Origin of the sequence: Xanthomonas sp. MUS 060, assembly GCF_000963215.1 — a bacterium.
Taxonomy (GTDB): domain Bacteria; phylum Pseudomonadota; class Gammaproteobacteria; order Xanthomonadales; family Xanthomonadaceae; genus Xanthomonas_A.
The window spans coordinates 57672-113642 of sequence record NZ_JZIM01000008.1 but is presented as its reverse complement, the minus strand read 5'-3'; the positions used below and the strand labels follow the sequence as shown (position 1 = coordinate 113642).

Below are 55971 nucleotides of genomic sequence, written 5' to 3'. Positions count from 1 at the left end.
ACCCAAAACGCCGTCACAGTTCAAATGGCGACCTGTCGCCTGTAGAGTTCGAGCAACGCTATGCGCAACGAGGGTCTTGAGTGTCTATGGAACCCTGAGCATATCATTTAAAATTGGCTAAGAAGGCTTAGCATCACACATAGATGCAAGGATATCCACATGTCCTCACCAGATCGCTTTAAACAATCGGTAATTATTACCTTAGCAAAGCGCGCTGCTAATCGCTGTTCGAATCCAGCCTGCCATGCGATTACCAGCGGCCCCAGCGAGACCCCTGATGAATCAATCAACCTAGGAGAGGCCGCCCATATATACGGAGCAAACCCAGGATCAGCTCGATACGATCCTTCAATGATTTCGGCAGATAGGAGCTCAATCACCAATGCAATTTGGCTGTGTGGAAATTGCCACAAATTGGTAGACGATGATCCAATTCGATATCCAGCTGGCCTGCTTTTCGAATGGCTTCACGAACACGAGCGAAAAATCGCGAAAGAGGTTGGGAAAGCAGCAGCCGAGACCAGAGAACGCTATGAGCGCCGCCATTTAGAAGAGTTCGGGCGCCTTAGCTACCTTGCAGAACGACTTATTCTTGAAAAAGGAGATTATTGGAAACACCTACTGACCGCAGAAGTTATTAGATTTGAAACAACCCCCATCATCAAGCGATACAATGCCCTTAGGCGCGGCCTATATCTAAAGCCTTTGACTCGTATCGACAGAGATAGAACATTAGCGTGGATTTCTGACAAATCGGCAGAAATTGCCCAGATTGTTCACGCATTCGGCGAACTAATAAGCAGTGAAATTAAACGTTCCTGGGGCGAGCCCGGTGTAGCAGGAGATGACCTCGATATCGTTACAACTTCTCGCCTATTCGGCGAGGTCTGTATGGCCGCTTTATCTTGGGAAGAGTCAGTGCGCTTCGCGCGATTAGACGATATTTTTAAAGAAGTCCACTACCTGTACCTGGGGGTCGCAGGCGCATTTTTAGATAATGCTGAAAAAATTCCTAAATTCCTCTCAGACACAATTGCACAGAAGCCTACCTCTGGAACTTACGAACTCACCTTAACACAATCGAACTACCGGCAGGCTGGTCTGAATCAGTAATGAGAGCCTTGGCCCGCGTAAGAAATGCCATGTAGCCGTTTAAGAAAGATGTATGCTCACCATGTATCCACTTGCATGGATCAGCGTAGGTAACGCCGACGTCGCATATTATTTTCCATAAAAATCTATAACTTAATTTATAGATTGGCGGAGAGAGTGGGATTCGAACCCACGGAAGGTTTGACCCTTCGCCGGTTTTCAAGACCGGTGCCTTAAACCGCTCGGCCATCTCTCCGATTTCTAACGACTGCATACCGCCAAAAATTCCGCAGCATGCGCACATGCCATGTCGAACCTATCGACGTAGACATGACTTCGCGCTGTGCCAAGGCAGACATCCCACATGTTGCTGCCTGCCGACACCGCCGTACATTTTCGCACGCCAGCGCCTGTTTTGCTCGCCGACCTCGGCAGACATCGAACTGATCCGCTATCGACTGTCACCACCACAGTGCAAACGCGAGGCTTCGAGCTGCCCTGGCAGGTGTTCGGCGAGGAAGTCAATGAACACCCGCACCGCCGGCAGCAAGCCACGGCGCGAGGCGAACACCGCATGGCAGATGCCCTGCGGCAAGGACCATTTCGGCAATACCACTTCCAGTTCGCCGTTGCGCACCGCCTCCGCACAGACCGTCTCGGGCAGCAAGGTGACACCGAAGCCATCCTTGACCATCGATTGCAGCAGCGGGAAGTCGAACCCAGCCACGCGCGGCTGCAAATCGACGCGACGTACTTCGCCTGCAGGGCCATGCAGTTCCCAATGCTGCCGCACCTCGTCCTCGCTGATGCTCAGGGTCACGTGCGAGGTCAACTCTTCCGGCTCTTTCGGACGCCCGGCGCGGTCAAGATATTTGGGGCTGGCCACCAGCAATTCTTGCACGTGACCGAAGCTGCGCATCACCAGACTGCCATCGTCGTCCAGGCGCGAGCGCACGCGTAAAGCGACGTCGTAGCCTTCGTTGATGATGTCCACGCGACGGTTGCTGATGTTCAACTGCAACCGCACCTTGGGATATTGATCCAGGAACATCGGCAACAATTTAGGTAGCTGCATCTGCGCCAGCGATACCGGCACGCTGACCCGGACCAAACCACGCGGCTCGATACTCAGTCGGTCCACCACTTCGCGCGCGGCCTGGGCTTCGGCCAGCATCATCTGCGCATGGCGGTGCACGTTCATCCCCAGATCGGTAACGGCGAAGCGGCGGGTGGAACGCTGCAGTAGACGCACCCCGAGGTCGCTTTCCAACTGGCTGATGCGACGGCTCAAGCGCGACTTGGGAATCCCCAGCGCACGCTCGGCAGCGGCGAAGCCACCGTGATCGACCACCATCGCGAAGTAATACAGGTCGTTGAGGTCGTGCATGTTTTTTCGATCTTCAGAACGATGGGGACAATCGGATCCAATCGACTCTTATCTTACAACGACATCCGCAGTATAGAGCGATCGCATTCGTTACGATGCCCTATCATGCTCCAACGCCCCGCATATCGCCGAACGAACTGTAGACGGACGAGCGCAACCAGCGCAGTACGCGTCCGTCGTCCGGCAAGGACTCAGGCGTTTTGTTAGCCGCTCTCAACCGATACGTTCGACCCCGCCCATATAGGGCTGCAGCGCCTGGGGCACACTGATCGAGCCATCGGCGTTTTGATAGTTCTCCATCACCGCGATCATCGCGCGACCAACGGCGGTACCGGAGCCGTTGAGCGTGTGCAGCAGCTCGGGCTTGCCGGTGGCGGGATTGCGCCAACGCGCCTGCATGCGCCGTGCCTGGAAATCGCCGCAATTGGAGCAAGAGGAAATCTCGCGATAGGTCTGCTGCGAGGGTAGCCAGACTTCCAGGTCGTAGGTTTTGCTCGCCGAAAACCCCATGTCGCCGCTACACAGCAACATCTTGCGATACGGCAAGCCGAGCGTCTCCAGCACCACTTCGGCGCAACGGGTCATGCGCTCGTGTTCGGCGGTGCTCTCTTCGGGGCGGCATACGCTGACCAATTCCACCTTCTCGAACTGATGCTGGCGGATCATGCCGCGGGTATCGCGGCCACCGCTACCGGCTTCGGAGCGGAAGCACAACGAATGCGCGGTCATGCGCAACGGCAGCCGCTCGGCTTCGACGATCTCGTCGCGGACCAGATTGGTCAGCGAGATCTCGGAAGTGGAGATCAAGTAGCGCTTCTGTTCGCCCAGTGCGGTGGCGAACATGTCCTCCTCGAACTTGGGGAGCTGACCGGTGCCGTACAGGCTGTCGGCGTTGACGATCACCGGTACGTTGGTTTCTTGATAATCATGCGGGCCGGTATGCAGATCGAGCATGAACTGCGCCAAGGCGCGATGCAGCCGCGCGATCGGGCCACGCAACACGGTGAAGCGCGCGCCCGACAGCTTGGCGGCGGATTCGCCGTCCAGCCAGCCGTGTTGCATCCCCAGCTCGACGTGATCCTTGACCTCGAAATCGAACGTGCGCGGCGTGCCCCAACGCTGCACTTCGACGTTGTCGGCCTCGTCCTTTCCGGCCGGCACGTCGGCATGGGGTAGATTGGGAATCTCCAGCGCCAGCGTCTCCAACTGGGCGCGGATCTCGTCCAGACGCTGCTCGGAGGCCTTCAGTTCGTCGCCGAATCCAGCTACCTCGGCCATCAGTGCAGTCACGTCCTCGCCCTTTGCCTTGGCTTGGCCAATCGCCTTGGAACGGCTATTGCGCAGGCTCTGCAATTCCTGGGTCCGCACTTGGATGCGCTTGCGGTCGGCCTCCAAAGCCTCCAGAGCGACCACATCCAGGACATGGCCACGGCGGCTGCGCAGCTGTTCGGCAAGGACGGCGGGCTGTTGGCGAAGCAAAGCAGGATCGAGCATGGATGCGGCAGGCAGTGGCAACGAATACGCCATTATCGCCTGTCTGAGGTGGCTTTGCCGACGCTTGGCAACGCAGTGTGCGATTCACCAGCGCCATGCCAGAATCGATGCGCTATCCACGGTGAATCCCATGCCCACCTCGCCCCCGTCCTCCCGCTCCGCCCGCGTATTGCATTTACCGTGGCGCCTGCTCGCGATCACCGGCAGCGCCTTCGCCGCCGGTCTGCTGTTGTTCTGGGCGGTCTGGCTGGTCGGACGCAAAAAAGACGACGATTCCCATCAGCCGCAGACAACACAGGTGCCGCAGGAAACAGCGGCGATCAAACCGCTACCGGAACCGCTACCCGCCAGCAATGGCGCCGCCAGCGAGATGCCGCAGGCCAAACCGGCACCGCCCCAAGAGACGCCGAAGCTGGTCGAAACCACCCCCACCCCACCACCTGCGCGCACCTCAAGCGCAGCGACAGCCGGCACCGCGACCAACGTTGCTTCCCATGCCACTGGATCGGCGACCAGCGACCGGCCGGTCCCGATCGAAGGTCAGATGCCGCCGCCACGCTATCCGGTAGAGGCGTTGCGACGTGGCGAGGCCGGTACGGTGTTGGTCCGCGTCGACGTGGACAACAGCGGGATACCCACCGGCGTAGCCCTGATCAAGCGCAGCGGCTCACGCGATCTGGACCGCGCGGCGATGGACAGCGTGCGCCGCTGGCGCTTCCGTCCAGCGCAACAGAGCGGCCAGCCGGTGCCGGCCAGCATCGAGATCCCAATCGACTTCAAGCCCGGGCCATAGCTGAATCCAAGCACTGACACACCGACCGTGTTCACATGCAAGTGACACGGTGCGCGAGGATCTTCGGCAACACTACCGGCGTCCTCTCACGGTGCAGGAGTGCCGTCATGTCGAGTCACTACAAGACGACACCGCATCCCAATAGTTGGCGACACGCCCCTGCGCCACCAGTAGGTGCCGACCAAGGTTCTCCATGGGCATGGATGATCGTGATCGCGCTGGCATTGGCGGCGTGCGGGTGGTGGCTAGCGTTCGATCAGGACTCGGGCATCGGCAGCCCACACACGTCATCGGCTACACCGGCCAACGACCCGCCACGCCCAAAGGGCGCAGGCTGATACCCTGGGGCGGCGCGCTAGACGCCCCTGTTCCTACTCCGCTATCAGACTTCGCGCAAAGCGAAACCCGCATGACGCGCCAGGGTGTCGAAGCCGGGGAACGACGTCGCCACATTGGCAACCTCTTCAATCCTCACTTCACCCTGTGCCAACTGCCCCGCGATGGCGAAGGCCATCGCGATGCGGTGATCGCCATGACTTTCGATCCTGCCCGCGCCCAAGGTGCCGCCGTGGATGGTGGCACCATCCGGCGTCTCATCGACAACGATGCCGAGCGTGCGCAGACCGGTGGCCATCGCCGCCAACCGATCCGACTCCTTCACTCGTAATTCGGCAGCGCCACTGACCACGGTCTGCCCCTGGGCCGCAGCGGCAGCGATAAACAGCGCTGGGAACTCGTCGATCATGTCCGGCACCACCGTTTCCGGGATCTTTGCACCGCGCAGCGAGGCATGGCGCACGCGCAGATCGGCCACCGGCTCGCCACCATGCTCGCTGTGGTTGTGCTCGACGATGTCCGCGCCCATCAGCCTGAGTGCCGCAAGCAACCCGGTGCGACGCGGATTGAGTCCGACCGCCTTCAAGGTGATGTCCGAGCCTGGAATGATGCTGGCCGCGACGATAAAGAACGCGGCAGAAGAGAAATCCGCCGGTACCGCGATATCGGTGGCGCGCAGGCGCTGGCCGCCGCGCAAGCGTGCCTGCCCAGGCGCGAACGCAATCTCCACTCCGAACGCGGACAACATGCGCTCGGTGTAGTCGCGGGTGGGATGCGGCTCCTGCACCGAGGTGACACCTTCGGCATACAGACCGGCCAACAGCACAGCGGACTTGACCTGCGCACTGGCCACCGGCGAGACGAAATCGATCCCGTGCAAGGCCTGACCACCATGGATACGCAGCGGCGGCACGCCATTGGCCTGGGTGTCGATCCGCGCGCCCATCGCCGCCAGCGGCTCGGTCACCCGACGCATCGGCCGCTTGGACAACGACGCATCCCCGACCAACACGCTGTCGAACGGCTGCGCCGCGAGCAGGCCCGCGAGCAGACGCATGCCAGTGCCGGCATTGCCACAATCCAATTCGCCCTGCGGTGCACGCAGCCCATCGACGCCAACACCATGCACGAGGCGCTGCGATGGCGAGGGCGTTTCGATCCGCACCCCGAGTTTGGCGAAGATCGCCGCAGTCGAGCGGGTATCCTCGCCTTCGAGAAAGCCATCGATCCGCGACACACCATCGGCCAGCGCCGCGAACATCACCGCCCGGTGCGATACCGATTTGTCGCCCGGCACCGTCAACGTGCCCTGTAGCGCCGTCCCTTTCGTTGCGATCCAGCTTTGCTCGTTGCTCATCATCGTTCCTGAAATCCTTCACCAAACCCCGAAGGGCCACCGCCACATCACGGCGATTGCCGCCGTGACACTCGGCAGCGCACTGCGGGCATGGACAACACGATCACGGTACCGACACCGGATACGACCCCAACACCTTGATCTGCGCCGAGTGCGCCTTCAATTCGGCCAACGCCTGCTTCATCGCCTCGTCCTCCACGTGTCCGGCCAGGTCGATGAAGAACCCGTACTCCCACTTGCCCTGATGCGATGGACGCGACTCGATCCGATTCATGCTGATGCCATGGCGCGCGAATGGGCTGAGCACATCGAACAAAGCGCCAGGCTTGTCGTGAATGAATACCAGCACCGAGCTGCGATCGTGCCCGGACGGCGGAAAAATCTTGCGCCCGATCACCAGAAAACGCGTGGTGTTGTCGGCATCGTCCTCAATCGATTTGGTGACGACCTTCTTCAGCGCGTACACCTGCGCCGCGCTCTCGCCGCCGATGGCTGCCGCATCGTCGGCATTGCGCGCACGCCGCGCGCCCTCGGCATTGCTGGACACGGGGATCTTCTCAACCTTGGGCAGGTGCGCGCGCAGCCAGCCTGCGGTCTGCGCGAAGGCCTGCGGATGCGCGTAGATGCGCTCGATCGCATCCAGCCGCCCGCTGCGCGAGAGCAGGAACTGATGCACGCGCAACTCGGTCTCGCCGCAAATCTTCAGCTTGGAGGTGATGAACATGTCCAGGGTGACCTGGATGGTGCCCTGCCCGGAGTTTTCCACCGGCACCACGCCGAAATCGGCATTGCCGTTCTCCACTTCCTGGAACACCTCCTCGATCGACGCCATCGGCATGCCCACCGCCGAGCGACCGAAATGCTTGAGCACCGCTTGCTGGCTGAAGGTGCCTTCCGGGCCGAGGTAGCCGATCTTGAGCGGCTCCTGCTGGGCCAGACACGCCGACATGATCTCGCGGAACACGTGCACCAGCACTTCGTCGCTGAGCGGGCCCTGATTACGGTCCACCACCATCCGCAACACTTGCGCTTCGCGCTCGGGACGGTAGTAATCCACTGCTGCGGCAAGCTTGCCCTTGGCCAAGCCGACCTGGCGGGCGAACTGCGCGCGCTCGGCGATCAAAGCCTGGATGCTGCGGTCGATCTCGTCGATCTTGGCACGCACGTCGGCCAGCGCGGGGGAGGTGGACTTGGCGACGGTGCCGGAGATCGGCTTGGACGCTTTAGTACCAGCGGAAGGGGATTTTTTCGGCGTTGCGGCCATGACTCATGATTCCTCGATGTTCCGGATATGCCGACAAGGCCATCCGGTCGCGGCTGAAGCCGCTTCTACAGTGACGACTCAACCGTTGCGTTGCTGAAAATCGCGCATGAAATCGACCAATGCCTGCGCTCCGGCCAGTGGCATGGCGTTGTACAGCGAGGCGCGAATACCACCGACCGCCTTATGCCCCTTCAGCGCCAGGAGCCCGGCCGCCTTGGACTCGGCGACGAAACGCGCGGTGAGCGTGTCGTCGGGCAGGAAGAACGGGATATTCATCCGCGAACGCGCCTCAGGTACCACCTGATTGCGGTAGAAGCCGCCGGAGGCATCGATCGCCGTGTACACCAGCGCCGACTTGGCGCGGTTGCGGCGCGCGAATTCTTCCACCCCGCCCTCGGCCAGCATCCACTTGAACACCAGCCCGGCCAGATACCAGTTCCAGGTTGGCGGCGTGTTGAGCATCGAATCGCGCGCCACGTGCGAGCGGTAGTCGAAGATGTCCGCTCGCGGCTGGCCTGCGCGCTGCAACAGATCGCGACGGACGATCACCACCGCCACGCCCACCGGGCCAAGATTTTTCTGCGCACCGGCATACAGCAGCGCGTACTTGGAGACGTCGATCGGCTCGGCGGCGATACTGGAACTGAAATCGGCGAACAGCGGCACCGCTCCAACATCCGGCGTCTGACGAAACTCCACGCCATGAATGGTTTCGTTGGCGGTGATGTGGACATAAGCGGCATCGGCACTGAGCTGCCAAGTACTACGCGCGGGAATATCGCAGAAACCGTCGGCCTCGCTGCTGGCAGCCACATGCACATTGACGTAAGGCGTGACCTGCTTGATCGCCGTCTTGCTCCAGTGCCCGGTGACCACGTAGTCCACGGTCTGCCCGGGGGCGGCGAAGTTCAACGCCAGCAACGCCTGCTGGGTGGTGGCACCACCGGACAGGAACAGCACGGCGTAGTCGTCGCAAATGCCGAGCAACTGCCGTAGATCGGCCTCGGCCTGCGCGGCGACCTCCATGAATTCAGGGCCGCGATGACTCAGTTCGACGAGGGAAGCCCCCACGCCATTCCACTCCAACATCTCCGCCTGCGCCTGACGCAGGACCGATTCCGGCAAGGCAGCGGGGCCGGCACTGAAATTGAACGCGCGGGTCATGGGGCACCTATCCGAAAGATCCCCTAGTATGCCGCAGCGCAACAGCTTGCGGCCTGGCAATTTAGGTTGCAGATGCATCCATTGGCCTGGCGGACGCGTAATCTGTGCTGAAGTCACTGTCATCACTCACTCGCCTGCAGCCAGGAGTCCGCCATGTCCTTGCGCGATGCCCTCAACATTCCCAGTCGTGAGATCACCGACGAGGCGGTCTATCGCGACCGGCGGCGTCTGCTGCAAGTGTTGGCACTGGGCCCGATGTCGAGCCTGGTCGGCTGCGCCGCCGCCGAGCCACCGGCACCACCCAAAACCGTGGTGACCGTGGAACAAGCGCGCAGCGGCTTTCGTACCAACGAAGAACTCACCCGCTACGAGGACGTGACCAGCTACAACAACTTCTACGAATTCGGCACCGACAAGACCGATCCGTCGAAAGCGGCCAAGACCCTGCGCCCCTCGCCGTGGTCGGTCAAAGTCTCCGGCGAATGCGAAAAACCCGGCACCCTTGCACTGAACGACCTGCTCAAGGGCAGTACGCCAGAGGAGCGCATCTACCGCCTGCGCTGCGTGGAAGGCTGGTCGATGGTGATTCCATGGCTGGGGGTACCGTTGGGCGAGGTGCTCAAACGCTTTGCGCCGACCTCCAAGGCCAAGTACGTCGCCTTCACCACCCTGGCCGACCCGCAGCAAATGCCGGGCATCCGCTACCGCTCGATCGACTGGCCGTACAAGGAAGGCCTGCGTATCGACGAAGCGATGCACCCGCTCACCCTGCTCGCCACCGGCCTGTACGGCAAACCACTGCCGCAGCAGAACGGTGCACCGCTACGCCTGGTGGTGCCGTGGAAATACGGTTTCAAGAGCATCAAGTCAATCGTCGAGATCCGTTTTGTCGAACGCATGCCGGAAACCGCCTGGCATGAACTGCAACCGTCCGAATACGGCTTCTTTTCCAACGTCAATCCCGCCGTGGATCACCCGCGCTGGAGCCAGAAGACCGAACGTCGCATCGCCGGCAAGGCCAGCAAACTGTTCGCCGAACGCATCCCGACCCGCCCATTCAATGGCTATGCCGATCAGGTCGCGGCGCTTTATGCTGGAATGGATCTGAAGAAATGGTATTGAGCGTGCGCGATTGTGGACGGCTGATGAAAGGCCGAAAAACGACGGACACAACCGCAATGCACTGCGAGATGGCGGCGTGAGCCGTCGGGCATCGCGCGGCCTGATTGCGGCCAAAACGGTGGTGCATGGAGTGGCGATGCTGCCGATGGCCTGGCTGGGTTGGCAGTTCTGGCAGGTCTGGCAAACCGGCAGCGATGCACTCGGAGCCGATCCGGTGGCTGCCATCGAACACCGCACCGGCATCTGGGCGTTGCGGTTGTTGTTGCTGACTCTGGCCATCACGCCGCTGCGGCAACTGACCGGGCAGGCAGTGCTGCTGCGCTTCCGGCGCATGCTCGGGCTGTACGCGTTCTTCTACGCCTGCATGCATCTGGCCGCGTATCTGGGACTGGATCTGCGCGGTTACTGGGCGCAGATCTTCGAGGAGATCGTCAAGCGTCCCTACATCACGGTCGGCTTCCTTGCCTGGCTGCTGCTGATCCCACTGGCGATCACCTCCACCCAGGGTTGGATGCGCCGGCTCAAGCGCAACTGGGGCAAGCTGCACAAGGCCATCTACGTAATCGGCGTACTCGCCGTACTGCATTTTTGGTGGCTGGTGAAATCGGATATCCGCGAACCGCTGCTGTACGCGGCGATCCTGGCCTTGCTGCTGGGCTGGCGCGCTTGGCGTGCGCTCAGCGCGCGCCGAACCACAGCAGTCCGCTGAGCGCGGCGGCCAGGAGCAGTGCGCTGAGCAACAGCCACGGCCACCGACGCGCAGTCGCTGGACGCGTGATCGTGGTCTGCGCCGGAGTCTGCGTCGCACGCGCAGGAACCTGCATCTGCGGCTCGCCGCCGCTTGCCTGCGGCATTTCCAATACGAAGCGGTGTTGTGCGTCGAACACCACTTGATCGCCCGATTGCAGCCAACAGTTGCGCACCACGATGCCATTGACCTGGGTCTGCGCGTCACCAAGACCGCGCAACAGCACTCGCTCGCCATGTCGCTCCAGGCGTGCATGGCGCTCGGCGAAGGCGGGGTCATCGATGCGGATGTCGCACTCGCGCAGGCGGCCGACATGGCGTATCCGGTCAAGGGTGACACTGCGTCCGTGATGCTGGCCGCCGAGGCCACGCAGGACCAGGCAAGGATCCTCGTCCGTGGTATCGCGGGGATCGGGCGGGCGTTGCAGCGATTGACACTCGCCCTGCACCATCATTTCCACACCGTCGACATAGACCGCGTCGCCAGCGCGCAGCAGCGCCATCCGCCGCACCGGCCGTCCGTTCACGTGGATGCCACGACTGCCTTCAGCGACCTGCAACCACAAACCACGCCAATCCAGGCGAAACTGCGCCAGCAGCCGCGCTCCCTGGCTGTCCTCGACCAATCTCACCTCACCGCTAGCCAATCGCACGATGGGATGTACGCCCGCGCACAGGGGCCAGTCGGGTTGTTGGCGGTTGCTGAAATGGACTTGCAGGTCGGGCACGGCGCGCAGCCTAGCAGGTTGAACGCGTGCGCAGAAGAGAAGCGCGCGGCACCTGGACAATACGGCGCACATCCGCACAATGCAGGATCGTTTATGCGGGCCCTTCGCCCGCGCAGGAGCCAGCATGTCCAGCATCGACATCCGTCACGACCATGGCAAGACCCCCGCGCAAGCGCGCAAGGCGATCGACGCCGCCGCCAAGAAACTGGCCGAACGCTTCGATCTGGAATCGCGCTGGGAAGGCGATGCCCTGCTGTTCTCACGTTCCGGGGTGGACGGGCGCATCGAACTGTTGCCCAAACAAGTACACGTGACGGCCGAACTGGGCTTCCTGCTATCGGCAATGAAAGGCACGGTGGAAAGCGAGATCCAGCGGGTTCTCTCCGAAAAACTCAGCTGAACAGCGCAATCCACGTTTGGACTGACGAAGACGCAGTGGCATGGATATCCACCTGCGCGCGACCTCTCTCCCCTATCCCGCCCCCCTGCGGTCATCGCTGCGGTTGAGATGACGGACTTGGACATCAGGCGCACACGGCACTGTCAGTCGAGCGCGAACGGCTGTGGGTGACCTGCGAACAGCCGCTGCGACGCGGCGCGTTCGGCAGTTTCGATATCGTTGATAAAGCCCTGCGCATCGTCGAGGCTGGAGAACGCATCGAAACCCTGCTCCAAGAATTGCTGCAATTGCGACAATCCTGCCGCCCTGGCCGGCCCGCGAGCGAAACGCAGCAGCATGCGCACGCCAGGGGTCCTTACCGCCGAGGCCAAACCCAGGCCGACGTCGGCGATCAGCTCGATTTGGCGCCGACGTAAGCGCGGCAAACCCGTCCGCCGGTACGCCCGGGCATAGAGATCCATCTCCAGGCGCGGCTCCTGCGGTGCCAGTGCATGCAGCACGGCGGCCATGCGCAGGTCCAAGGCGTGGGTCAACGCGCCCAGCTCGATGCCATCGACGACCGTGTCCAGCAACGCAGCGGGCATCAGCCGCTGCATCATCGGCAGTACTTTGACGAGATCGGCATCACGACGGCTGAAGTCGCGGTCACCATAGATGTCGGTGAGAAAGAACATCGCCGCAGGACGACGCTGCGGATCGTGCAGGAAGTGCGCAAAACTGTGCTCCAACCGCTGCGACTGCCAGCGCCGTAGCGCCTGCAACCAGGGCAGCGCGTTACGCGGCTCGCGTGCCGGATCGTGCAGCGCCTGATGCCAGGCCAAACGGCGGCCGAGTCGTTCCAGGACGGGATTGCTGCGCGCCATGGCTGTCGATGATGGTCGCAGCCCGCGACGACCGCAAGCAGTGGCGCTCGGCTACACTCGCACCACTGCCTCCTGCGGACCGCGCATGCTTTCCCTCCACAGCGCCTCGCCACGTCCCCGTTCCCACGGCCGCATCGGCCTGGCCATCGCCGGCGGTGGCCCGATCGGCGGCATGTATGGCCTGGGGGCGTTGCGGGCGCTGGACGAGGCAATGGACGGGCTGGACCTGACCCGTCTGGATTGCTACGTGGGTGTCAGTTCCGGCGCGTTCCTGACCGCCGGCCTGGCCAACCGGGTGAGCAGCGCCGAAATCTGCAGGATCTTCGTCACCGGCAACAGCGACGATGCGCATTTCCGGCCCGAGGATTTCCTGCGCCCCAACGTCTACGAATACCTGCGCCGTGCCGCCAACCTGCCACGGCTGGCCTACGATTGGTGGCACGACCTGCTGACCGAGCCGCACAAGACCCGCTGGTCGGATCTGATCAGCCGCTTCGGCGGTCTGGTCCCAAGTGGGCTGTTTGACAATGCCGGCGTGGAGCGCTTCCTGCAGGACGTGTTCAGCCGCCGTGGCCGCAGCAACGACTTCCGCGCACTGGACACGGATCTGTTCGTGGTCGCGGTGGACCTGGACAGCGGCCGTACCGTGCGCTTCGGCGAACGCGGACTGGATCAGGTGCCGATCTCGCTCGCGGTGCAGGCCAGTGCGGCGCTGCCCGGGCTATATCCGCCGGTGGAAATCGACGGGCACCACTACGTGGACGGTGCGCTGCGGCGCACGATGCACGCCTCCACCCTGCTGGAACGCGGCATCGACCTGATGATCGGGATCAATCCGCTGGTGCCCTACGACGCCACCCACGCACCGCGGCGCAACGGCCACATCGACCGAGCACGGCTACTGGCCGGCGGTCTTCCAGCGGTGCTGTCGCAGACCTTCCGCACGCTGCTGCAGTCGCGCATGCAGGTCGGGCTGGAGAAGTACGCACGGCAATATCCGCAGATCGATCAGATGGTGTTCGAGCCCAATGCCGACAACAGCGAACTGTTCTTCACCAATTTGTTCAGCTATTCCGCACGCCATCGCGTATGCCAACTTGCCTACCGCAACACACTGTCCGATTTACGTCGCAACGCGCAGACGCTGGAGCCGATGCTGGCCGCGCACGGCATCGTGCTGCGCCATGCGATCCTCAACGACCGCCACCGGACCTTCCTCGATGGCGTTGACGTGCAGCCGCGACGCATGACCGAAACCACCGCACGGCTGCGACGTGCGCTCGACGATGTGGATCAGGTGGTCGCACGCCACCGTGCCAACAGCCGCGCCAGGCAGCAACCGCTGGATCACAAGTAACCCCACCGCCGGCAAAGCGCTGCTACAGCGACAGGATTGTGTGATTACTCTAGTGGACGTCGTAAATTTAAGTCTCCAACTCAACCACCCATCTGCCAAAGGAAGCGTATCGTCATGGCTACTTTGAAGAAATCCGCGCGTAAGCAGCGCAGTTCCACTGTCGCTGACGACAGCCTGCAGACACAAGCCGAGAAACTGTCCAAGCGCCTGGGCGAATCGGCACAGCAAGTCTGGCTCGCTGGTGTCGGTGCGTTCGGTCGTGCCCAGGCCGAAGGTGGCAAGCTGTTCGAGACCCTGGTCAAAGAAGGGCTGAGCCTGGAAGAGAACACCCGCAAGCTGGCCGGCGGTAGCGTCGATGCGGTACGCGATGCGGTCGAGAACCGGGTCGGTCAGGCCCGCGGGCGTGCAGCCGATACCTGGGACCGGCTGGAGAAAGTGTTCGAAGACCGGGTGCAGCGCGCGTTGCGCCGGCTGGAAGTGCCGAGTCGCGAAGACCTCGGCGCCCTGATCGAGCGCGTGGACACGTTGAATGCCGAACTACGCCATCTCGGTGGCAGGGGGCGGAGTACGCGACCGGCGGGCAAGACATCCACGGCGGCGAAGCAGCCATCCAACACGTCGGCCACACGCACAAGTGCGGGCAAACCTGCGACACCAGCGCGACGGCCGGCGAAGTCCGCAGCCACCAAGGATGCACGGAGCAAGCGCGCCAGCCGCCAAGCTGGCCGGACACCGAAGGAATAACGGCGTTGCCCTGACTGTCGCCGCCGCTCAGTCAGTCCGGCAGAAGACCTTCGCCCACCGCCCTTGGCGGTTTCCGCATTCGCGTGCCGTTCCTAGTCGGCCGCCTGGCTGCTGCGGCCTTGGCGGGACCTTGACACGCCAACGATACACTCGTGTCTCGAATTGTATACACGGGTGTAAGCATGTCCTCCTGGATTGCGGCAACAGTATTGGCAGTGACGGCATGGCTCGCCAGCAGCCTTTACCTCTGGCTGGTGAGGCGTCGCGAGAACGAGACTGCCGCTGGGTTGAATGCCTTGGTGGGCCTGCATTGGCGTGATTTTTCCCGCATGGTGCGGCGCGCGATGCGCGAGCAGCGCGACCTCCAAGACCCGATCCTGGAAGCAGACACCTGCCTGGAACCGAAAAGCGATTTCATGATGGTACGCGGCGGCGAGCGCTGGCTACTGTCGTGCAAACACGGCCGCGCATACCGAATCGGCTCAAGCGCAGTCAATGAATTGGGGACGACGGCGCGAATGATGGGCGCTCGGGGCGGCATCCTCATCACCGAAGGCAAGGTAGAACGCGACGGCATCGCCGCCGCCGAAAAACAGTCGGTGGAGATCCTCGATGGTCGCCGCATCTGGCCGATGCTCAAGCCATATCTGCCGAGCGAACTGGAAGACGAGGTCATCGGCGCCAGCCGCCGACGCGCACAACGGCATATCACTATCGCGGCGCTGGCCGCACTCACCCTCGGACTCTTACTTGGCATCGGCGGCGTGCTACAACACGTCGGCGCGGCCGAGCCCGCCACAGGCACGGCGCAGGTAGCAATCGCGCACACACCTGTGGCAATCCACAATGCGACAATCCTCGGCGCCGACTCGGCCCAGTCTATTCACGACCACGCCGCGGATGGACATGCTGACAATCGTGCAGATATTGCGCCAGCGGACCCGGCGAGCGAGCAGAACCAACGTCACTCGATCTCCAAAGTCCTGGCACGCACCCCGGGGGTGATCCGCGGTATCTGGCAGACACCGATCACGCTGGTGATCGACCGCAGCGGCGAAGACGACCAAGTGTGGCCGCGCATCTGCAACGAGGTGGAGCGCTATTCCTCGTTGCGGACCGTTCGCATCCAACTCAACCCACGCCCCGGCCACGCTGAGCCGGTACGCTGGCGGCAGTGTCAAACGTTTTAAGAGTGACTCACCAACACGGCCAGAACCAGAGCCTTCCTCACCAATGCACCCCGCGCATCAGCGCGGCGAACGCGATCTGCTCCTGACTCGGCTTGGCCTCGCGCAGTGCCTTGCGGTCGCCCTTGGCGGCGGCCGAATCGGGGAATAGTTCGAAGGCGGTGTTCATCACCACCTCGTAGGCCTTCGGCGCCAGCGCGTTGACCAGCGCGGCAAAGATGCCCAGGCGCGTCGCCACGCGACTGGGACGCTCGATGATCGCCTTGACCATCAAGTCGGCGGCCTCCTCGACGCTCAACGTCGGCACGTTGTCGTACATCTTGGTCGGAGCGATCATGGGTGTTTTCACCAGCGGCATATTGACCGTGGTGAAGCTGATGCCCTTGCTCGACAATTCGCCCTGCGCACAGCGGCTCCAAGCGTCCAGCGCCGCCTTGGAGGCGACATACGCGGAGAAGCGCGGCGAATTGGCCAACACGCCAATCGAACTGACGTTGATGATGTGGCCCTTGCGCCGCGTGGTCATGCCCGGCAGCACGCCCATGATCAAGCGCAGACTGCCGAAGTAGTTCAATTGCATGGTCCGCTCGAAATCGTGGAAGCGCTCGTAGCTGAGTTCGATCGAGCGGCGGATCGAGCGACCCGCGTTGTTGATCAACACATCGACACGGCCATGCGCATCGAGCACGGTCTTGAGCAACTGATCGCACTCGTGCAGATCCGACAGGTCGGCGGTATAAGCGAACACCTTGCCGCCCTTGGCGTTCATCGCATCGCGTGCGGCATGCAGTTCCTGTTCGCCACGCGCAACGATGATGGTGATGGCACCGGCCTCGGCGACACGCTGTGCGGTGGCCAGGCCAATCCCCGAGGAGCCGCCGGTGATCAGCACCACCTTGCCGCGCACTTTGCCCTTGAGCGAGCGGTCGACGAACAGGTCCGGATCCAGTTGCCGTTCCCAGTAGTCCCACAGACGCCAGGCGTAGTCTTCCAGCCGTGGCAAGGTAATGCCGCTGTCCTTGAGTGCGCGCTCGGTCTCGCGGCTATCGAAGCGGGTTGGATAACTGATGAATTTCAGCACTTCGCGCGGGATGCGGAAATCCCGCAGCAGCATGCCGGTGAAGCGCTGGATTGGCGGCAAGCCACCGATGGCCTCGCGAATATTGGCAGGTACGAAGGCAAACATCCGCGTATCCACGCGCAAGCTCATCTCCGGCGCATGACCAGCGCGGCAAAACAGGTTGAGCACCTCGCCAATGCGCCGCGGTTCCGGATCGGTCAGATGGAACGCGCGACCATCGAGCTTGGGTTTATGCGCGATGTGGTCCATTGCATTGGCGACGAAATCCACCGGCACCAGATTGATCCTCCCGCCTTCGATGCCCAGCATCGGCGCCCACGACGGCAATAGCTGACGCAGCTTCTTGATCAGCGGGAAGAAGTAATACGGCCCATCGATCTTGTCCATGGCGCCGCTGCGCGAATCGCCGACCACCATCGCCGGACGGTAGATGCGCCACTTGATCCGGGTCTCGGCGCGCACCAGCGCCTCGGCGTCGTGCTTGGTACGTAGGTAGGGATCATCCAGCCCCTCGGCTTCTTCGAACATGTCCTCGCGAAAAACACCCGGGTACAACCCGGCTACCGCAATCGAACTGGTGTGGTGGAACACGCCAGCGCCGATCTGCGCAGCCAGCTCCAGCGCATTGCGGGTACCGTCGAGGTTGGCGACGCGTTGCGCATGAGCCTTGGCGGTAAGATCGTATAACGCTGCCAAGTGAAAGAAGTGCTTGACCTTGCCATTGAGCGCCTTGCACTGCGCGGTATCCAATCCGCAAGACACGCTCCCCACATCGCCGTGCAACACCACCAGGCGCTTGCTGTCCCAACCGTGCTCACGCACCAGCGCATCGAACTTGCGCTGGGATTCTTTGCGCAACAGAACATGCACGATGCCTTTGCGTCGCAGCAGATTGGTCATCAGATAGCGGCCGATAAAGCCAGTAGCGCCTGTCACGAAATACGTCATGCCCAGCTATCCCTCGTTGCGTGGCCATGGCCCTTCGCCCGCCCTCGGTGCTAACTTGCCAGAGAGCGGCGAGCAGGACAAATGCACGCTGGAGTATGGTGCTGGAGCCGATGCCACAGCGGCAGCGCTTCAACGCTCTCCGGGCGAGAACCGCGCGACCAGATCGTAGGTGTCGCCGAGGAACAGCTGACGCACGAAGGTCACCGGCAGCTCACCCCGCCAGGTGCGGCGATCGATCGACAGACAGGCCGTGCCTGCCGCTACCTGCAACCGCGCGGCCTGCGCGGCGTCGACGCCGACCGCACTGATGCGGTGTTCGGCGCGCGTCCAGGAGACATGTTGCAACAGCCAACTGCCGGGTACGGTGATCGCAAAATCCATGTACAAGGCTTCCGGTACCGCCACCGGGTTGATCACCCGTTCTTCCAACGCGAATGGGCGACCATCGGCGAAATGCAGGCAATGCAGGGCCAGCAAAGTCCCTCCCGTGGGGACCTCCTGCTCCTGTGGTCGCGCAGCGCGCTGCTGCCGTTCCAGCAACACGAAACGGTAGGCATGACCGCGAGCGGCGACCTCGACCGGGATATCCGGGATCTCCAACGCGGCCTGCTCCATGTACGGATGCCGGCGCGCCACGAACGAGCCAGCACGCCGCCGTCGCTCGATCATGCCGGCATCGGCCAGCAGCGCCAGCACCTTGTTGACCGTCATCCGCGAGCAACCGTATTGCGCCATCAATTCGTGCTCGAACGGAATCCGATGACCCGGCGGCCACGCGCCACTGCGGATACGCGCTTCGATCTCGCGGCGGATACGTTGGTTGAGCGGGGGCGCGGGATGTGGCGAATTCATCGACAACCTCGGCAGTCGCGGCGAGTGCTGCGCAGACAGGCATGCGCGCTCATGTGTCGAGCAGCTTGCCGAGCGCACGCGCATAGCGCGTGGCGACCGCTTCGCGTTGCAGATGGCGACCATCGCGTACCCATTGGCGAGCGTGGCGCCAGACCGAACGCACCGCGCCGCCACGCGCGGCGAAGATCCAACTGTCCAACCACGCATCGCCGTCGCGCGCCTGCAGCGCCGGATGCGCGGCATCCAGTTCGACCAGATCCGCTGGCGCACCGACCTGAAACCCCTGTTCGACCCCAAGCGCCTGCGCCGCACCCTGCCCCGCGCACTGGAACAGAAAACGGCCACTGGAGAGCCCGTCGGCATGTGTGAGGACGTTGCGGCCACGCAAGGTCAGGCGCTGAGCGTACTCGAGCAAGCGGAGTTCCTCCGCCGCATCGATCAATACGTTCGAGTCGGAACCAACGCCGAAACGGCCACCGGCAGCGAGGAAATCCCGCAGCGGGAACAGCCCGTCGCCGAGATTGGCCTCGGTGATCGGGCACAGGCCGACCACCGCACCACTGGCGGCGATGCCCCGCACTTCGTCGGCATCGACATGGGTGGCGTGAACCAGACACCAGCGCGCATCCACCGGCGCATGCGTCAGCAGCCATTGCACAGGCCGCTGCCCGCTCCAGGCCAGGCAAGCGTCCACCTCGCGGGTCTGCTCGGCAATGTGCAGATGCACCGGGCCATCGCACAGCGGCAGCAACGCCACCAGTTGCTCCGGAGTGACCGCACGCAAACTGTGCGGAGCGATGCCCAGCACCGCATCGTCCAGTCCGCGCAAGGCATGGCGACTCGCGTGGAGAAGATCGGCATATCCGTCGATCTCGTGCAGCAAACGCTGCTGTGCAGGATGCGGTGCAACGCCGCCGAAATCGGCGTGCGCGTAGAACACCGGCAGCAAGGTCAGGCCGATGCCACTGGTCTGCGCCGCCGCGGCCAGGCGCTGCGCCATCTCGGCGCGATTGGCATAAGGCCGGCCGTCGGGCGCGTGGTGCAGATAATGAAATTCGCCAGCACGGGTGAAGCCGGCTTCGAGCATCTCCACGTAAGCCTGTTCGGCGATGGCCTGCATGCTGTCCGGATCAAGCCGCTGCAGGAAGCGATACATCAGCTCGCGCCAACTCCAGAAGCTATCGCCGCTGCGCCCACCGATCTCGGTGAGGCCAGCCATACCGCGCTGGAAAGCGTGACTGTGCAGATTCGCAAGTCCAGGCAGCGCAATCACCAACCGCTGATCGCCGGACACCGCCGCTGCGCCGACCTCAAGCGCGGCGATCCGGCCAGCGCGAACGGCGATCCGCACATCCCGCGCCCACCCCTGCGGCAACAGCGCGTGTGCGCACCAGAACCCGCTCTGCGCCTCGTTTCCGTCCATTGCCTGCTGTGCCTGGGTCTGCACTGGACACCCTTGATCGACCGCAATTATTGTATATACAAAATAGCCGACGGGGCCGACCGCGACCATGCACTGCGACACGCTTTGGCACAACGCGCATCTGATGACGCTGGAGGCCGAAGACGACGGGCTTGGCCTGGTCCGCGACGGCGTGGTCGGCTGCCGCGACGGTCGTATCGTCTACGCTGGCGCTGCGGCGCAATTGCCGGGTCCGTTGACCGCACAACGCAGCATCGACTGCGGTGGACGCTGGATCGGTCCTGGCCTGATCGACTGCCACACGCATCTGGTCTACGCCGGCAACCGGGCCAGCGAGTTCGAGCAGCGCCTGCGCGGCGCCAGCTATGCCGACATCGCCCGCGCTGGCGGCGGCATTGTCTCCACCGTGCGCGCCACTCGCGCCGCCGACGAGGACGCTCTCCTCGCCGCCAGCCTGCCACGGCTCGACGCCCTGCTGGCCGAGGGCGTGACCACGGTGGAGATCAAGTCCGGCTACGGTCTGACCTTGGAGGACGAACTGCGTCTGCTGCGCGTGGCGCGGCGGCTGGGCGAACTGCGCGCGGTGACGGTGTCGCCGACGTTCCTCGGCGCGCACGCGGTGCCGCCCGACGGCCAGGCGCAAACCTACATCGACGAGGTCTGCGAACGGATGATCCCAGCCGTCGCCGCGCAGGGCCTGGCCGAAGCGGTGGACGTTTTCTGCGAGCATCTGGCGTTCACTCCTGCGCAAACCGAGCAGGTGTTCCAGGCCGCGCAGCGCCATGGGCTGGCGCTGAAGATCCATGCCGAGCAACTCTCCAACCAAGGTGGCGCGGCGCTGGCCGCGCGCTACGGCGCGCAATCGGCCGATCACCTCGAATACCTGGACGCTGCCGGTGTCGCGGCGCTGGCCGCCAGCGGCACTGTCGCGGTGCTGTTGCCAGGTGCCTTCTACTTCACTGGCGACACGCAACTACCGCCCATCGCCGCGCTGCGCGCCGCAGGTGTACCGCGTGCGCTGGCGACTGACTGCAATCCCGGCACCTCGCCGCTGACCAGCCCATTGTTGGCGATGAACCTGGCCGCGACGCTGTTCCACCTGACCGTGGCCGAATGTATCGCCGGCTTCACCCGTGAAGCAGCGCGCGCACTCGGGCGCCAGAACCGGATCGGCCGCCTGCGCGCCGGGCTGAGCTGCGACCTGACGATCTGGGACATCGAAGAACCGGCCGAATTGGTCTATCGCATGGGCTTGAACCCACTGAATGCGCGTATCTGGAGAGGACAATGAGCAACGACGAGATTCTGCTGCGTCCAGGTGCGGTCAGCCTGTCGCAGTGGCGCGCCGTGTACCGCGGTGCTGGCGTGCGCCTGGATCCGGTCTGCGCCGATGCAGTGTCGCGCAGTGCACAGACGGTGGACGCCATCGTCGCCCGTGGCGCACCGGTGTATGGCATCAACACCGGCTTCGGCAAGTTGGCCAGCGTGCGCATCGAACCCGACGATCTGGACGTCCTGCAACGCAACATCGTGCTGTCGCACGCGGCGGGGGTCGGTGCGCCGATGCCGGTGCCGGTGGTGCGGTTGATGATGGCGCTGAAACTGGCGAGCTTGGCGCAGGGCGCCTCCGGCGTGCGTGCGCCGACGCTGGCGCTGCTGGAAGCGCTGCTGCGCCATGAGGTGATCCCGGTGGTGCCTTGCCAGGGCTCGGTCGGCGCCTCCGGCGATCTGGCGCCGCTGGCGCACCTGGCCACGGTGATGCTCGGCGTCGGAGAAGCCTTCGTCGCTGGCGCGCGTTTGCCGGCTGCGCAAGCGTTGGCCCAGGCCGGGTTGCAACCGTTGTCGCTTGGCGCAAAGGAAGGCTTGGCGCTGCTCAACGGCACCCAATACTCCACGGCCTATGCGCTGGCCGGGCTGTTCGAGATCGAGCGCGTGTACCAGGCCGCCCTCGTCACTGGCGCACTCTCCACCGAGGCGGCGAAAGGCTCGGACACCCCGTTCGACCCACGCATCCACGCGCTACGCGGCCAGCCCGGGCAGATCGCCACCGCCACCGCGCTGCGCGAACTGATGCGTGACTCGGCGATCCGCGATTCCCACCGCGACAACGACCTGCGCGTGCAGGATCCGTACTGCCTGCGCTGCCAGCCACAAGTGATGGGTGCCGCGCTGGACGTGATGCGCCAGGCCGCCACTACCCTGGCGATCGAGGCCAACGGAGTATCCGACAACCCGCTGGTGTTCAGCGAGACAGGCGAGGCACTGTCCGGCGGCAACTTCCACGCCGAGCCGGTCGCCTTCGCCGCCGACATGCTGGCGCTGGCGGTGTGCGAAATCGGCTCGATCAGCGAGCGCCGCGTCGCCATGCTGGTGGACCCCGCACTCTCCGGGCTGCCGGCGTTTCTAACCCCGAAGCCCGGCCTCAATTCCGGCTTCATGATCCCGCAGGTCACCGCCGCGGCACTGGTCTCGGAAAACAAGCAACGCGCCTACCCGGCCAGCGTCGATTCGATCCCGACCTCGGCCAACCAGGAAGACCACGTTTCGATGGCCGCGCACGGCGCGCGGCGCCTGTTGCCGATGGCCGAGAACGCGGCCAACGTGATCGGCATCGAACTGCTCGCCGCCGTGCAAGGCTGCGATTTCCATGCACCGCTGGCCTCCAGCGCCGCGCTGGAAGCCGCACGTGCGCTGCTGCGCACGCGCGTACCGTCGCTGCAGGACGACCGCTACTTCCATCCGGACATGTGCGCCGCCGCCGCCCTGGTACGCGAGGGCGCACTGGCCGAGGTCGTGCGCGTGCGCCTGCCCGACGCCAGCTCGGCCCTGTGAGCATGCAGGCGCGATTTTCTGCGCCAGGACACCGCGCTCCTTCACTGCGCAAGTTGCTCCCGGATCGACACGCGAGGCGCCGATGACATCCAAACCAGACTGGCTGAGTGTGCAGCGCGGCGATACGCCGCTGATCGTCAGTTTTCCGCACACCGGCACCGAATTGCCGGTCATGCTGGCCGAGCGCTTCGTCTCGCCATGGCTGGCGCAGCGCGATGCCGATTGGTGGGTGGATCGCCTGTACGAATTCGCCACCGTGCTGGGTGCCACCACGGTGCGCACCGCGATCTCGCGCTCGGTCATCGACGTCAACCGCGACCCTGCCGGGATTTCGCTGTATCCCGGACAGAACACCACCGGACTATGCCCGCTGACCACCTTCGACGCACAGCCGCTGTACCGGCCTGGCGCCGAACCGGATGCGGAAGAGATCGCCGAACGTCGCGCACGCTGGTTCGCGCCATACCACGCAGCGCTCGATACCGAGATCGCACGCCTGCGCGCGCGGCATCCGACGATCGTGGTGTACGACGCCCATGCGATCCGTTCGCGTATTCCGCACCTGTTCGACGGCGAACTGCCGCAGTTCAACATCGGCAGCGCTGGCCCGGATGGCACGCTCGACGGCAGTTGCGCGCCCGCACTGACTGACGCGGTCGAGCGCGTGTGCGCTAACAGCGGTTTCAGCCATGTGCGCAACGGTCGCTTCAAGGGCGGCTGGAGTACCCGCCATCACGCCGCGCCCGCGCAAGGCGTGCACGCAATCCAGATGGAACTGGCCTGCCGCGGCTACATGCACGAACCGCAGACGATCTCGCCCTCGACCTGGCCCTCGCCTTGGAAACCCGCGCATGCCGCCGCGCTGAGCGCGGTCCTGCAGCAGGTGCTGCAAGCCTGCCTGGACTTCGCCCAGGCGTCCCCCATCCCTTGCGTGCCTGCGCCATACGATTGCGCCCAGTAGCCCGCCAACGCACGTTCCCGCATTCGCCAGAGGAATCCCACATGCCCCGCTTCGATGCCACCCGCACCATCCATGCGCCCACCGGCAACACCCTCACCGCCAAAAGCTGGTTGACAGAAGCGCCGCTGCGCATGCTGATGAACAACCTGCACCCGGACGTGGCCGAACGCCCGCAGGAGCTGGTCGTCTACGGCGGCATCGGCCGTGCCGCACGCGATTGGGAAAGCTTCGACGCAATCGTGGAGACACTCAAACGCCTGGATGAGGATCAAACGCTGCTGGTGCAATCGGGCAAGCCGGTCGGCGTGTTACGCACCCACCCCGACGCACCGCGCGTGCTGATCGCCAATTCCAACCTGGTCCCACGCTGGGCCACCTGGGACCACTTCAACGCGCTCGACAAAAAAGGCCTGGCGATGTACGGGCAGATGACCGCCGGCAGTTGGATCTACATCGGCGCCCAGGGCATCGTGCAGGGTACCTACGAAACCTTCGTGGAAATGGGCCGCCAACACTATGGCGGCAATCTTGCCGGCAAATGGCTCTTTACCGGCGGACTCGGCGGCATGGGCGGGGCGCAACCGTTGGCGGCGGTGATGGCCGGCGCCTCGTGCCTGGCGGTGGAATGCCGCAAGAGCAGCATCGACATGCGCCTGCGTACCGGCTATCTCGACACCTGGACCGACAATCTCGACGAAGCCCTGCGCCTGATCGAGGCCGCGTGCAAAGCGCAGCAGCCGCGCTCGATCGGCCTGCTCGGCAATGTCGCCGATGTCCTCACCGAACTGCTCCAGCGCGGGGTCAAACCGGACCTGCTGACCGACCAGACCTCGGCGCACGATCCGGTCAACGGCTATCTGCCGCAGGGCTGGACGGTCCAACAGTGGGATGCGCAGCGCGTGCGCGCGCCCAAGGAGGTGGAACGGGCTGCACGCGCCTCGATGGCCAACCACATCCGTGCCATGCTTGGTTTCCACGCGCTCGGCGTGCCAACCGTGGACTACGGCAACAATCTGCGACAGATGGCGCTGGAAGAAGGCGTGCGCAACGCTTTCGACTTCCCCGGCTTCGTTCCCGCCTATCTCCGCCCGCTGTTTTGCCGTGGCATCGGCCCGTTCCGCTGGGTCGCACTGAGCGGCGACCCCGAAGACATCGCCAAAACCGACGCCAAGGTCAAGGAACTGATCCCCGACGACCCGCATCTGCACCGCTGGCTGGACATGGCCGCCGAGAAGATCCACTTCCAGGGCCTGCCAGCGCGCATCTGCTGGGTCGGCCTGGGCGAGCGTGATCGGCTCGGCCTGGCGTTCAACGCGATGGTCGCCAACGGCGAACTGAAAGCACCGGTGGTGATCGGCCGCGATCACCTGGACAGCGGCAGCGTCGCCTCGCCGAACCGCGAGACCGAAGCCATGGCCGATGGTTCCGATGCGGTGTCCGATTGGCCGTTGCTCAACGCCCTGCTCAACACCGCCAGCGGCGCGACCTGGGTCTCGCTGCACCATGGCGGTGGCGTCGGCATGGGCTTCTCGCAGCATGCCGGCATGGTCATCGTCTGCGACGGTAGCCAGGCCGCCGCCAAGCGCATCGCCCGCGTGCTGTGGAACGACCCGGCCACCGGGGTGATGCGACATGCCGATGCCGGCTATGCCGTCGCGATCGACTGCGCTAAAGAAAAACAGTCAGTTGGATTTGCCCGGCATCCTGCGCTGACCGCCCTCCCGCAGACCACGCCCGCAGACCACGCCTGCGGGCCCGGCACGTAACGGCTCCCTCTCCGTCAAAATGGAACAGGCTTCCCTGCTTGCCTGTTGCCCCCTCAAGATCACGGCCAGCGTGCCGACAAGAGCTCCAACATTTCAAGGAGCCTGTATGGGCATCCTGATCTACTTGACTCCTGCAATCGCGCTATGGGCGGCCGTGGCAACCGCGTTCGCGCACGGCCTGTTCCAGAAGCTCGGGCAGGCGTATCGGCGCGATGCCAGCGCCCAGGAGATCATTGGGCGCTATCAGGCGGCCGTGACGCAACTGAAGGCCCAGGCCGCCACACAGATGCAGGAGCTGGAGACCCTGCGCCACGAATACGAACTCATACAAGCAGCTCCCCCGGTGGAGTCGGAAGCAACGCCCGACACGGAACAGCAACCAGCCGGCACCGCGTCATCCACCCCCTCCCAGTCACATTCACAATCCCAGTCACATTCCGAAGCATACACATCCAAATCCAGCATCGCGCTGGCCCAGATCGACATCGCCGACGAGGTCGGCACCCTATTGGCGCACGTGGCCCGCGTGGCCCGCAGTATTCGCCGTTACAGCGCCTATAGCCGTGGCAACAACGGACCGGAACCCAACAGCGCACGCTACGACCTGCACTGGCTCTCCGATTGCCTGCATAACCTCGACCAGGTCGGCCATGCTCTGGCAAGGAACAACATGGAGACCCTGACCGCGGCCTGCATCGAACTGCTGGAAATGTACGAGCACTATCTGCGCGACGGATCTGGCTACAACAGCCGCGATACCTTTCAACGCCTGAGCAATCAGGTTCCCCTGGCCGAAGTGACCGATGCGATCCGCTCCATCGCAGCCAAGGCCTCATTGGCGCGACAGGCGCAGACCGCACAGGAGCCCGACGCCACACTCATGCGTGCCGATGCACTGCCGGTCATGTAACCCATACAGCTACGGTGCATCAACCCGCAGGAACAAGGGACAGACCTCGTCCCTGCCACGGTTTGCGTTGACCCGACCTTTCACCCGTGCTGTGATGCCTGCCGGTCAGCACGGAGCGACATCTAATGGCGGATATCAAAGCGGCGTTCGTGGATTTGCCCGGCATCCTGCGCTGACCGCCCTCCCGCAGACCACGCCCGCAGACCACGCCTGCGGGCCCGGCACGTAACGGCTCCCTCTCCGTCAAAATGGAACAGGCTTCCCTGCTTGCCTGTTGCCCCCTCAAGATCACGGCCAGCGTGCCGACAAGAGCTCCAACATTTCAAGGAGCCTGTATGGGCATCCTGATCTACTTGACTCCTGCAATCGCGCTATGGGCGGCCGTGGCAACCGCGTTCGCGCACGGCCTGTTCCAGAAGCTCGGGCAGGCGTATCGGCGCGATGCCAGCGCCCAGGAGATCATTGGGCGCTATCAGGCGGCCGTGACGCAACTGAAGGCCCAGGCCGCCACACAGATGCAGGAGCTGGAGACCCTGCGCCACGAATACGAACTCATACAAGCAGCTCCCCCGGTGGAGTCGGAAGCAACGCCCGACACGGAACAGCAACCAGCCGGCACCGCGTCATCCACCCCCTCCCAGTCACATTCACAATCCCAGTCACATTCCGAAGCATACACATCCAAATCCAGCATCGCGCTGGCCCAGATCGACATCGCCGACGAGGTCGGCACCCTATTGGCGCACGTGGCCCGCGTGGCCCGCAGTATTCGCCGTTACAGCGCCTATAGCCGTGGCAACAACGGACCGGAACCCAACAGCGCACGCTACGACCTGCACTGGCTCTCCGATTGCCTGCATAACCTCGACCAGGTCGGCCATGCTCTGGCAAGGAACAACATGGAGACCCTGACCGCGGCCTGCATCGAACTGCTGGAAATGTACGAGCACTATCTGCGCGACGGATCTGGCTACAACAGCCGCGATACCTTTCAACGCCTGAGCAATCAGGTTCCCCTGGCCGAAGTGACCGATGCGATCCGCTCCATCGCAGCCAAGGCCTCATTGGCGCGACAGGCGCAGACCGCACAGGAGCCCGACGCCACACTCATGCGTGCCGATGCACTGCCGGTCATGTAACCCATACAGCTACGGTGCATCAACCCGCAGGAACAAGGGACAGACCTCGTCCCTGCCACGGTTTGCGTTGACCCGACCTTTCACCCGTGCTGTGATGCCTGCCGGTCAGCACGGAGCGACATCTAATGGCGGATATCAAAGCGGCGTTCGAAAAAGCCGCCCGTGACATCAAACAACGCGAAGAGCGCCCAGACAACGACACCTTACTGCGTCTGTACGCGCTGTACAAACAAGGTGCGGAAGGTGATGTGAGCGGTAAAAAGCCTGGTTTCTTCGATTTCGTGGGCACTGCCAAATACGAGGCGCGCGCCAAGCTCAAGGGCATGCCCCAGACAGAAGCGCAAAAGAAATACGTGGATCTGGTGAAGAAGCTGCTGGCCTGATGGCGCGCGACACCCGACGACGCATTCTCGATACCGCCCTGGCGATGTTCAACGCGCAGGGCGAGCCCCACGTCACCACCAATCATATCGCCGACGAGCTGGAAATCAGCCCTGGCAATCTGTATTACCACTTCCGCAACAAGGACGACATCATCGAACACCTGTTCACGCGCTACGAGGAGCGCATGGACGCGGCGATGGTACTGCCGGGCGCACGACTGCCGGGACTGGAAGACTTTTGGCTGCAGTTGCATCTGGTGTTCGAATGCATCTGGGACTACCGATTCCTGTACCGCGACCTGATCGAAATCCTTAGCCGCAGCCGACGCTTGCGCCTACGCTTCTCGCGCATCCTGCAGCGTGCCGACGACAGCACACAAGCCGCATTGCAAGGGCTAGCCCAGACCGGTGCGATGCACGCCACGGCACAAGAACGACACGGCATCGCCACCAACGTGCTGGTGGTGGCAACCTTCTGGCTCAACTACGCCGCCGCGCACGGCGAGAAGAACGAGCAACTGGCGATTCGCCATGGCATCGTGCAGGTGATGCGCTTGATCAGCCCATTCCTGCGCGAGGCCGAACGCGCGCATCTGGCCGCATTGACCGACGCCTATCTGGTGGACTGAGCACGGCGTCGGCGCACCAGCGCAACTGCGTACCATGCGGCCAGGCGTGAGCCCGCTGCATGCCTGCGCGCGCTCCCTCAGGCTCGTGCCCTACGGGTCCGCGGCGGCGTGGGGGCGGTCTTCCTCGCCGTTTTCCTGGCGGTCGACTTGGCCGCTGCCGCTCGCTTGCGCGGTATGGCGCGCGGTGCCGATTGCAAGCCCAGCTTGACCAACACCGGCTGCAAGCGCGCTTCGACTTCGGCACTCAACGGCTGCACCTGACCGCGCAACGCCGCCGCGCCCTCGCGCACGCTATGTTCGGCGCCATCGGTCCACTGCGCCAGGCGCGCTTTCAGGCTGGTCGCACTATCCACGGCACCGCTGGCAGCCGCCAACGCGTGCCGATGGGTCAGCGACACCAGGCCCAGACTGGCCAGCCATAAATATCGCCGGGTCGGCAGGCCCGACTCGGGAATAGAGGAACGCTTCTTCATCTTCATCACCATCGCAGATCTCCCGATGCCAACACAGCAACGTGATGCGCATGCTGGCGAGAGCGGCTTGAGTAAACACACTATCCCTTGCCAGGCGACGATGACGAGGCCATGCTCGGCACAGATCACAGGAATGCCACACATGGCTACACCCTCAAGCGCATGGGCGTCATTTCCGCACGACGCCAAGGCCTACGCCTATCCCGGCGAAGCGTTGAAAAAGGCCTGGCCCAAGCTGCATGCCGGCGACCGCGAACCCTATCCAGATCTGGCACGTGCGCAGGCGCTGCTCAATGCCGTCGGTAAAGCGGGGAAAGGCCACGATGCGCAGACGTTGTCGGCGGCGCTGATCGAGGCATGGCGCGCTTTCCACCATGGTCAGTTCGAACGTGCCTACAGGGCTGGACAGACGCTGGGTGTGCTGGGCGCATCGGTGGCGATCAAGGCATTGGGCATCCACACCAGCTATCTGGTCGCCGACGGCAAAGACAAACTACAATGTCTGCAACAGGCCGCCACCCTGGCCGAGGCGGCCATCGCCGCACTGCCGGAGGAAGCCAACAGCCACTATCGCCATGCCTTTGCGCTAGGCCGCTACAGCCAGGAACTGAGCATCGCCAAGGCGATTAAACAGGGGATCGCCGGCAAGGTGCGCAAATCGCTGGAAACGGCGCTGGAACTGGAGCCCAAGCATGCCGAGGCGCACATGGCGCTGAGCGTGTACCACGCCGAGATCATCGGCAAGGTTGGCGCGATGATCGGCGGGCTCACCTACGGCGCCAAGGCCGCCAGTGCCGAGCAGCATATCCGGCAAGCGCTGAAATTAACCCCGGAGGCACCGATCGCGCATATCGAACATGCCAACGTGCTGTTGCTGTTGCACGGCGACAAACGCGAGGACGAGGCGGCGCAGGCATTCGAAAAAGCCGCCACGCTCACCCCGCGCGACGCGATGGAGGCGTTGGACGTGGCATTCGCGCGCGATCAGTTGGAGTAATCTCGCACCAACGCGCACGCTGGCGATAGGTAATCCCATCCCTGCCAACTCTAAGCAGTCATCTGTCCAAAACAACGATGCCGGCGTCATGCCGGCATCGTCATGTCTTTTACGAGACGTCCCATGGACGCGGCGATCAGTCCTGCGACGAGGCGATGCTGGCGGTGTCGGTCACAGTGTCTTCGCCGGACAGCGATTCCTCTTCGACCAGCGAACCGTCCAGGCGCTCCACGGCCTGCAGCTTTTCGCCCTTGGACAGGCGAATCAGGGTCACACCCTGAGTATTGCGACCGACACGCGAGATTTCCGAGGCACGGGTGCGCACCAGGGTGCCGCCGTCGGAGATCAGTAACACCTCGTCCTTAGCGCTCAGCAAAACTGCACCGACCAGCTTGCCGTTGCGCTCGCTGGTCTGGATACCGATCACGCCCTGGGTACCACGGCCCTTGCGTGGATACTCGCCCAACGCAGTGCGCTTGCCATAGCCATTTTCGGTCGCAGTGAGGATATAGGCGTCTGCATCGTCGGTAGTGCGCGTCTGCGCATCGGCTTCGGCTTCCTGCGCCAGACTGGCATCGTCGGCATCGTCGGCATCCTCGTCCTGGTCTTCGGCCGGATCGGTCACGATCAGGCTGACCACATACTCGCTCTTGGCCAGGCGGATACCACGCACACCGCGGCTGCTACGGCCGGTCGGCTTGACCCCGCCACGGCTCTTGCGCCGCGCGCCGCGCGTCTCGTCGCCATCCTCGCCCGCAGCTTCGTCGTCGGCAACCGAGGCATCGTCTGCCGCGATCTCATCGACAGGCATCTCCTCGCTCTCCTCGTCCTTGGGTCGCTCGGAGAAACGCACGGTCTTGCCATTGGAGGCGAACAGCAGCACATCGCGCTCGCCATCGGTCAGCGCCACGTCGACCAGGGCATCGCCCTCGTCCAGGTTGATCGCGACCTTGCCGCGCTTGAGTTGGTAGGCGAACTCGCTCAGGGGAGTCTTCTTGACCATTCCCTTGCGTGTGGCGAAGAACACGTAGTGGCCGTCGGTGTATTCGCGTACCGGTAGGACCGCCTGCACCCGCTCGCCCGGCTCCAGCGGGATCCAATTGATAACCGGACGGCCGCGCGCATTGGGGCCGGCCTCGGGCAATTGGTACACCGGCAACCAGAACACCTTGCCACTGCTGGTGAAGGTCAACAGCGTGTCGTGGGTGTTGACCAGCCACAGATGATCGATGAAATCCTCTTCCTTGGTCACCGCCGCGCTGCGGCCACGTCCACCGCGACGCTGTGCCCGGTAGGCACTGACCGGCTGGCGCTTGGCGTAACCGGCATGCGACAGGGTGACCACCACGTCTTCCGGCGCGATCAGGTCGAGGATGTCCAGATCCTCCTCGCTGTGGCGGATCTCGGTGCGACGCGCGTCGCCGTACTCCTCGCGGATGCTGACCAGCTCCTCGCGAATCACCTGCAACAGCACGTCGGGATTTTCGAGAATCCGGATCAGTCCGGAAATCGCCTCCAACAACTGCTTGTACTCTTCGGTGAGCCGCTCCTGCTCCAGGCCGGTGAGGCGGTGCAGACGCATTTCCAGGATCTGCGTGGCCTGCACTTCGGTCAGTTGATAGCCGCCAGCGCCCAAGCCGACCCCGCTGGGCAGATCGTCCGGGCGCGATGCCTCCGCCCCGGCCGCGCTCAGCAAGGCACCGACCAGACCCGGTTGCCAGGTTTTGGCCAGCATGCGTTCGCGTGCTTCGGTCGGGTTCGCCGAGGTCTTGATCAGCTCGATCATCTCGTCGATGTTGGCCAACGCAACGGTCAGGCCTTCGAGGATATGCGCGCGCGCGCGCGCCTTGCGCAGTTCGAAGATGGTGCGGCGGGTGACCACCTCGCGGCGGTGACGGACGAACGCCTCCAGCATCTGCTTGAGATTGAGCAACTGCGGACGGCCATCGACCAGCGCCACCATGTTGATGCCGAACACCGACTCCATCTGGGTCTGCTGGTACAGATTATTCAGCACCACGTCGGCGGCTTCGCCACGCTTGACTTCGATGTAAATGCGCATGCCGTCCTTATCGGACTCATCGCGCAATTCGCTGATGCCCTCCAGCTTCTTTTCCTTGACCAGTTCGGCGATCTTCTCGATCAACCGCGCCTTGTTGACCTGGTACGGGATTTCGGTGACGACAATCGCCTCGCGGCCATTGTCCTGGATTTCGATCTCGGCCCTGGCGCGCATGCGCACGCGGCCACGACCGGTACGGTAGCCGGCGATGATGCCGGCGGTGCCATTGACGATGCCGGCCGTGGGGAAATCCGGGCCGGGAATGTATTCCATCAATCCATCGACATCGATCTGCGGGTTGTCGATCAGCGCGATGCAGGCGTTGATCGACTCGCTCAGATTATGCGGCGGAATGTTGGTCGCCATGCCCACGGCGATACCCGCCGAGCCGTTGACCAACAGATTCGGAAAGCGCGTCGGCATGACCGACGGCTCCTGCTCCTTCTCGTCGTAGTTAGGCTGGAAATCGACGGTTTCCTTGTCGATATCGGCAATCAACTCGTGGGTGAGCCGCGACATCCGAGCTTCGGTGTAACGCATCGCCGCAGCGGAATCGCCATCGACCGAACCGAAGTTGCCCTGCCCGTCCACCAGCATGTAGCGCAGCGAGAACGGCTGCGCCATGCGCACCAGCGTGTCGTACACCGACTGGTCGCCGTGCGGGTGGTATTTACCGATGACGTCGCCGACGATGCGCGCCGACTTGTAATAGGGCTTGTTGCTGTGCGCGCCCAGCTCGTTCATTGCGAACAACACGCGGCGATGCACCGGCTTGAGGCCATCGCGCGCATCCGGGAGCGCACGCCCCACGATCACGCTCATGGCGTAATCGAGGTAGCTCTTGCGCATCTCGTCTTCCAGGTTGACCTGGATGATTTCCTTGGCCGATTCTGCCATTCTGATTCCGAAAGTCTGGTGGCGGATCGACCATGCCTCCGGCCTGCGGCAAGCAGAGCTGCCGGTGCCGAACGCCGAGGACACGCAGCGGTCGATCTAACCGCCGGATTCTATCACGGCGGGCGTCCCGGTGCCCGGTTTTGTCGGCGCGAACAAGCACTTGCACGTGCTTGCCGGCGCGCCTGGAGGGGGAGCGCCCTGCCGAGTTCAGCCGCCGAAGGCCGCACGCATACGCGTACGGTCCGGGCGCTCGATCACCCCGCGCTCGGTGACGATGGCATCGATCAAGGCCGCCGGGGTCACGTCGAACACAGGGTTCCAGGCGGCGATGCCATCGGCCACGGTGCGCACGCCGCCGACACCGAACAACTCCCCCGGGTCGCGCTGCTCGATGTCGATCTGCGCGCCGTCGGCGGTGTCCATGTCCACCGTCGACGATGGCGCCACCACCATGAACTTGACGCCGTGATGGCGGGCGGCGATGGCGAGCTGATAGGTGCCGATCTTGTTGGCGGTATCGCCATTGGCGCAGATGCGATCGGCGCCAACGATCACCCATTGCACCGCCCCCGTCTTCATCAGGTGCGAGGCGGCGGAATCGGCGATCAGCGTCGCCTGAATTCCATCCTGCTGCAGCTCCCACACGGTCAAGCGCGCGCCCTGCAACCACGGCCGGGTTTCGCCGGCGAATACCTTGGCGATCCGCTGCTGGGCGACGCCAGCGCGGATGACACCCAAGGCGGTGCCGAAGCCGGCAGTCGCCAGCGAACCGGTATTGCAATGGGTCAGCACCCCGCTACCGGACGCGATCAGTCCGGCGCCGAGCGCCCCCATCTTGCGGTTGGCGGCAAGGTCTTCCTCGGCGATGGCCTGCGCTTGGCGCGCGAGTACGCCGCGCCAATCGCCACCGGCCGTGCCTAGCACCCTGCGCATGCGTGCCAGCGCCCAAGCCAGGTTCACGGCTGTTGGACGCGCGGCATTGAGCCGTTGCAACGCAGGTTCAAGCGCGAGCAGCGCCTCGGCGCCGGTCTCGGCCTGCACCGCGTGCGCTGCCAGCACCGCTCCCCAGCCGGCAGCAATACCGATCGCCGGCGCACCACGCACCGCCAGCGTATGGATCGCCTCGGCGACCTGATCGCTGTCAGTACAACGCACGTGCTCCACAGCAAAAGGCAATTTGCGCTGATCCAGCAGTTCCAGCGCATCGCCCGTCCACAAAATCGGGCGGATATGGTCGTAGCGTGCGTAATCAATGGCGACAGAGGCGTTCATCGCACCATTGTAACCGTCTGGCCCTGCCCGCTTGCCGGATCCACGCACGGGCAAGGCTCAGTTGACAGTGAACTCCGCGCGACAGCCCTTGTCGACCCAAATGCCATCGCGATCCCACCCCCAACTGTCGTCCTGCACGCAGGGCGAACCAGAAAGTTGGCGAAGCAACTGCGCCGAGTCCTCGATACTGGCCCCACAACGCCTGTGCGCATGCCCCTTGGATTCACATAACACCACACGCGCACCCGGTGGGAAACCGGAGCCGTCGCTGGCGCCGATCTCGAATTCGCCCCGGCACCCGCGCGCAACCCAGATCTCGTTACGCCCCACGCCCCAACTGCGTTCTTTCTGGCAAGGCATGGAGGAGAGTTGCCGCATCAGCCGTACCGGTGCCCCGTGCAGCATCACCGGGCAACTCTCGACCCGACCGCTGGACTCGCAATGCAGCAGACGACGCATGGCGCTGTGGTGCGGTTGTTCGGATGGAATGGAAAGAAATTCGGCGCGGCAGCTCTGCGTCACCCACACGCCGGTGGCGTCCACTCCCCACTCGCTGCCGCGGATGCAATCGTTGTCGGAAAGTTGCCGCACCAATTGCACTCCCTGCGCGGTGGGCATCGCGCAATGCGTCCAGAGCATGTCGCGCGATTCGCAGCGCACCACGGCCTCGGCATAGGCATCGCCCGTGGCGTTCTGCTGCGCCGCCACGGGCGATACGCTCACAGCCAATGCCAGCCAACAGCCACCCGCGAGCCCGTAAGACCATTTCATACTTGGCTGTGCACCTCTGCCTAGGAACCTGAACATCGGAGACAACACGGTCTACATGCTAGCGCATGCCCGGCCCGATCAGACCATCATCGACATGGACAGCGCAATCGCATCCGGATATTGCCCATGACCATCGGCTCAGGCATGGGCGAAATCGTAAGCGAGTACCGCACCGATCTGCGTCGTGCCGCACATCGCCATCAACAAACGATCCACACCAACCGCCACACCTGCACAATCGGGTAAGCCCGGTAAGGCCTGCAACAACCGCTCGTCCAGCGGCGGCAGCGGCATGCCGCGCGCATGGCGCACCGCGTGGTCGCGTAGGAAGCGCCTGCGCTGCTCGCTGGCGTCATTGAGTTCGTGATAGCCGTTGGCTAGTTCGTAGCCGCCCAGGTAGAGCTCGAAACGCTCGGCGACCGGCGGAATGTCATCGCGCACGCGCGCCAAGGCACACTGGCTGGCCGGCCAATCGTACACCACGGTGATGCGATCAGACGGGAATTCAGGTTGCAACCGATGGGTCATCAACAGATCCAGCCAGTCGTCGCGATTCAAGCCCTGCGCATCGATGCGGATCTCGCACAACGGCTGTTGCAGTGCTTCCAGTGACGCGACGAACGGATCCAGGCCCAGCGTTTCCAGAAACAGCTGCCGATAGCTGAGCACCTGCAACGACGCACTGCGCGCGACCAAGGCCAGCGCTGCGCGCACCAGCGCCACGGTTTCCTCGACCAGTTGCAAATGGTTCCAGCCGATCCGGTACCACTCCAGCATGGTGAATTCGGGATTGTGGCGACCGCCCGCCTCGCCATTGCGAAATACCCGGCCCAGTTCGTAGCAATCGCCAACGCCGGCGGCCAGCAAGCGCTTTAGCGGATACTCGGGCGAGGTGCGTAACCAGCGCAGTGCTGCGCCGGCATCGACATGGCCACTGAAGCGGGTCTGGAAACTCTCGATATTCGGTTCGGTATTACCGGCCACCGACAAAATCGGCGTCTCCAGCTCAAGCACGTCGCGGGCGGCGAAGAAACGGCGGATGCAGGCATTGAGCGCGGCGCGCAGCCGCAGCGCAGTCAGGTCGACGGGCGTCCCGACGGCGACCGGTGGCGCGAGTGGATTCATCCCTGCTCCTCGTGTTCGGCCAGGAACGCCAGCAGTTGCACCTCATCCCAGACCGCCACGCCCAGTTCCTGCGCCTTGTCCAGCTTGGAGCCGGCCTCGCTACCGGCGACGACGAAGCTGGTCTTCTTCGACACGCTGCCGGCGACCTTGGCTCCGAGGGCTTCCAGCCGCGCTTTTGCCGCATCGCGAGTGAGTTGCGTCAGGCTGCCGGTCAGCACGGCGGTCTGTCCGTCCAGTGGACCGGCGTGGCGCGTCGATTGTTGCGGCGCGGCATCGAGCAGGCGTCGCATCGCGGCCTCCGCCTCCAGCAACGCCTGCCGCTGCGCAGGATCGGCCAGATAGGCGGCCAGATTGGCCGCGCCCGCCGCGGACAGTCCCGCGCCGGTCCAGCCGCTTTCGTTGGCGCGCAGCAACGCATCCAACGTGCCATACGTGGCCGCCAAACGCTGCGCGCTCTTATCGCCGAGCTTGTCCACCGGCAGTGTGCCGAGCAGGTGCGCCAGATCCAGGCGTTCGCGCAGTGCTGCGGGCGGACGGCCTTCGTCGGCAAAGCCAATCCCGGCTGCGATCAAGGCATCTACTACAGCGGCGTTGCCTGGCTGTTCGAAGAACGTGGCGATCGCACGGGCAACCTCGCCACCGATATCCGGCAGCGCCTGCAACACCGCCGCCGGAGTACTGCGCACGAACGCCAGCGATCCCAGCCAGTAGGCCAACGCCTTGGCGGTGGTTTCGCCAAGATGCGGGATACCCAGCGCGAACAGAAAACGCGGCAACGTGGTGGCGCGACTGGCATCGATGCCGGCGAGCAGATTCTCCGCCCACTTCGTCGCCAACTTGCCACCGAGGTCCACCGTCAAGTGCGTGCGCAGGAAATCGGCATGCCGCCATCGCGGCGCCTGCTGCGCCAACGCGGCGCGACCGGCGGCATCGAGCACCAGCGCTCCCTTACTCTCCTCCACCGCCAGCAGCAGATCGGCGGCGCTGGCCGCATCCAGCGCCGCCTTCATCCGCACCAAATCTTCCACGCGCAACGCGTACAGGTCGGCCAGCGACTGCACGAAGCCGAATTCGACCAGCGCATCGGCCTGGCGTTCCCCCAGGCCTTCGATGTCCAGTGCGCGACGCGAAGCGAAATGGCGTACCGCTTCCTTGCGCTGCGCCGCGCACGCCAGGCCACCGCTGCAACGCCAGGCCACAGCATCGTCTTCCTTGACCAGCTCCGAACCACACACCGGACATGCCGCCGGCATCGTCCATGGGCACGTGTCAGGTGGGCGACGTGCTTCGATCACCCGCACCACTTCGGGAATCACATCGCCGGCGCGGCGCACGATCACCGTGTCACCGACACGCACGTCCAGCCGCGCGATCTGGTCGGCATTGTGCAAGGTCGCATTGGTGACGATGACCCCGGCGACCTGCACCGGCTCCAAGCGTGCCACCGGAGTGGCGGCACCGGTGCGGCCGATCTGCACCTCGATCGCGCGCAGCACGGTGGACTGCTCCTGCGCCGGAAACTTGTGCGCCAGCGCCCAGCGCGGCGCGCGCGCGACGAAACCCATCGCCGCTTGCTGGTCGTAGTCGTCGAGTTTGTAAACCACCCCATCGATGTCGTAGGGCAAGCCATCGCGCAGCGCACCGATGCGGCGAAAATAGGCAATCAGGCCATCGAAGCCGGTCGCGGTATCGGCTTGCGGCGCCACCGGGAACCCATAGCGGCGCAGTAACTGCAGGGTCTGCGAATGGGTTTCGGGCAGTTCCAGGCCACGCACCTGGCCTACCGAATAGGCGAAGAATGCCAGCGGTCTACGCCGGGTCACCGCTGGATCGAGTTGGCGCAACGAACCGGCAGCGCCGTTGCGTGGGTTGGCCAGCAGTTTTTCGTTGCGCTCCAACGCGCGTGCGTTCCACGCGGCGAACGCGGCACGCGGCATGTAGATTTCCCCACGTACTTCCAGTACCGCCGGCATCGGCATGCCAAGCTCGCGCAACCTCAGCGGGACCGAACGTACCTGACGCAGGTTCGCGGTGACGTCCTCGCCCGTGCTGCCGTCGCCACGCGTGGCGCCCTGTACGAACACGCCGTCCTCGTAGCGCAGGCTGATCGCCAGGCCATCCAGCTTCGGCTCGACCGAGAAGACCGGCGCGGCCAACTCCAGTTCGCGCTCGATGCGGCGCTCGAAATCGGCAACTTCGGCAAAGCGGATGCGGTCGTCGGCATCCTCGGCCACGCCGGGAGTTTCGAACGCATTGGCCAGCGACAGCATCGGAATCGCATGGCGCACTTCGGGAAAGCCGCTATCCGGTCGCGCACCGACGCTGCGGGTCGGTGAATCCTCGCGCGCCAACGCCGGATGCGCGGCCTCCAGCGCCTCCAGTTCGCGCATCAGCGCGTCGTACTCGGCATCAGGAATGGCAGGGTCGGCCAGGACGTAGTAGCGGTGATTGGCATCCTCCAGTTGACTGCGCAGTTCGGCGACGCGTTGCTGAGGAGTGGGTGTGACAGTCATGCGTGGCGGGAACGGGATAACCAAGAGAGGGGGCGATAGTAGCTGGCGCGTCGGCATGGCGGAACGTTCGGCAAACCGAAACACCGGACACGGAGCCGGCAAAAACCCGATTGCCGTGCTTGATCGATAGCATGACGCTCCTTGTTCAGGATGGCGCGTTGGGTGCTCGCAGTTGCATCGGATCCGCATTGGGCATCCACGCGGCAGGTAAAACCGCCGAAGTCCGGTTCAATCAAGGCAGGCCCGCTCGCAATGAGATGGGCACCAAGGACTGAAGCGATGTCCGTTCTGCGAACTCGACTTCATCAGTGCACCTCTGGTTACCCTAGGATGAATGGAGCGTTGGCGTTACCCCCTTCGCCCTGGAGCATCTAGTGTCCTTACCGGTATCGCGTCGTTCGTTTCTGTCTCTCGCCACCTCTGGTCCGACGCTCGGTGCCGTGGGCCTGGCCCCAACAGCCGAGGCGGCTCGGCGCAAGCTCTCTGCCGCAGCGGCCACAACCAGCGTAGCACCGGCCACCGGGACGGTGTATCTGAACTTCAACGAATGCCCACTCGGCCCCTCGCCTGCCGCACTGGAGGCCGTGCAAGCGATCCTGCCACGCGCCGGCCGCTACCTGTTGGAGTTGTCCGACACGCTGGTCACCGCATTCGCTGGCCAAGCACATTTACCCAGCGACCACGTGGCGGTCTATCCAGGGTCCAGCGAAGCACTGGCGCGCGCCGCACGCGCGTTCACCTCCGCGCGCGCCAGCGTGGTGGTGGCCGATCCGACGTTCGAGACGGTGGCCGATGTCGCCGCTGCGCAAGGTGCGCCGGTGCGGCGGGTGACGTTACGCGCCGACGGCGCACACGACGTCAAGGCCATGGCCGGCGCCGATCCGAACGCCGGGCTGATCTATCTGTGTAATCCGAACAATTCGACCGGCTCGATCACCCCGCGTGCCGAGATCGAATGGCTACTGCACAACAAGCCCGCTTCCAGCGTGCTATTGGTCGACGAAGCCTATTTCCACTACAGCGAACAGCCATCGGTGATCGACCTGATCGACCAGCGCCAGGATCTGCTGGTGCTACGGACTTTCTCCAAGATCTACGGTATGGCCGGCCTGCGCCTGGGCCTGGCGGTCGCTTCGCCAGGGCTGCTCGGCAAGCTCGCCGGCTTCGGCCAAAACCCGGTGGCGATCACCGCAGCGGCGGCGGGCATCACCAGTTTGAGCGATGGGCAATTGGTGCAGGTACGGCGTGCCGAAAACGCACGCATCCGCGACGCCACCATCGCCTGGCTGAAGAGCAAGGGCTACGCCTGTTTACCCTCGCAGGCCAACTGTTTCATGGTCGACGTCAAGCACGATGGCAAGGCCTTCGCGGCGGCGATGGCCAATCACGAGGTGATCGTGGGGCGCACCTGGCCGAGCTGGCCGACGCGCGTGCGCGTGATCGTCGGCACCGAGGCGGAGATGCTGCGCTTCCGCGATGCGTTCATGCAGGCACGCAAGTAACTCGGCACGGCAGGCAAGATCGTGTTCGCCCGCAATGGCGGATCGGTCCAATGTCGCGGTCGCGGCCGTGGCGCCAGCAAACACGACAGTGCCACACGCGCCAGGCGAAGCCTCAGAAGCTCGCCGTTGCCCAGCGCCTACCAGCGCGGGGTCTTGGTCAGCGGCGGCGCTTGGTGTTGGCGATCGTAGGCACGCAGATCGTCGCGAATGTGGGCGATACGCTGGCGACCAAGCGCATTGCGGCTATCGTCCAGGACCACGCCGTCGAGTAGTTCGCCCATGCGCTGCACGGTCGGCAGCATCTTCTCCCAGGCATCGAGCGCGGTCAGCGGTGCCGGCAAGGTGAGGAAGAAGGCAATCGCCGGGGTCTGCATCTCGCGGATGTTGGCCATATCGAAACTGCCTGGCTTCATGATGCTCGCCATGCTGAAGATGGGACCACGCTCTGGATGGCCTTCGACCAGACGGTGGAACACGTCCATGTGCCCGAACACCAGCCCGGTCTTCTCGGCGGCGACCACGATGTCCTCGCCGCGCAACATCTGGCCGGCACGCGCGGCGACATACAGCGAGACGATCTTGTCGAAATCCTGGCTCGGCCGTTTGCCGAGTTCGGTCCCCAGTGATTCGACCGCCGGCAGGCCCAATTCGGATTGGCGCGCCTGACCATCCAGATCGGCATCGGACAGCGCGGTGTCGCCGAGGGAGGGCTCGCGGCGCGGGCTGGCAGGGTCGTTCGCTTCCACGCGCCGGCCCTGGCTCGGTTTCTTCGGACGACCGAACACAAAGATCGCCGCAATCAACAGCAAACCAACAGCGAGGATGCCGATGCGTAGCATTGCCATGTCGGACATTCAGGGGGTACTCCGGCAAGGGTGCACAGAAATGTAAAGTCGCTTTAGCATGTCACGTCAGGCCGCGCCCGCCAAACGCGCGGCCTCTTCCAAGTCCACGCTGACCAGGCGGCTGACGCCCGGTTCGCGCATGGTGACACCGCTGAGCTGGTGCGCCGCTTCCATCGTCGCCTTGTTGTGGCTGACGAACAGGAACTGCACTTTTTCGCTCATTTCCTTGACCATCGCCGCCAGACGGCCGACGTTGGCCTCGTCCAGTGGCGCGTCGACCTCGTCGAGCAGGCAGAACGGCGCGGGATTGAGCTGGAAAATCGCGAACACCAGCGCCACGGCGGTCATCGCCTTCTCGCCACCGGACAACAGCGAAATGCTGGACACCCGCTTGCCTGGCGGCCGCGCCATGATGGCCACGCCGGTGTCGAGCAGGTCTTCGCCGGTGAGTTCCAGATAGGCATGGCCGCCGCCGAACAGGCGCGGATACAGCGCCTGCACACCGGAATTGACGCGATCAAAAGTATCCTTGAAGCGGCCACGGGTCTCGCGGTCGATCTTGCGGATCGCTTCTTCCAGCGTTTCCAACGCCGTGTTCAGGTCCACATCCTGCGCTTCCAGGTACTCCGCGCGCTGCGCGGCCTCGCCGTATTCGCTGATCGCTGCAAGGTTGACCGGTTCCAACCGGCGCATGCGCGCATCGATCTGCTGCACCGCCTGCTCCCATTCGCTGGGATCGGCATGTTCGGGCAAGCCATTGATGACGTCTTCCAGCACGAAGCCGGCCTTGACCACCGCCTCTGACAGTTGCTCGGCATTGAGCACCAGTGCCTGCTGATCGAGTCGGCGCTGGGCGATACGCTCGCGCTGCGCCAAGGCGTGTTCGTCGCGCTGCTGGCGGGTCTGCTCCAACCCACGCAGTTCGTTGTCGATTCCATCCAACTGCGCGCGCGCCTCGCCCAGCACGCGGTCGGTGCGCACGCGCTCGCTCAGCGCGGCCTGGTGTTCGGCTTGCAGCGCCTGCACCGGCGAGTCGCCTTCATTGAGTTGTGCGCTGAGTTCGCCCAGGCGCGTATCCAATTGCCCACGCTGGTTGCCCATGCGCTCCAGCGCCTGACTGAGCGAGGCGATCTGGGTACGCTGCGATTCCAACGTCAGCGCCAGTGCGTGCGAAGCCTCGCGCACCCGGCGAGCGGCGTCACGGGCCAGATCCCGCGCTTCGGTGAGTTGGCGGCGCTCGCTTTCCAGCGCCTGCCGGAGCGACTCCAGGTCGCCCATGCTGGTCACCGCGTCTTCCAGCTTGGAGCGCGCCTCGCGCGCCTGCGCGCGGCTGGTGTCCAGGGTTTCCAGCAACTGTGCGATTTCGATCTCGATCCGCTCGATGCGGGTACGCGCGGCATCGACCTTGCCTTGCTGGCTCTGCAATTGCCCGGCCAGCTCGGAAACGCTGCGATGGGCCAGGTACAACTGGCGCTGCGCGTCCTCACGCTGCTGCTCGCCAGCCAGCAACTGGTCGCGTAAATCCGCCAGACGCCGCTCCAATTCGGCTTCGCGGTCCTGCAACGCGTCGATCTGCCCGCGCAAGGTCTGGATCTGACGTTCGCGCAGCAGCGCGCCCTGCTTGGCGGCGCCGGAGCGCGACACACGCAGCCAGCCATGTCCCAGACGCGCGCCATCGCGGGTGATGATCGCATCGCCCTCGCTCAGTTGCGGCAAGAGCGCGCGCGCGGCGACCAGATCCTCCGCCGCGTGCAGGCGCGCCAGCAGTCGGCGGATCGCCAGCGGCCCCTGCACCTTGCACGCCAACGAGGTCGGTGCGAATTGTGCGGCGCTCGCGTCATCGCTGACCAGGGCGATGCGGCCCTCGCCGAGTTCGCTCAACGCATCGACCAAACTCTCCGGCGCTTCCACCAGCACGCCTTCGATCAACTGCCCGAGCGCGCTTTCGACCGCGTTCTCCCAGCCGCTTTCCACGCTGAGTCGCTCGCCCACGCGCGCCGCCGAATCCAGCCCGCGCGCCTGCAGCCACGCCACCGCAGCGCCCTGTTCCTGGCCCAAGGCAGCCTGCTGCAAGGTTTCCAGCGACGACAAGCGACCGCGCGCAGCCTGCGCCTGCTTGCGCACGTCGGCCAGTTCCGTCTGCGCGCTACGCTGCTGCTCCTGTAACGCCGCCACCGCCTGCTTGCGCGCCTCGACCTGCTCATTCAGACCATCCAGGGCGGCACGTTGGGTCTCGTGCTGTAATTGCAGTTGCTCGAAGGCCTCCGCCAGCGCATCCAGGTCCAACCCGGCGCGTTCGGTCGATAGCGCTTCGCGGCGGCGCTCGGCCTCCAGCGACTGTCGGTCCAGATAATCGACACGGGTGCGCTCCACCTCGCCGGCACGCGAAGCCTCGGCGGTATGCCGTTGATGCGATTCCCAGCGCTGTTGCCAGTCGGCCAGGCGCGCTTCGGCATCGCGTAGAGCGTCCTGCTTGTAGGTGTTGTCTTCCTGCAGTTGTTCCAACTGGGGGCCAGCAACATCCACCGATTCGCGTAGCAACGCTAGCTTGGCCTCATCGCTGCCGATGTGCTGACCGAGTTCGGCCAGCGCCAGTTGCGCCTCGTCGCGCGCCTTGTGCAAGCGTTGCGAGAGATCGCGCTGGTGCTGAATCTGCTGTTCGATCCGGGCCAAGGTGCTGCCGACCTTGTAGACCTCGGCTTGCGCGGTGCTGAGCGCCTCGGCGGCTTCTTCGCGACGCACGCGCCCGGTCTCGATGCGCGCTTCGGCATCGCGTTGTTCGGCGATCAGTTGCTGCAGCCGGGTTTCCTCCTGATCCAGCGCCTCGCGCAGCCCCTGCAGACGTCCGTCCAGACCGCGGTACCCCAGTGCTTTCCATTGCGCATCCTTGATCCGCCGCTCTTCCTGCAACGCCTGATATTGCTCGGCCTGACGCGCCTGACGTTTGAGATGTTCAAGTTGCTTGCCGATCTCTTCGCGCAAGTCGCCCAGGCGTTCAAGGTTCTCGCGGGTATGGCGGATGCGGGTCTCGGTTTCCTTGCGCCGCTCCTTGTATTTGGAGATGCCGGCGGCTTCTTCCAGGTACACGCGCAGGTCTTCCGGGCGCGCCTCGATGATCTGGCTGATCATGCCCTGTTCGATGATCGAATAGCTGCGCGGCCCCAGGCCGGTGCCCAGGAACAGATCGGTGATGTCGCGGCGACGACACTTGGTGCCGTTGAGCGAGTAGCTGCTGCTGCCATCGCGGCTGACCTGGCGCTTGACCGAGATCTCGTTGAACGCGGCGTACTCACCGGCGATGGTGTGATCGGAATTGTCGAAGATCAACTCGACCGTGGCCTGCGACACCGGCTTGCGCGCCGAGGAACCAGAAAAAATCACGTCGGTCAGCGAATCGCCGCGCAGACGGCTGGCCGAGCTTTCGCCCATCACCCAGCGCACCGCGTCGATGATGTTCGACTTGCCGCAGCCGTTCGGACCGACGATGCCGGTCATATTGGTCGGCAGGTGCAGCGTGGTCGGATCGACGAAGGACTTGAAGCCGGACAGCTTGATGGTCGACAGGCGCATGAGGCGGGGAATCCATGGCAAGTGCTGCCGGCATCCCGACACGCGCTGCCGCTAATGAAAATCCAGGTAAAGTCCTACGTCCAACCGATTGATGCGCTTGCATCGACGGGCTGGAGACAGACGCGGGCCACTGAGTATAGCGGCCCCTGCGCACGGTGGGGCCAGCGGCATCGGAAAGGCCCCAACCTGGGCCAGCCTTGGGCACCACCGCACATGCGGATCCAGAAACGACACGGGCACCTTGCGGTGCCCGTGTCGGTGAAACCAGGTACGGCGATCAAGCTTCCGCTTCGACCACGACCTTGACTGTGGTTTCCACATCGGCGTGCAGGCGCACCAGCACCTCGTATTCGCCGATATTGCGGAACGCGCCTTCGCCCAGCACCACTTCGCCCTTCTCCAGCGGCATACCCGCTGCGGTGAAGGCCTCGGCGATATCGCGCGGGCCGACCGAGCCGTACAGCTTGCCTTCGGTGGAGGCGTTGGCCTTGACTGTCACGCTGGCACCTTCCAGCTTGGCAGCGCGGGCGTTGGCGTCGTCGTGGATGGCCTTGGCCTTGGCTTCGTATTCGGCGCGCTTGGCTTCGAATTCGGCGATGTTGGCGGCGGTGGCCGGCACCGCCTTGCCCTGCGGCACCAGGTAGTTGCGGCCGTAACCCGGCTTGACGTCGACTTTGTCGCCGAGGCCGCCCAGGTTGGTGACTTTCTGCAGAAGAATCAATTGCATGGGATTGCTCCGTTATTCGTTAGCGGTGGCATGCGGCCACCGCAACGCGTGCTGTCCGAATAGGACGGGATTGGATTGCACGGAGTCGGCCATGTCCCCGACCGACACCCGGCTGTTGTTTCGCTCGCCGCACACGCAAATGCGTGCGCTTGCGAACGACTCGGATCAAACGTCGTGGTTGTCCGTGTACGGGATCAGCGCCAGGAAACGCGCACGCTTGACCGCCGTGGCCAGCTGACGCTGGTACTTGGACTTGGTGCCGGTCACGCGGCTCGGCACGATCTTGCCGTTCTCGGTGAGGTACTGGCGCAGGGTGTTGAGATCCTTGTAGTCGATCTCTTTGACGCCCTCGGCGGTGAATTTGCAGAATTTGCGACGACGGAAGAACTTGGACATGGACGTGCTCCTTAGGCGGCTTCGACGGCGTCGCCGTCGGCTTCGTTGGCGGTGGCGGATACATCGCCATCGTCGTCGTCGCGACGACGACGCTCACCACGGTCGGGCTTGTCGCCCTTCTCGTCCTTGCTCTTCATGATCAGCGACTGCTCGGTGTCGGCAGCATCGCGCTTGATCGCCAGGTGACGCAGCACGGCGTCGTTGAAGCGGAAGCTTTCGAGCAGCTCGCTCAGCACAGCCTGATCCACTTCGATGTTGAGCATGACGTAGTGCGCCTTCACCAGGTTCTGGATCGGGTAGGCCAACTGCCGACGGCCCCAGTCTTCCAGACGGTGAATGGTGCCGCCGCCATTCTCGACCAGCGACTTGTAGCGCTCGATCATGGCGGGGACTTGCTCGCTCTGGTCCGGATGGACCAGGAACACGATTTCGTAATGACGACTCATGTGGTTGCACCTTTCGGATGTGGCCCGAGGGCCGGTCAGCCCCCCGCAGGTGGCGGTGGAGCAAGGGTTCCCGCCTCAATCGACGCAGGAAGCCAGAAATTATGGCAGTCTCCTTCGCGAATGACAAGGTCACGCGCCCGCGACGCTCGCCCTGCTCCGCTTCATCTATCGTCTTGCATCACTCCCACAGAGCATCGACTCCAGGTCCGGCGGCGGGCAGTGGCGATTCTGCGACACTAGCGCAATGTTACCGCCAACATTCGCCTCCACGGCCCTCGGCGCAACCCGGCACTCAATCATGTCGTGCCGCTGCGGCAGGCGCTGGAACTCCTGCCGTCTCAAACGATGAACGCGCAGTCGCAGAGCGCCGCCTGCTTGAGCGTGGGTCAGCCATTGCGGCTGTCGTTAGCGCCGGAATTGCTTTCAGCCACACGCAGTGCCCACCGCCATTTGCTCGATGATGGCACGGCGCTGTACCTGTTGGGGTTCGATGCCACGCAGTTCGATCCACAGGCTTTCGCGGCAATGGCGATCGCCTGCCCGGACAGCATTGCCCGCAGCGTGCGCAAGCGTCAGGCCGAGTTTCTGTTCGGCCGTCTGGCCGCGCGATTGGCGCTGCAAGAGGTGCTGGGGTCTGCACAAGCGCAGGCAGACATTGCAATCGGCGCGACGCGCGCACCCTGCTGGCCTGCCGGTAGCCTGGGCAGCATTTCCCATTGCGACGAGTACGCGGCCGCCATCGCCGTGGCGGCCAGCACCCGCCAAGGCGTCGGCATCGACCTGGAACGCATGATCGCGCCTAGCGCACGCGCGGCATTGCTGAGCATCGCCATCGATGCCGACGAAGCGGCGCGTCTGGCAAAGGCGGCCGACGCGCAGTGGTCGCACGACCTGCTGCTGACCGCACTATTTTCGGCCAAGGAGAGCTTGTTCAAAGCCGCCTACGGCGCGGTTGGACGCTACTTCGACTTCAGCGCGGCACGCCTGTGCGACATCGACCTGGCACGGCAACGCCTGCATCTGCGCCTCACCGAAACACTCTGCGCGCAATTCGTGGCCGCGCAAGTGTGCGAAATCAGCTTCGCGCGCCTGTCGCCAGAGCTGATATTCACCCACTACGCTTGGTGAGAGACGAACCGTCATGCCCGCCAGCGGCGGCGCATCACACTCAGGACGCCGCGTGCGCCACGTCGGTGGTGAAGCTCTCGCCGCAGCCACACTCGGCTGTGGCATTGGGATTGCGGAATACGAAGGTCTCGCCCAGGCCCTGCTTGGCGAAGTCGATTTCGGTGCCATCGACCAAGCGCAGGCTGGCGGCATCGACATAAATGCGCACCCCGTCCTGCTCGAACACCGCATCGTCCGTGCGCGCCTCGCGCGCCAGATCGGTCACGTGCCCCCAACCGGAACAGCCGGTGCGCACCACGCCGAAACGTAGCCCCAGCGCACCGGGAGTCTGGGCAACGAAACGCTGCACACGGGCAAACGCGGCGGGGGTGAGGCGGATGGCCATGGCGAACGACTCCAACGACTGCGATAGGACATTATACGGCCGATGCCCGCGACGCCTCGCAAGCGCAACGCTCCAGCCAGTACACTTGTTCATTCCATATCGAGCCGCTGCGGCGAGGATTCAAGTCATGACGGTGGTGAGCGTTGAACATGCGCTGACGGGGAAGATCCCGGTCGGCGGCGAAGTGACCGTCCGCGGCTGGGTCCGTACCCGTCGCGATTCCAAGGCGGGGCTGTCCTTCGTCAATGTCAGCGACGGTTCCTGCTTCGCGCCGATCCAGGTGGTGGCTCCGGCCGAATTGCCCAACTACGAATCGGAAGTCAAGCGACTGACCGCCGGCTGCGCGGTGATCGCGCGCGGGCATCTGGTCGCCTCGCAAGGCCAGGGCCAAAGCTTCGAGATCCAGGCCGCGAGCATCGAAGTATTGGGCTGGGTCGAAGATCCGGAGACCTACCCGATCCAACCCAAAGCGCATTCGCTGGAATTCCTGCGTGATGTGGCGCACCTGCGCCCGCGCACCAATCTGTTCGGCGCGGTGACCCGGATCCGCAACTGTCTGGCGCAAGCGGTACACCGCTATTTCCACCAGAACGGCTACCACTGGATCAGCACGCCGATCATCACCACCTCCGACGCCGAGGGCGCCGGACAGATGTTCCGCGTCTCCACCCTGGACCTGGCCAACCTGCCACGCGACAGCAAGGGGCAGGTCGATTTCGGTCGCGACTTCTTCGGTAAGGAAACCTTCCTGACCGTCTCCGGCCAGCTCAATGTCGAGGCCTACTGTCTGGCGCTGAGCAAGGTTTACACCTTCGGCCCGACCTTCCGCGCCGAGAACAGCCATACCACCCGCCATCTGGCCGAATTCTGGATGATCGAGCCGGAGATCGCCTTCGCCGATCTGGCCGAAGACGCGCGGGTCGCCGAAGATTTCCTCAAATTCCTGTTCCGCGCGGTGTTGGAGGAGCGTGGCGACGACCTGGCATTCCTTGCCGAACGTGTCGACAAAACCGCCATCAGCAAGCTGGAGACGTTCGTCAATTCGCCGTTCGAGCGCATCGAATACACCGATGCGATCGGCCTGCTGCAACGGTCCGGGCAGACGTTCGAGTTCCCCGTGGAATGGGGCCTGGATCTGCAGACCGAGCACGAGCGCTGGCTGACCGAGCAACACGTCGGCCGCCCGGTGGTGGTGACCAACTATCCCGAGCACATCAAAGCTTTCTACATGCGCCTGAACGAGGACGGCAAGACCGTGGCGGCGATGGACGTGCTGGCCCCGGGCATCGGCGAGATCATCGGCGGCAGCCAGCGCGAAGAGCGCCTGGATGTGCTGGATACGCGCATGCTGCAATTCGGCCTGGACCCGCAGCACTACGGCTGGTATCGCGACTTCCGCCGCTACGGCACGGTGCCGCATGCCGGCTTCGGCCTGGGCTTCGAGCGTCTGGTGGTCTACGTGTGCGGCCTGAGCAACATCCGCGACGCCATTGCCTACCCGCGCGCGCCGGGTAGCGCTGAATTCTGAGGCCATTGGGAGAGGACGCGCCATGATCCTGTTCTTCGCGCTGTGTTTCGTCGGCGTGGCGATCGCCGGGGCCAGCGCGTTCCTGATCTTCTGGCCGTTGACCCTGGTGCACATCCGCGACCGCCACCGGCCACTGGTTGAGGCGTTCGGACAGGGCGCCTTTCTCAAGCCCATTGCGCTGGGCTGGCTACTGACCCGGCGCTATCGCCCGCTCGGCGACCGCGCGCTCTCCGGGTTGGCGACGCCGGCGTGGCTGTCGCTGCTGACCATCTTTTTCGGCCTGGGCATGGCGGCCATGCTCTGGCTGCTCTCCATGGTGACCCAATGACCTCAAACGACTCCACCCACGATCAGTGGTACCTGGCCAGCCTCGGCCGCCTGCTGGTGTGGGCGCGCCTGCGCGTGCGCGCTGCCGGCACCGCCGAGGTGCTGGACAGCGACGGCAACACCCTCAGCTACGACAGCGAAGACAGCGCGCGCGCCGCGCTGTTCGACGCCGAGTTCGTCGCCTTCGACGGCCTGGACGAGGACGACGCCCGAGCGCGCGGTTTCTCCCTGGAAGAGATATCGCCACCACAAGCCAAGGACGATGCCAGCCTGCGTGGGCGCATGACCCAGAGCCTGGGCGCGCGGGCCTAAACGCCAACGATGCACGTCCCACCCGCGTTCGCCGAAACCGATCTGCGCGCGCTCGACTGGCTGATCGCACACGATCCCTTTATCACCCTGGTGACCGTCGCCGACGGCCTGCCCTGTGCCACGCCCTTGCCGGTGCTGTACCACCGCGATGGCGCGCATCTGCTGATCGAAGGCCATTGGGCACGCGCCAATCCGCAGTCGCGGCATCGCGGACCGGCCCTGATGATCGTGCACGGCCCGCATGCCTATATCTCGCCGAGCTGGTATCCGGACAAGGAGGCGATGACACGAGTACCGACATGGAACTACGCCACCGCGCACTTGCATGGCTGCCTGCAAAGCAGCGACGAGGAAACGTTGCTGGCTGATGTGGTCGCGCGGCTGAGTGAATGCCACGAGCATGCACTGGGGAGCGACTGGCGCTATGAGCCCGACAACGACGCGCACAGACATATGTTGCGCGGCATCGTCGGCTTCCGTTTCGAGGTCGAACGCGTGGAGTTGAAACTCAAGCTCAATCAGAATCATCCCATCGTCAACCAGCAGGCTGTACATGACGCGTTACAGGCGCAGACCGATCCAAGTGCGCAGGCGGTGGCGGCGCTGATGCGTCAACGGTTGACGCCGGACTGAGCACCACATCGCTCAACCGCAGTGGCTGGCCGGTCCATATACTGGGTGGTCTGCGCGTGGCGAGCGCCGGCATGGCCGCCGTCCAGCGGCGACAATCCCTCGCGGATGGCATAGCGGGTCAATTGCGCGATGCTCTGCATGCCCAGCTTGAACATGATGTGCTCGCGGTGGGTACCGATCGTCTTGACACTGATATGCAGCCGCGCAGCGATGTCCTTGGTCGATAACCCCTCGGACAGCAATTGCACGATCTCGCGCTCGCGCGAGGTCAACAGTGTGTAAGCCGAGGCCGCATCGCCGGGCGGACAGCGGTATTCGCTGACCAGCGATTGCGACAGCGCCGGGCTGATGTACAACTGATCGTTTCTAACTTGCTGGATGGCACGCAGTAATTCGTGAAAGGTGCTGTTACGTGCCAGGTAGCCTTTGGCTCCGGCGTCGATGACCGCTCGCACGTTGGCTGCCGCATCGGAGGCGGCGATGCAGATCGCCTTGCTCTGCGGACTGCGTTGCAACAACCGACGCGTGGCTTCGATTCCATTCAAGCGGGCTGGCTACTGACCCGGCGCTATCGCCCGCTCGGCGACCGCGCGCTCTCCGGGTTGGCGACGCCGGCGTGGCTGTCGCTGCTGACCATCTTTTTCGGCCTGGGCATGGCGGCCATGCTCTGGCTGCTCTCCATGGTGACCCAATGACCTCAAACGACTCCACCCACGATCAGTGGTACCTGGCCAGCCTCGGCCGCCTGCTGGTGTGGGCGCGCCTGCGCGTGCGCGCTGCCGGCACCGCCGAGGTGCTGGACAGCGACGGCAACACCCTCAGCTACGACAGCGAAGACAGCGCGCGCGCCGCGCTGTTCGACGCCGAGTTCGTCGCCTTCGACGGCCTGGACGAGGACGACGCCCGAGCGCGCGGTTTCTCCCTGGAAGAGATATCGCCACCACAAGCCAAGGACGATGCCAGCCTGCGTGGGCGCATGACCCAGAGCCTGGGCGCGCGGGCCTAAACGCCAACGATGCACGTCCCACCCGCGTTCGCCGAAACCGATCTGCGCGCGCTCGACTGGCTGATCGCACACGATCCCTTTATCACCCTGGTGACCGTCGCCGACGGCCTGCCCTGTGCCACGCCCTTGCCGGTGCTGTACCACCGCGATGGCGCGCATCTGCTGATCGAAGGCCATTGGGCACGCGCCAATCCGCAGTCGCGGCATCGCGGACCGGCCCTGATGATCGTGCACGGCCCGCATGCCTATATCTCGCCGAGCTGGTATCCGGACAAGGAGGCGATGACACGAGTACCGACATGGAACTACGCCACCGCGCACTTGCATGGCTGCCTGCAAAGCAGCGACGAGGAAACGTTGCTGGCTGATGTGGTCGCGCGGCTGAGTGAATGCCACGAGCATGCACTGGGGAGCGACTGGCGCTATGAGCCCGACAACGACGCGCACAGACATATGTTGCGCGGCATCGTCGGCTTCCGTTTCGAGGTCGAACGCGTGGAGTTGAAACTCAAGCTCAATCAGAATCATCCCATCGTCAACCAGCAGGCTGTACATGACGCGTTACAGGCGCAGACCGATCCAAGTGCGCAGGCGGTGGCGGCGCTGATGCGTCAACGGTTGACGCCGGACTGAGCACCACATCGCTCAACCGCAGTGGCTGGCCGGTCCATATACTGGGTGGTCTGCGCGTGGCGAGCGCCGGCATGGCCGCCGTCCAGCGGCGACAATCCCTCGCGGATGGCATAGCGGGTCAATTGCGCGATGCTCTGCATGCCCAGCTTGAACATGATGTGCTCGCGGTGGGTACCGATCGTCTTGACACTGATATGCAGCCGCGCAGCGATGTCCTTGGTCGATAACCCCTCGGACAGCAATTGCACGATCTCGCGCTCGCGCGAGGTCAACAGTGTGTAAGCCGAGGCCGCATCGCCGGGCGGACAGCGGTATTCGCTGACCAGCGATTGCGACAGCGCCGGGCTGATGTACAACTGATCGTTTCTAACTTGCTGGATGGCACGCAGTAATTCGTGAAAGGTGCTGTTACGTGCCAGGTAGCCTTTGGCTCCGGCGTCGATGACCGCTCGCACGTTGGCTGCCGCATCGGAGGCGGCGATGCAGATCGCCTTGCTCTGCGGACTGCGTTGCAACAACCGACGCGTGGCTTCGATTCCATTCAAGCCCGGTAGCATCACATCCATCAGCACGATATCAGGATGCTGTTTGGTCACCAGTTGCACGCACTCCAGGCCGTCGGCGGCATCACCGACCACATCGATGTCCGGAGTATTTTTCAGCAGGGCTACCATCCCCTCCAACACAATGCTGCGTTCGGCGGCAATCACGATACGTGTTTTCATTCGTTACCTGTCTTGGCAATGGATCTCCAAACGCTCGCGAGCGCGTAACAACACGCGTCCCCTGCGCCACTTTTTCAACCGATGCGACAGTGTCATCCACGTCTACGTGGTGCCACCAGCTTGTCACGCCGGGCAATGGCGACCATCGGCTTCAAGCTGATATGGATGACGAGGACGACTGAACTTGTGCGAATCAGCGCATTCGTCTCGCTGTGTAGACACTATCGCCGATGGAACAACCGAAGTGCCACATGAAAATGCGCGTATCGCTGGCAATTAGGCATGGCATACATCCTGGTCATATACACCAGTATCGCGCGCACTCACTCCGCTGCAGGTGGTAACGGAAGTCGTGCGACTTCGTTTTGCAACATGGCGCGGGCGAAATCGGCAAGCCGTTGCTGGATCGTCGCAGGCGACATGCCCGTGTCGATCGACTGCTGCATGGCCATCAACTGCGCGGCCAACTCTCCCTGCCAGCGCATGCGTTCGTTATCGCCACTGGCACGCTGCACTTCCAATATGGCCTGTGCTTGTGCCGACGCATCGCCACGCACCAACGTCTCCATCGAATCAACCAGGCGTTGCAGCAATCGGTACACCGCTGTTGCGGAAAAACCACCCAACATCGCCATGGTCGGCTTGCCGAACGTGCGCATGCCGCCACTCTCGAAAAGATCCCGGGGCAACACTTCCACGAGGATCAAGCCGGCGATCAGGCCCAGAATCATGCGTGCGCCATAGGAGGCATCGTATTTGGGGTCGTAGGTGGCATTGGCGACGTAACGATGCACCTGGAACAACGAGGAAAACGAAGCGCCCAGACCAGCGCAGAACAACAGGAACAGGGCATTCCACAACAACACGCGGCCGGAAGATTCCAAAAAGCCAAGGCGCACGTTATCTGCGCTCACCTTGCTGGACAGCGCCGAGGCGACCAGAGCAAACAGAAAAAACAGCGACGTGACGGTCAACGCGCGCACCAGCGGCAACGGGCCGAGCAGACTCGCCCAATGCCGACGACGGCGCTCGGCATCGAGCAGAAACACCGCCTGCGGCGTCGCCGGACGGATGATCTGTGCAAGGCGTCGGTGCGTCAGCGCCAGTTCGTGCGCGTAATGTTCACTGGTCTCCATACCAGGCAAGGCGCTCTCCAGCAGGATCGACAGACGTGCGATCAATTCGGCAGGCACGGCCATGCCGTGCTCCAGCACATAGCGCGCCATCGCTTCGCACTCCACCCGCAGTTGCGCCAGGATGCCCGCAGGCGGCACCCGCGCAGGCTGGACACCGACTCCGGCCAACCAACGCCGCAGCGAGGCGGCCAGTGGCTTGATCCACACGCGCATTGCAAGACTCCTGGACAGAAATGCTGGTCGGCGGGTTGCCAAGCCCATCAATCTGTACTGGAGGCGTGCTCCAGCTTGCCCATTTCCACCGGCGCTCCTGCACGATCGTAGAGTTGCAGCAAGACCTGCCCATCTGGTGCTTTGCGCAGTTCAAGCGTGCCGTCGCTCAAACGTCGGCAATAGCCTGCATCGCTGGGATCAAGGGAATAGAGCCAGCGACCCTCGCCGGTTCCTGCGTAGCGTGCCTGCAGCATGCACAACCGTGGCTCGCGATAACGCAGCACGACCGTCGGCACACCAGGCGCCTGTGCTATCGCATTCACCGTCATCTGCACCTGCACCGAATCGCGACCGTTTTCTGGCTGTAGCGAGCCATACCACTGCCCCTGCAGCGGACTGGGTTGGCCCGGATCGGCATGCAGAACTACCGGCAATGATTGTCCATCAATGGACAGTCGCAAATCATCGCCAATGCGTTGCACGGTCAAGCGCTTGCCCATCATTTTGTCGCAATATGCACCGCCATTGATCGAATTCAGGGTGAAACTCCCCGCCTCGCGCGGCTGCACCTGCAACGCACAATTCAGCGGCGAACCGAAATTCAACAAGGACTTACCCCCCTGTTGCGTCAGGCGAACGGCCACCAGGCGCTGTGAATCGAGCGCAAGGCTGCCGCGCCATTCCCCGGCAGGCAGTGCATTGGCGGTTATTGCGGGGGTGGACGCCGACAGCGACGGCGAAGCCGCGACGAACAACGGCAGCGCCAACCACAGCGACATCCGGAGAGAAACACGCGAAAAAGCATACGAACGGATATTCATGCGACGCTCCTTATTTATATGGGTAACCCTGAGAATCACAGTGACGATTCACCATGGCCGATCGCGGACAAAAACCAGTGCCAACAATGCCGCCATCGCCAACAGCGCGGCAACCCAACAGCCAAGCCGACGTCGAAATCGGCGCTGGCGCTGTGTCCGCGCCAGCGACAACACATCGATGTGTAATGTTCGGCACCAGTGGTCGGTCTCCTTGCGCGAGAGCATGAACACGTGTTTACGCATGTTCTGACTCCGCTGAGCGATCATCCGGGTTTGAATCGGCGGATAGATTCCATAACTTGACGCATTGTCCATCGAACAGCACCTCACCCACCGGCGCTTGGGTGCCATGAAACAGAACCTGCAGGCGATGACCTGGCCGCCGTGGCCGCTGGGAGAGTACATGAAGCAGCAAACGTGGAGCCTCTCCGGGAATCTCCAGCACGTCCAACTCCACATCGAACGACAACGCCAGTTGACCGATCTGCGGCAACTGCCAGACGCGCAATTCCCATAACGGGATCTGCAGTGGCGGTGCTCCAGGCTCGACCGCCGCGACCTGCAATACG

The 55971-nt window shown here is 63.8% G+C and carries 52 protein-coding genes, 1 tRNA gene and 3 pseudogenes (2 of these 56 running past the window's edge); 27 read left to right on the top strand and 29 right to left on the bottom strand.

Annotation, left to right across the window (positions count from 1 at the left end; translation table 11 throughout):
- Positions 1–80: pseudogene (locus tag XANALMUS060_RS18570) on the top strand (IS3 family transposase) (its annotated part extends 67 nt beyond the left edge of the window); the annotation flags it as partial.
- 79 nt (positions 81–159) lie between these two features.
- Positions 160–1113, top strand: a complete 954-nt coding sequence (locus XANALMUS060_RS18565; protein ID WP_200894034.1) for a hypothetical protein — start codon at positions 160–162, stop codon at positions 1111–1113.
- 145 nt (positions 1114–1258) lie between these two features.
- Here the strand turns inward: XANALMUS060_RS18565 and XANALMUS060_RS10135 are convergent.
- The 3 genes from XANALMUS060_RS10135 to serS all read right to left on the bottom strand — a co-directional run bounded on the left by XANALMUS060_RS10135 (position 1259) and on the right by serS (position 3973).
- A tRNA-Ser gene (locus XANALMUS060_RS10135) sits at positions 1259–1348 on the bottom strand.
- Positions 1349–1543: 195 nt separating this feature from the next.
- Positions 1544–2479, bottom strand: coding sequence for a LysR family transcriptional regulator (locus XANALMUS060_RS10130; protein WP_045727641.1), 936 nt, complete (start codon positions 2477–2479; stop codon positions 1544–1546).
- 213 nt (positions 2480–2692) lie between these two features.
- Positions 2693–3973: a serine--tRNA ligase gene (serS, locus tag XANALMUS060_RS10125; RefSeq protein ID WP_045738307.1), complete on the bottom strand. Its 1281-nt coding sequence runs from the start codon at positions 3971–3973 to the stop codon at positions 2693–2695.
- Between the two features lie 130 nt (positions 3974–4103).
- Between serS and XANALMUS060_RS10120 the strand changes: the two genes are divergently transcribed.
- Complete coding sequence (locus tag XANALMUS060_RS10120; protein WP_045738283.1) at positions 4104–4766, top strand: energy transducer TonB; 663 nt, start codon at positions 4104–4106, stop codon at positions 4764–4766.
- Positions 4767–5148: 382 nt separating this feature from the next.
- Here XANALMUS060_RS10120 and aroA read toward each other — a convergent pair whose 3' ends face one another.
- The 3 genes from aroA to serC all read right to left on the bottom strand — a co-directional run bounded on the left by aroA (position 5149) and on the right by serC (position 8887).
- Positions 5149–6462, bottom strand: coding sequence for a 3-phosphoshikimate 1-carboxyvinyltransferase (aroA, locus tag XANALMUS060_RS10115; RefSeq protein ID WP_152640461.1), 1314 nt, complete (start codon positions 6460–6462; stop codon positions 5149–5151).
- 100 nt (positions 6463–6562) lie between these two features.
- Positions 6563–7723, bottom strand: a complete 1161-nt coding sequence (pheA, locus tag XANALMUS060_RS10110; RefSeq protein ID WP_045738281.1) for a prephenate dehydratase — start codon at positions 7721–7723, stop codon at positions 6563–6565.
- Between the two features lie 78 nt (positions 7724–7801).
- Positions 7802–8887, bottom strand: coding sequence for a 3-phosphoserine/phosphohydroxythreonine transaminase (serC, locus tag XANALMUS060_RS10105; RefSeq protein ID WP_045738280.1), 1086 nt, complete (start codon positions 8885–8887; stop codon positions 7802–7804).
- 153 nt (positions 8888–9040) lie between these two features.
- Between serC and msrP the strand changes: the two genes are divergently transcribed.
- Complete coding sequence (gene msrP, locus XANALMUS060_RS10100) at positions 9041–10009, top strand: protein-methionine-sulfoxide reductase catalytic subunit MsrP (RefSeq protein ID WP_045738279.1); 969 nt, start codon at positions 9041–9043, stop codon at positions 10007–10009.
- 136 nt (positions 10010–10145) lie between these two features.
- The gene (gene msrQ, locus XANALMUS060_RS10095; RefSeq protein ID WP_045738306.1) at positions 10146–10718 is read left to right on the top strand and encodes a protein-methionine-sulfoxide reductase heme-binding subunit MsrQ; all 573 of its coding nucleotides are present in this window, start codon (positions 10146–10148) and stop codon (positions 10716–10718) included.
- Here msrQ and XANALMUS060_RS10090 read toward each other — a convergent pair.
- Complete coding sequence (locus XANALMUS060_RS10090; protein WP_045738278.1) at positions 10687–11484, bottom strand: FHA domain-containing protein; 798 nt, start codon at positions 11482–11484, stop codon at positions 10687–10689. The genes msrQ and XANALMUS060_RS10090 overlap by 32 nt on opposite strands.
- A gap of 124 nt (positions 11485–11608) precedes the next feature.
- On the opposite strand from XANALMUS060_RS10090, the gene XANALMUS060_RS10085 reads away from it, so the two are divergent.
- The gene (locus XANALMUS060_RS10085; protein WP_012916205.1) at positions 11609–11884 is read left to right on the top strand and encodes a polyhydroxyalkanoic acid system family protein; all 276 of its coding nucleotides are present in this window, start codon (positions 11609–11611) and stop codon (positions 11882–11884) included.
- A 143-nt stretch (positions 11885–12027) separates the two neighbouring features.
- On the opposite strand, the gene XANALMUS060_RS10080 is transcribed toward XANALMUS060_RS10085, so the two are convergent.
- Positions 12028–12747, bottom strand: a complete 720-nt coding sequence (locus XANALMUS060_RS10080) for a hypothetical protein (protein WP_045738277.1) — start codon at positions 12745–12747, stop codon at positions 12028–12030.
- Between the two features lie 85 nt (positions 12748–12832).
- Between XANALMUS060_RS10080 and XANALMUS060_RS10075 the strand changes: the two genes are divergently transcribed.
- The 3 genes from XANALMUS060_RS10075 to XANALMUS060_RS10065 all read left to right on the top strand — a co-directional run bounded on the left by XANALMUS060_RS10075 (position 12833) and on the right by XANALMUS060_RS10065 (position 16038).
- Complete coding sequence (locus XANALMUS060_RS10075; protein WP_045729053.1) at positions 12833–14104, top strand: patatin-like phospholipase family protein; 1272 nt, start codon at positions 12833–12835, stop codon at positions 14102–14104.
- Between the two features lie 114 nt (positions 14105–14218).
- The gene (locus tag XANALMUS060_RS10070) at positions 14219–14848 is read left to right on the top strand and encodes a phasin family protein (protein ID WP_045738276.1); all 630 of its coding nucleotides are present in this window, start codon (positions 14219–14221) and stop codon (positions 14846–14848) included.
- 182 nt (positions 14849–15030) lie between these two features.
- Positions 15031–16038, top strand: a complete 1008-nt coding sequence (locus XANALMUS060_RS10065; RefSeq protein ID WP_152640460.1) for a restriction endonuclease — start codon at positions 15031–15033, stop codon at positions 16036–16038.
- Positions 16039–16075: 37 nt separating this feature from the next.
- Here the strand turns inward: XANALMUS060_RS10065 and XANALMUS060_RS10060 are convergent, their stop codons facing one another.
- The 3 genes from XANALMUS060_RS10060 to XANALMUS060_RS10050 all read right to left on the bottom strand — a co-directional run bounded on the left by XANALMUS060_RS10060 (position 16076) and on the right by XANALMUS060_RS10050 (position 20339).
- Positions 16076–18064 (bottom strand): SDR family oxidoreductase, encoded by a 1989-nt coding sequence (locus XANALMUS060_RS10060; protein ID WP_045738274.1) that lies wholly within the window; start codon positions 18062–18064, stop codon positions 16076–16078.
- Between the two features lie 129 nt (positions 18065–18193).
- Positions 18194–18916 carry a histidine utilization repressor gene (gene hutC / locus XANALMUS060_RS10055; RefSeq protein ID WP_045738273.1) on the bottom strand — a complete coding sequence of 241 codons (723 nt, stop codon included), beginning with the start codon at positions 18914–18916 and terminating at the stop codon, positions 18194–18196.
- A 49-nt stretch (positions 18917–18965) separates the two neighbouring features.
- The gene (locus tag XANALMUS060_RS10050) at positions 18966–20339 is read right to left on the bottom strand and encodes a formimidoylglutamate deiminase (protein ID WP_045738305.1); all 1374 of its coding nucleotides are present in this window, start codon (positions 20337–20339) and stop codon (positions 18966–18968) included.
- Positions 20340–20427: 88 nt separating this feature from the next.
- On the opposite strand from XANALMUS060_RS10050, the gene hutI reads away from it, so the two are divergent.
- From hutI to XANALMUS060_RS10010, 8 genes and pseudogenes are all read left to right on the top strand, one after another.
- Positions 20428–21630: an imidazolonepropionase gene (gene hutI / locus XANALMUS060_RS10045; RefSeq protein ID WP_045738272.1), complete on the top strand. Its 1203-nt coding sequence runs from the start codon at positions 20428–20430 to the stop codon at positions 21628–21630.
- Complete coding sequence (hutH, locus tag XANALMUS060_RS10040) at positions 21627–23171, top strand: histidine ammonia-lyase (RefSeq protein ID WP_045738271.1); 1545 nt, start codon at positions 21627–21629, stop codon at positions 23169–23171. Before hutI ends, hutH begins: the two co-directional genes overlap by 4 nt.
- Positions 23172–23253: 82 nt before the next feature.
- The gene (gene hutG, locus XANALMUS060_RS10035) at positions 23254–24132 is read left to right on the top strand and encodes an N-formylglutamate deformylase (protein ID WP_045738270.1); all 879 of its coding nucleotides are present in this window, start codon (positions 23254–23256) and stop codon (positions 24130–24132) included.
- A gap of 41 nt (positions 24133–24173) precedes the next feature.
- Positions 24174–25845, top strand: a pseudogene (hutU, locus tag XANALMUS060_RS10030) (urocanate hydratase).
- 159 nt (positions 25846–26004) lie between these two features.
- Entirely contained in the window at positions 26005–26808 is an 804-nt protein-coding gene (locus tag XANALMUS060_RS10025; RefSeq protein ID WP_045738269.1) for a hypothetical protein, read from the top strand.
- Between the two features lie 335 nt (positions 26809–27143).
- Positions 27144–27947, top strand: a complete 804-nt coding sequence (locus XANALMUS060_RS10020; RefSeq protein WP_045738269.1) for a hypothetical protein — start codon at positions 27144–27146, stop codon at positions 27945–27947.
- A 125-nt stretch (positions 27948–28072) separates the two neighbouring features.
- The gene (locus XANALMUS060_RS10015; RefSeq protein ID WP_045727654.1) at positions 28073–28330 is read left to right on the top strand and encodes an acyl-CoA-binding protein; all 258 of its coding nucleotides are present in this window, start codon (positions 28073–28075) and stop codon (positions 28328–28330) included.
- Entirely contained in the window at positions 28330–28959 is a 630-nt protein-coding gene (locus XANALMUS060_RS10010; protein WP_045738268.1) for a TetR/AcrR family transcriptional regulator, read from the top strand. Before XANALMUS060_RS10015 ends, XANALMUS060_RS10010 begins: the two co-directional genes overlap by 1 nt.
- Before the next feature lie 77 nt (positions 28960–29036).
- On the opposite strand, the gene XANALMUS060_RS10005 is transcribed toward XANALMUS060_RS10010, so the two are convergent.
- Positions 29037–29432, bottom strand: a complete 396-nt coding sequence (locus XANALMUS060_RS10005; RefSeq protein ID WP_200894033.1) for a hypothetical protein — start codon at positions 29430–29432, stop codon at positions 29037–29039.
- 142 nt (positions 29433–29574) lie between these two features.
- On the opposite strand from XANALMUS060_RS10005, the gene XANALMUS060_RS10000 reads away from it, so the two are divergent.
- Complete coding sequence (locus XANALMUS060_RS10000) at positions 29575–30429, top strand: hypothetical protein (protein WP_045738267.1); 855 nt, start codon at positions 29575–29577, stop codon at positions 30427–30429.
- Between the two features lie 136 nt (positions 30430–30565).
- Here the strand turns inward: XANALMUS060_RS10000 and gyrA are convergent, their stop codons facing one another.
- The 5 genes from gyrA to ligA all read right to left on the bottom strand — a co-directional run bounded on the left by gyrA (position 30566) and on the right by ligA (position 39069).
- Entirely contained in the window at positions 30566–33388 is a 2823-nt protein-coding gene (gene gyrA / locus XANALMUS060_RS09995; RefSeq protein ID WP_045738266.1) for a DNA gyrase subunit A, read from the bottom strand.
- 207 nt (positions 33389–33595) lie between these two features.
- Positions 33596–34660, bottom strand: a complete 1065-nt coding sequence (gene mtnA, locus XANALMUS060_RS09990; RefSeq protein WP_045738265.1) for an S-methyl-5-thioribose-1-phosphate isomerase — start codon at positions 34658–34660, stop codon at positions 33596–33598.
- 57 nt (positions 34661–34717) lie between these two features.
- Complete coding sequence (locus XANALMUS060_RS09985) at positions 34718–35431, bottom strand: DUF3011 domain-containing protein (protein WP_045738264.1); 714 nt, start codon at positions 35429–35431, stop codon at positions 34718–34720.
- Positions 35432–35569: 138 nt separating this feature from the next.
- Positions 35570–36556, bottom strand: a complete 987-nt coding sequence (gene epmA, locus XANALMUS060_RS09980) for an EF-P lysine aminoacylase EpmA (RefSeq protein WP_045738263.1) — start codon at positions 36554–36556, stop codon at positions 35570–35572.
- On the bottom strand, positions 36553–39069 hold the full coding sequence (gene ligA / locus XANALMUS060_RS09975) for an NAD-dependent DNA ligase LigA (protein ID WP_045738262.1): 2517 nt from the start codon (positions 39067–39069) through the stop codon (positions 36553–36555). The genes epmA and ligA overlap by 4 nt, the downstream gene beginning before the upstream one ends.
- A gap of 374 nt (positions 39070–39443) precedes the next feature.
- On the opposite strand from ligA, the gene XANALMUS060_RS09970 reads away from it, so the two are divergent.
- The gene (locus XANALMUS060_RS09970; RefSeq protein WP_045738261.1) at positions 39444–40571 is read left to right on the top strand and encodes a pyridoxal phosphate-dependent aminotransferase; all 1128 of its coding nucleotides are present in this window, start codon (positions 39444–39446) and stop codon (positions 40569–40571) included.
- 137 nt (positions 40572–40708) lie between these two features.
- Here XANALMUS060_RS09970 and zipA read toward each other — a convergent pair whose 3' ends face one another.
- The 5 genes from zipA to rpsF form a co-directional block, all read right to left on the bottom strand.
- On the bottom strand, positions 40709–41425 hold the full coding sequence (gene zipA, locus XANALMUS060_RS09965; RefSeq protein WP_045727663.1) for a cell division protein ZipA: 717 nt from the start codon (positions 41423–41425) through the stop codon (positions 40709–40711).
- A 57-nt stretch (positions 41426–41482) separates the two neighbouring features.
- Positions 41483–44986 (bottom strand): chromosome segregation protein SMC, encoded by a 3504-nt coding sequence (gene smc / locus XANALMUS060_RS09960; protein WP_045738260.1) that lies wholly within the window; start codon positions 44984–44986, stop codon positions 41483–41485.
- Between the two features lie 277 nt (positions 44987–45263).
- Complete coding sequence (rplI, locus tag XANALMUS060_RS09955; RefSeq protein WP_045727665.1) at positions 45264–45713, bottom strand: 50S ribosomal protein L9; 450 nt, start codon at positions 45711–45713, stop codon at positions 45264–45266.
- Between the two features lie 165 nt (positions 45714–45878).
- The gene (rpsR, locus tag XANALMUS060_RS09950) at positions 45879–46109 is read right to left on the bottom strand and encodes a 30S ribosomal protein S18 (protein WP_002804494.1); all 231 of its coding nucleotides are present in this window, start codon (positions 46107–46109) and stop codon (positions 45879–45881) included.
- An 11-nt stretch (positions 46110–46120) separates the two neighbouring features.
- A complete protein-coding gene (gene rpsF / locus XANALMUS060_RS09945; protein ID WP_045738259.1) occupies positions 46121–46555 on the bottom strand; it encodes a 30S ribosomal protein S6 in 435 nt (144 codons plus the stop codon).
- Between the two features lie 303 nt (positions 46556–46858).
- Here rpsF and XANALMUS060_RS09940 point away from each other — a divergent pair, with 303 nt between their 5' ends.
- The gene (locus XANALMUS060_RS09940) at positions 46859–47683 is read left to right on the top strand and encodes a 4'-phosphopantetheinyl transferase superfamily protein (RefSeq protein WP_052688143.1); all 825 of its coding nucleotides are present in this window, start codon (positions 46859–46861) and stop codon (positions 47681–47683) included.
- A 40-nt stretch (positions 47684–47723) separates the two neighbouring features.
- On the opposite strand, the gene XANALMUS060_RS09935 is transcribed toward XANALMUS060_RS09940, so the two are convergent.
- Entirely contained in the window at positions 47724–48068 is a 345-nt protein-coding gene (locus tag XANALMUS060_RS09935) for an iron-sulfur cluster assembly accessory protein (RefSeq protein WP_045738258.1), read from the bottom strand.
- A gap of 127 nt (positions 48069–48195) precedes the next feature.
- On the opposite strand from XANALMUS060_RS09935, the gene asnS reads away from it, so the two are divergent.
- The 4 genes from asnS to XANALMUS060_RS09915 are packed head-to-tail and all read left to right on the top strand — an operon-like array spanning position 48196 to position 50868.
- Positions 48196–49596: an asparagine--tRNA ligase gene (gene asnS, locus XANALMUS060_RS09930; protein WP_045738257.1), complete on the top strand. Its 1401-nt coding sequence runs from the start codon at positions 48196–48198 to the stop codon at positions 49594–49596.
- 22 nt (positions 49597–49618) lie between these two features.
- On the top strand, positions 49619–49924 hold the full coding sequence (locus XANALMUS060_RS09925) for a hypothetical protein (protein ID WP_045738256.1): 306 nt from the start codon (positions 49619–49621) through the stop codon (positions 49922–49924).
- Entirely contained in the window at positions 49921–50235 is a 315-nt protein-coding gene (locus XANALMUS060_RS09920; protein ID WP_045727669.1) for a hypothetical protein, read from the top strand. Before XANALMUS060_RS09925 ends, XANALMUS060_RS09920 begins: the two co-directional genes overlap by 4 nt.
- Before the next feature lie 9 nt (positions 50236–50244).
- The gene (locus tag XANALMUS060_RS09915) at positions 50245–50868 is read left to right on the top strand and encodes an FMN-binding negative transcriptional regulator (RefSeq protein ID WP_045738255.1); all 624 of its coding nucleotides are present in this window, start codon (positions 50245–50247) and stop codon (positions 50866–50868) included.
- On the opposite strand, the pseudogene XANALMUS060_RS09910 reads toward XANALMUS060_RS09915, so the two are convergent.
- Positions 50847–51413 (bottom strand): annotated as a pseudogene (locus XANALMUS060_RS09910) (response regulator transcription factor); the annotation flags it as partial. The gene XANALMUS060_RS09915 and the pseudogene XANALMUS060_RS09910 sit on opposite strands and share 22 nt — an antisense overlap.
- Here XANALMUS060_RS09910 and XANALMUS060_RS20965 point away from each other — a divergent pair.
- From XANALMUS060_RS20965 to XANALMUS060_RS09895, 3 genes are read left to right on the top strand one after another with little or no spacing between them, the layout of a single operon-like run.
- On the top strand, positions 51378–51563 hold the full coding sequence (locus tag XANALMUS060_RS20965; RefSeq protein ID WP_152640459.1) for a hypothetical protein: 186 nt from the start codon (positions 51378–51380) through the stop codon (positions 51561–51563). The pseudogene XANALMUS060_RS09910 and the gene XANALMUS060_RS20965 sit on opposite strands and share 36 nt — an antisense overlap.
- Positions 51560–51874, top strand: a complete 315-nt coding sequence (locus XANALMUS060_RS09900) for a hypothetical protein (RefSeq protein ID WP_045727669.1) — start codon at positions 51560–51562, stop codon at positions 51872–51874. Before XANALMUS060_RS20965 ends, XANALMUS060_RS09900 begins: the two co-directional genes overlap by 4 nt.
- Positions 51875–51883: 9 nt before the next feature.
- Positions 51884–52507 carry an FMN-binding negative transcriptional regulator gene (locus XANALMUS060_RS09895; protein WP_045738255.1) on the top strand — a complete coding sequence of 208 codons (624 nt, stop codon included), beginning with the start codon at positions 51884–51886 and terminating at the stop codon, positions 52505–52507.
- On the opposite strand, the gene XANALMUS060_RS09890 is transcribed toward XANALMUS060_RS09895, so the two are convergent.
- The 5 genes from XANALMUS060_RS09890 to XANALMUS060_RS17515 form a co-directional block, all read right to left on the bottom strand.
- Complete coding sequence (locus XANALMUS060_RS09890; RefSeq protein ID WP_235430440.1) at positions 52486–53232, bottom strand: response regulator transcription factor; 747 nt, start codon at positions 53230–53232, stop codon at positions 52486–52488. The genes XANALMUS060_RS09895 and XANALMUS060_RS09890 overlap by 22 nt on opposite strands.
- Positions 53233–53555: 323 nt before the next feature.
- On the bottom strand, positions 53556–54458 hold the full coding sequence (locus XANALMUS060_RS09885) for a hypothetical protein (protein WP_200894036.1): 903 nt from the start codon (positions 54456–54458) through the stop codon (positions 53556–53558).
- 170 nt (positions 54459–54628) lie between these two features.
- Positions 54629–55402 (bottom strand): hypothetical protein, encoded by a 774-nt coding sequence (locus XANALMUS060_RS09880; RefSeq protein WP_045738253.1) that lies wholly within the window; start codon positions 55400–55402, stop codon positions 54629–54631.
- 48 nt (positions 55403–55450) lie between these two features.
- The gene (locus tag XANALMUS060_RS09875; protein ID WP_045738252.1) at positions 55451–55645 is read right to left on the bottom strand and encodes a hypothetical protein; all 195 of its coding nucleotides are present in this window, start codon (positions 55643–55645) and stop codon (positions 55451–55453) included.
- A protein-coding gene (locus tag XANALMUS060_RS17515) for a hypothetical protein (protein ID WP_052688141.1) crosses the window boundary here: on the bottom strand, positions 55638–55971 show its 3' portion. 269 nt of this gene lie beyond the right edge of the window; the window shows 334 of its 603 coding nt (coding positions 270–603); its start codon lies beyond the right edge, outside the window; the stop codon is at positions 55638–55640. Before XANALMUS060_RS17515 ends, XANALMUS060_RS09875 begins: the two co-directional genes overlap by 8 nt.

Bases quoted from the DNA above. Each gene is read 5' to 3' on its own strand.
- XANALMUS060_RS18565 (WP_200894034.1), top strand. From the start codon at position 160: ATGTCCTCACCAGATCGCTTTAAACAATCGGTAATTATTACCTTAGCA.
- XANALMUS060_RS10130 (WP_045727641.1), bottom strand. From the start codon at position 2,479: ATGCACGACCTCAACGACCTGTATTACTTCGCGATGGTGGTCGATCAC.
- serS (WP_045738307.1), bottom strand. From the start codon at position 3,973: ATGCTCGATCCTGCTTTGCTTCGCCAACAGCCCGCCGTCCTTGCCGAA.
- XANALMUS060_RS10120 (WP_045738283.1), top strand. From the start codon at position 4,104: ATGCCCACCTCGCCCCCGTCCTCCCGCTCCGCCCGCGTATTGCATTTA.
- aroA (WP_152640461.1), bottom strand. From the start codon at position 6,462: ATGATGAGCAACGAGCAAAGCTGGATCGCAACGAAAGGGACGGCGCTA.
- pheA (WP_045738281.1), bottom strand. From the start codon at position 7,723: ATGGCCGCAACGCCGAAAAAATCCCCTTCCGCTGGTACTAAAGCGTCC.
- serC (WP_045738280.1), bottom strand. From the start codon at position 8,887: ATGACCCGCGCGTTCAATTTCAGTGCCGGCCCCGCTGCCTTGCCGGAA.
- msrP (WP_045738279.1), top strand. From the start codon at position 9,041: ATGTCCTTGCGCGATGCCCTCAACATTCCCAGTCGTGAGATCACCGAC.
- msrQ (WP_045738306.1), top strand. From the start codon at position 10,146: ATGCTGCCGATGGCCTGGCTGGGTTGGCAGTTCTGGCAGGTCTGGCAA.
- XANALMUS060_RS10085 (WP_012916205.1), top strand. From the start codon at position 11,609: ATGTCCAGCATCGACATCCGTCACGACCATGGCAAGACCCCCGCGCAA.
- XANALMUS060_RS10080 (WP_045738277.1), bottom strand. From the start codon at position 12,747: ATGGCGCGCAGCAATCCCGTCCTGGAACGACTCGGCCGCCGTTTGGCC.
- XANALMUS060_RS10075 (WP_045729053.1), top strand. From the start codon at position 12,833: ATGCTTTCCCTCCACAGCGCCTCGCCACGTCCCCGTTCCCACGGCCGC.
- XANALMUS060_RS10070 (WP_045738276.1), top strand. From the start codon at position 14,219: ATGGCTACTTTGAAGAAATCCGCGCGTAAGCAGCGCAGTTCCACTGTC.
- XANALMUS060_RS10065 (WP_152640460.1), top strand. From the start codon at position 15,031: ATGTCCTCCTGGATTGCGGCAACAGTATTGGCAGTGACGGCATGGCTC.
- XANALMUS060_RS10060 (WP_045738274.1), bottom strand. From the start codon at position 18,064: ATGACGTATTTCGTGACAGGCGCTACTGGCTTTATCGGCCGCTATCTG.
- hutC (WP_045738273.1), bottom strand. From the start codon at position 18,916: ATGAATTCGCCACATCCCGCGCCCCCGCTCAACCAACGTATCCGCCGC.
- XANALMUS060_RS10050 (WP_045738305.1), bottom strand. From the start codon at position 20,339: ATGGACGGAAACGAGGCGCAGAGCGGGTTCTGGTGCGCACACGCGCTG.
- hutI (WP_045738272.1), top strand. From the start codon at position 20,428: ATGCACTGCGACACGCTTTGGCACAACGCGCATCTGATGACGCTGGAG.
- hutH (WP_045738271.1), top strand. From the start codon at position 21,627: ATGAGCAACGACGAGATTCTGCTGCGTCCAGGTGCGGTCAGCCTGTCG.
- hutG (WP_045738270.1), top strand. From the start codon at position 23,254: ATGACATCCAAACCAGACTGGCTGAGTGTGCAGCGCGGCGATACGCCG.
- XANALMUS060_RS10025 (WP_045738269.1), top strand. From the start codon at position 26,005: ATGGGCATCCTGATCTACTTGACTCCTGCAATCGCGCTATGGGCGGCC.
- XANALMUS060_RS10020 (WP_045738269.1), top strand. From the start codon at position 27,144: ATGGGCATCCTGATCTACTTGACTCCTGCAATCGCGCTATGGGCGGCC.
- XANALMUS060_RS10015 (WP_045727654.1), top strand. From the start codon at position 28,073: ATGGCGGATATCAAAGCGGCGTTCGAAAAAGCCGCCCGTGACATCAAA.
- XANALMUS060_RS10010 (WP_045738268.1), top strand. From the start codon at position 28,330: ATGGCGCGCGACACCCGACGACGCATTCTCGATACCGCCCTGGCGATG.
- XANALMUS060_RS10005 (WP_200894033.1), bottom strand. From the start codon at position 29,432: ATGAAGAAGCGTTCCTCTATTCCCGAGTCGGGCCTGCCGACCCGGCGA.
- XANALMUS060_RS10000 (WP_045738267.1), top strand. From the start codon at position 29,575: ATGGCTACACCCTCAAGCGCATGGGCGTCATTTCCGCACGACGCCAAG.
- gyrA (WP_045738266.1), bottom strand. From the start codon at position 33,388: ATGGCAGAATCGGCCAAGGAAATCATCCAGGTCAACCTGGAAGACGAG.
- mtnA (WP_045738265.1), bottom strand. From the start codon at position 34,660: ATGAACGCCTCTGTCGCCATTGATTACGCACGCTACGACCATATCCGC.
- XANALMUS060_RS09985 (WP_045738264.1), bottom strand. From the start codon at position 35,431: ATGAAATGGTCTTACGGGCTCGCGGGTGGCTGTTGGCTGGCATTGGCT.
- epmA (WP_045738263.1), bottom strand. From the start codon at position 36,556: ATGAATCCACTCGCGCCACCGGTCGCCGTCGGGACGCCCGTCGACCTG.
- ligA (WP_045738262.1), bottom strand. From the start codon at position 39,069: ATGACTGTCACACCCACTCCTCAGCAACGCGTCGCCGAACTGCGCAGT.
- zipA (WP_045727663.1), bottom strand. From the start codon at position 41,425: ATGTCCGACATGGCAATGCTACGCATCGGCATCCTCGCTGTTGGTTTG.
- smc (WP_045738260.1), bottom strand. From the start codon at position 44,986: ATGCGCCTGTCGACCATCAAGCTGTCCGGCTTCAAGTCCTTCGTCGAT.
- rplI (WP_045727665.1), bottom strand. From the start codon at position 45,713: ATGCAATTGATTCTTCTGCAGAAAGTCACCAACCTGGGCGGCCTCGGC.
- rpsR (WP_002804494.1), bottom strand. From the start codon at position 46,109: ATGTCCAAGTTCTTCCGTCGTCGCAAATTCTGCAAATTCACCGCCGAG.
- rpsF (WP_045738259.1), bottom strand. From the start codon at position 46,555: ATGAGTCGTCATTACGAAATCGTGTTCCTGGTCCATCCGGACCAGAGC.
- XANALMUS060_RS09935 (WP_045738258.1), bottom strand. From the start codon at position 48,068: ATGGCCATCCGCCTCACCCCCGCCGCGTTTGCCCGTGTGCAGCGTTTC.
- asnS (WP_045738257.1), top strand. From the start codon at position 48,196: ATGACGGTGGTGAGCGTTGAACATGCGCTGACGGGGAAGATCCCGGTC.
- XANALMUS060_RS09925 (WP_045738256.1), top strand. From the start codon at position 49,619: ATGATCCTGTTCTTCGCGCTGTGTTTCGTCGGCGTGGCGATCGCCGGG.
- XANALMUS060_RS09920 (WP_045727669.1), top strand. From the start codon at position 49,921: ATGACCTCAAACGACTCCACCCACGATCAGTGGTACCTGGCCAGCCTC.
- XANALMUS060_RS09915 (WP_045738255.1), top strand. From the start codon at position 50,245: ATGCACGTCCCACCCGCGTTCGCCGAAACCGATCTGCGCGCGCTCGAC.
- XANALMUS060_RS09900 (WP_045727669.1), top strand. From the start codon at position 51,560: ATGACCTCAAACGACTCCACCCACGATCAGTGGTACCTGGCCAGCCTC.
- XANALMUS060_RS09895 (WP_045738255.1), top strand. From the start codon at position 51,884: ATGCACGTCCCACCCGCGTTCGCCGAAACCGATCTGCGCGCGCTCGAC.
- XANALMUS060_RS09890 (WP_235430440.1), bottom strand. From the start codon at position 53,232: ATGAAAACACGTATCGTGATTGCCGCCGAACGCAGCATTGTGTTGGAG.
- XANALMUS060_RS09885 (WP_200894036.1), bottom strand. From the start codon at position 54,458: ATGGCGCGCTATGTGCTGGAGCACGGCATGGCCGTGCCTGCCGAATTG.
- XANALMUS060_RS09880 (WP_045738253.1), bottom strand. From the start codon at position 55,402: ATGAATATCCGTTCGTATGCTTTTTCGCGTGTTTCTCTCCGGATGTCG.
- XANALMUS060_RS09875 (WP_045738252.1), bottom strand. From the start codon at position 55,645: ATGCGTAAACACGTGTTCATGCTCTCGCGCAAGGAGACCGACCACTGG.